The 45880-nt window shown below is 67.9% G+C and carries 42 protein-coding genes and 1 pseudogene (1 of these 43 running past the window's edge); 21 read left to right on the forward strand and 22 right to left on the reverse strand.

The genetic code is table 11. The features are described from left to right. The 11 genes from VFY73_RS23985 to VFY73_RS24035 form a co-directional block, all read right to left on the reverse strand. Positions 1–3129, reverse strand: the 5' portion of a protein-coding gene (locus tag VFY73_RS23985; protein ID WP_329723571.1) for a tetratricopeptide repeat protein. It extends 51 nt beyond the left edge of the window; the window shows 3129 of its 3180 coding nt (coding positions 1–3129); it begins with the start codon at positions 3127–3129; its stop codon lies off the left edge, out of view. Beyond that, on the reverse strand, positions 3116–5122 hold the full coding sequence (locus VFY73_RS23990) for a tetratricopeptide repeat protein (protein ID WP_329723653.1): 2007 nt from the start codon (positions 5120–5122) through the stop codon (positions 3116–3118). Before VFY73_RS23990 ends, VFY73_RS23985 begins: the two co-directional genes overlap by 14 nt. Before the next feature lie 134 nt (positions 5123–5256). Beyond that, entirely contained in the window at positions 5257–5868 is a 612-nt protein-coding gene (locus tag VFY73_RS23995) for an AraC family transcriptional regulator (protein ID WP_329723573.1), read from the reverse strand. A 15-nt stretch (positions 5869–5883) separates the two neighbouring features. Then, on the reverse strand, positions 5884–7008 hold the full coding sequence (locus VFY73_RS24000; protein WP_329723575.1) for a DUF3570 domain-containing protein: 1125 nt from the start codon (positions 7006–7008) through the stop codon (positions 5884–5886). 106 nt (positions 7009–7114) lie between these two features. Then, a complete protein-coding gene (locus tag VFY73_RS24005) occupies positions 7115–7360 on the reverse strand; it encodes a DUF4266 domain-containing protein (RefSeq protein WP_329723655.1) in 246 nt (81 codons plus the stop codon). A gap of 8 nt (positions 7361–7368) precedes the next feature. After that, positions 7369–7902: a TlpA disulfide reductase family protein gene (locus tag VFY73_RS24010; RefSeq protein WP_329723577.1), complete on the reverse strand. Its 534-nt coding sequence runs from the start codon at positions 7900–7902 to the stop codon at positions 7369–7371. 11 nt (positions 7903–7913) lie between these two features. Continuing rightward, on the reverse strand, positions 7914–8549 hold the full coding sequence (locus VFY73_RS24015; RefSeq protein WP_329723579.1) for an outer membrane beta-barrel domain-containing protein: 636 nt from the start codon (positions 8547–8549) through the stop codon (positions 7914–7916). Between the two features lie 19 nt (positions 8550–8568). Further along, positions 8569–9267 (reverse strand): outer membrane beta-barrel protein, encoded by a 699-nt coding sequence (locus tag VFY73_RS24020; protein WP_329723581.1) that lies wholly within the window; start codon positions 9265–9267, stop codon positions 8569–8571. 134 nt (positions 9268–9401) lie between these two features. Then, on the reverse strand, positions 9402–10019 hold the full coding sequence (locus VFY73_RS24025; RefSeq protein ID WP_329723583.1) for a hypothetical protein: 618 nt from the start codon (positions 10017–10019) through the stop codon (positions 9402–9404). Further along, positions 10016–12994, reverse strand: a complete 2979-nt coding sequence (locus VFY73_RS24030) for a hypothetical protein (protein WP_329723585.1) — start codon at positions 12992–12994, stop codon at positions 10016–10018. The genes VFY73_RS24025 and VFY73_RS24030 overlap by 4 nt, the downstream gene beginning before the upstream one ends. A 31-nt stretch (positions 12995–13025) precedes the next feature. Then, entirely contained in the window at positions 13026–13982 is a 957-nt protein-coding gene (locus tag VFY73_RS24035; protein ID WP_329723587.1) for an FAD:protein FMN transferase, read from the reverse strand. A 393-nt stretch (positions 13983–14375) separates the two neighbouring features. Between VFY73_RS24035 and VFY73_RS24040 the strand changes: the two genes are divergently transcribed. Together VFY73_RS24040 and VFY73_RS24045 are read left to right on the forward strand one after the other, a co-directional pair. Further along, the gene (locus VFY73_RS24040) at positions 14376–14741 is read left to right on the forward strand and encodes a VOC family protein (RefSeq protein ID WP_329723589.1); all 366 of its coding nucleotides are present in this window, start codon (positions 14376–14378) and stop codon (positions 14739–14741) included. A gap of 184 nt (positions 14742–14925) precedes the next feature. Then, positions 14926–15921 carry an AAA family ATPase gene (locus VFY73_RS24045; RefSeq protein WP_329723591.1) on the forward strand — a complete coding sequence of 332 codons (996 nt, stop codon included), beginning with the start codon at positions 14926–14928 and terminating at the stop codon, positions 15919–15921. Positions 15922–15964: 43 nt separating this feature from the next. On the opposite strand, the gene VFY73_RS24050 is transcribed toward VFY73_RS24045, so the two are convergent. Next, the gene (locus VFY73_RS24050; protein WP_329723593.1) at positions 15965–17140 is read right to left on the reverse strand and encodes an ABC transporter substrate-binding protein; all 1176 of its coding nucleotides are present in this window, start codon (positions 17138–17140) and stop codon (positions 15965–15967) included. Positions 17141–17300: 160 nt separating this feature from the next. Here VFY73_RS24050 and VFY73_RS24055 point away from each other — a divergent pair, with 160 nt between their 5' ends. From VFY73_RS24055 to VFY73_RS24065, 3 genes are read left to right on the forward strand one after another with little or no spacing between them, the layout of a single operon-like run. Beyond that, on the forward strand, positions 17301–18233 hold the full coding sequence (locus VFY73_RS24055; protein WP_329723595.1) for a 5'-nucleotidase: 933 nt from the start codon (positions 17301–17303) through the stop codon (positions 18231–18233). Next, complete coding sequence (locus tag VFY73_RS24060) at positions 18230–19717, forward strand: peptide MFS transporter (RefSeq protein ID WP_329723597.1); 1488 nt, start codon at positions 18230–18232, stop codon at positions 19715–19717. The genes VFY73_RS24055 and VFY73_RS24060 overlap by 4 nt, the downstream gene beginning before the upstream one ends. A gap of 11 nt (positions 19718–19728) precedes the next feature. Beyond that, entirely contained in the window at positions 19729–20769 is a 1041-nt protein-coding gene (locus VFY73_RS24065) for a nitronate monooxygenase (RefSeq protein WP_329723599.1), read from the forward strand. Between the two features lie 47 nt (positions 20770–20816). Here VFY73_RS24065 and VFY73_RS24070 read toward each other — a convergent pair whose 3' ends face one another. After that, positions 20817–21305, reverse strand: coding sequence for a DUF456 domain-containing protein (locus VFY73_RS24070; protein ID WP_329723601.1), 489 nt, complete (start codon positions 21303–21305; stop codon positions 20817–20819). Between the two features lie 414 nt (positions 21306–21719). Between VFY73_RS24070 and VFY73_RS24075 the strand changes: the two genes are divergently transcribed. From VFY73_RS24075 to VFY73_RS24090, 4 genes are all read left to right on the forward strand, one after another. Continuing rightward, the gene (locus VFY73_RS24075; RefSeq protein WP_329723603.1) at positions 21720–22604 is read left to right on the forward strand and encodes a HAMP domain-containing sensor histidine kinase; all 885 of its coding nucleotides are present in this window, start codon (positions 21720–21722) and stop codon (positions 22602–22604) included. A 47-nt stretch (positions 22605–22651) separates the two neighbouring features. Continuing rightward, complete coding sequence (locus VFY73_RS24080; protein ID WP_329723657.1) at positions 22652–23470, forward strand: 3-keto-5-aminohexanoate cleavage protein; 819 nt, start codon at positions 22652–22654, stop codon at positions 23468–23470. A gap of 34 nt (positions 23471–23504) precedes the next feature. Further along, on the forward strand, positions 23505–24482 hold the full coding sequence (locus tag VFY73_RS24085; protein WP_329723605.1) for a tripartite tricarboxylate transporter substrate binding protein: 978 nt from the start codon (positions 23505–23507) through the stop codon (positions 24480–24482). A 169-nt stretch (positions 24483–24651) separates the two neighbouring features. After that, the gene (locus VFY73_RS24090) at positions 24652–25791 is read left to right on the forward strand and encodes a right-handed parallel beta-helix repeat-containing protein (RefSeq protein ID WP_329723607.1); all 1140 of its coding nucleotides are present in this window, start codon (positions 24652–24654) and stop codon (positions 25789–25791) included. A 105-nt stretch (positions 25792–25896) separates the two neighbouring features. On the opposite strand, the gene VFY73_RS24095 is transcribed toward VFY73_RS24090, so the two are convergent. Further along, on the reverse strand, positions 25897–26523 hold the full coding sequence (locus tag VFY73_RS24095) for a Crp/Fnr family transcriptional regulator (protein ID WP_329723609.1): 627 nt from the start codon (positions 26521–26523) through the stop codon (positions 25897–25899). Between the two features lie 257 nt (positions 26524–26780). On the opposite strand from VFY73_RS24095, the gene VFY73_RS24100 reads away from it, so the two are divergent. After that, on the forward strand, positions 26781–27395 hold the full coding sequence (locus VFY73_RS24100; protein ID WP_329723611.1) for an acetolactate decarboxylase: 615 nt from the start codon (positions 26781–26783) through the stop codon (positions 27393–27395). A gap of 112 nt (positions 27396–27507) precedes the next feature. Here VFY73_RS24100 and VFY73_RS24105 read toward each other — a convergent pair whose 3' ends face one another. Further along, positions 27508–28245: a Crp/Fnr family transcriptional regulator gene (locus VFY73_RS24105; RefSeq protein ID WP_329723613.1), complete on the reverse strand. Its 738-nt coding sequence runs from the start codon at positions 28243–28245 to the stop codon at positions 27508–27510. Positions 28246–28538: 293 nt separating this feature from the next. Between VFY73_RS24105 and VFY73_RS24110 the strand changes: the two genes are divergently transcribed. The 10 genes from VFY73_RS24110 to VFY73_RS24155 all read left to right on the forward strand — a co-directional run bounded on the left by VFY73_RS24110 (position 28539) and on the right by VFY73_RS24155 (position 40614). Beyond that, positions 28539–30533, forward strand: a complete 1995-nt coding sequence (locus VFY73_RS24110) for a diguanylate cyclase domain-containing protein (protein WP_329723615.1) — start codon at positions 28539–28541, stop codon at positions 30531–30533. Positions 30534–30696: 163 nt separating this feature from the next. Beyond that, positions 30697–32643, forward strand: a complete 1947-nt coding sequence (locus tag VFY73_RS24115; protein WP_329723617.1) for an AMP-binding protein — start codon at positions 30697–30699, stop codon at positions 32641–32643. Further along, a complete protein-coding gene (locus VFY73_RS24120) occupies positions 32643–33431 on the forward strand; it encodes an ABC transporter ATP-binding protein (RefSeq protein ID WP_329723619.1) in 789 nt (262 codons plus the stop codon). The genes VFY73_RS24115 and VFY73_RS24120 overlap by 1 nt, the downstream gene beginning before the upstream one ends. Positions 33432–33574: 143 nt before the next feature. Then, positions 33575–34504, forward strand: a complete 930-nt coding sequence (locus tag VFY73_RS24125) for a branched-chain amino acid ABC transporter permease (RefSeq protein WP_329723621.1) — start codon at positions 33575–33577, stop codon at positions 34502–34504. A gap of 130 nt (positions 34505–34634) precedes the next feature. After that, complete coding sequence (locus VFY73_RS24130; protein ID WP_329723623.1) at positions 34635–35699, forward strand: branched-chain amino acid ABC transporter permease; 1065 nt, start codon at positions 34635–34637, stop codon at positions 35697–35699. A gap of 226 nt (positions 35700–35925) precedes the next feature. Next, positions 35926–37260 (forward strand): ABC transporter substrate-binding protein, encoded by a 1335-nt coding sequence (locus VFY73_RS24135; RefSeq protein ID WP_329723625.1) that lies wholly within the window; start codon positions 35926–35928, stop codon positions 37258–37260. A 174-nt stretch (positions 37261–37434) separates the two neighbouring features. Continuing rightward, positions 37435–38241, forward strand: a complete 807-nt coding sequence (locus VFY73_RS24140) for an ABC transporter ATP-binding protein (protein ID WP_329723627.1) — start codon at positions 37435–37437, stop codon at positions 38239–38241. A gap of 11 nt (positions 38242–38252) precedes the next feature. Next, entirely contained in the window at positions 38253–38558 is a 306-nt protein-coding gene (locus VFY73_RS24145) for a hypothetical protein (RefSeq protein ID WP_329723629.1), read from the forward strand. Then, positions 38555–39835, forward strand: coding sequence for a phenylacetate--CoA ligase family protein (locus VFY73_RS24150; RefSeq protein WP_329723631.1), 1281 nt, complete (start codon positions 38555–38557; stop codon positions 39833–39835). The genes VFY73_RS24145 and VFY73_RS24150 overlap by 4 nt, the downstream gene beginning before the upstream one ends. A gap of 146 nt (positions 39836–39981) precedes the next feature. Further along, positions 39982–40614, forward strand: coding sequence for a DsbA family oxidoreductase (locus tag VFY73_RS24155; protein WP_329723634.1), 633 nt, complete (start codon positions 39982–39984; stop codon positions 40612–40614). A 15-nt stretch (positions 40615–40629) separates the two neighbouring features. On the opposite strand, the gene VFY73_RS24160 is transcribed toward VFY73_RS24155, so the two are convergent. The 6 genes from VFY73_RS24160 to VFY73_RS24185 form a co-directional block, all read right to left on the reverse strand. Continuing rightward, a complete protein-coding gene (locus VFY73_RS24160) occupies positions 40630–41346 on the reverse strand; it encodes a DUF4386 domain-containing protein (RefSeq protein ID WP_329723637.1) in 717 nt (238 codons plus the stop codon). Then, complete coding sequence (locus tag VFY73_RS24165; protein ID WP_329723639.1) at positions 41343–41819, reverse strand: hypothetical protein; 477 nt, start codon at positions 41817–41819, stop codon at positions 41343–41345. The genes VFY73_RS24160 and VFY73_RS24165 overlap by 4 nt, the downstream gene beginning before the upstream one ends. After that, positions 41816–42073: a hypothetical protein gene (locus VFY73_RS24170; protein ID WP_329723641.1), complete on the reverse strand. Its 258-nt coding sequence runs from the start codon at positions 42071–42073 to the stop codon at positions 41816–41818. Before VFY73_RS24170 ends, VFY73_RS24165 begins: the two co-directional genes overlap by 4 nt. Positions 42074–42081: 8 nt before the next feature. Further along, positions 42082–42369: an ArsR/SmtB family transcription factor gene (locus VFY73_RS24175; protein WP_329723659.1), complete on the reverse strand. Its 288-nt coding sequence runs from the start codon at positions 42367–42369 to the stop codon at positions 42082–42084. Positions 42370–42643: 274 nt separating this feature from the next. Continuing rightward, positions 42644–43396 carry a glycoside hydrolase family 16 protein gene (locus tag VFY73_RS24180; RefSeq protein ID WP_329723643.1) on the reverse strand — a complete coding sequence of 251 codons (753 nt, stop codon included), beginning with the start codon at positions 43394–43396 and terminating at the stop codon, positions 42644–42646. 162 nt (positions 43397–43558) lie between these two features. Next, the gene (locus VFY73_RS24185) at positions 43559–43930 is read right to left on the reverse strand and encodes a cupin domain-containing protein (RefSeq protein WP_329723645.1); all 372 of its coding nucleotides are present in this window, start codon (positions 43928–43930) and stop codon (positions 43559–43561) included. 151 nt (positions 43931–44081) lie between these two features. Between VFY73_RS24185 and VFY73_RS24190 the strand changes: the two genes are divergently transcribed. Further along, complete coding sequence (locus VFY73_RS24190; RefSeq protein ID WP_329723647.1) at positions 44082–45053, forward strand: tripartite tricarboxylate transporter substrate-binding protein; 972 nt, start codon at positions 44082–44084, stop codon at positions 45051–45053. Positions 45054–45378: 325 nt separating this feature from the next. Here the strand turns inward: VFY73_RS24190 and VFY73_RS24195 are convergent. Beyond that, positions 45379–45880, reverse strand: a pseudogene (locus VFY73_RS24195) (glycogen-debranching protein); the annotation flags it as partial.

Below are 45880 nucleotides of genomic sequence, written 5' to 3' on the forward strand. Positions count from 1 at the left end.
CGCAGCAGCGGTTGGAGCGGGCGCAGGCTTGGCGCGGGTCTTGACGTCGGCCACCCACTTGCCGACGGCGGCGTCGCCGGCCGGCGTGAGGGCCAGGTAGCGGTTGTACAACTCGAGCGCCTGGTCCGGGTGGTTCAGGTACAGGTCGTGCAGTACGCCCAGGTTCAGGCTGGCCGGCGCGTAGTTGGCGTCGGCCGCGATCGCCGCTTCGTAGGTCTCGCGGGCCTTGTCGAACTGGCCTTGCTGGCGCAGCGCGATCGCCTGGCTGTTCAACTGGGCCGCCTTCGAGGCGCCGTTGTCGGCGCGCTCGCTCTTGCCCCAGCGGCCGGGGCGCAGCTCGCGCAGCGCGGCAAAGCTCTTCTTGACCCACTCGTCGTACAGGCCATCGGCCGAGCGCTTGGCGTTGACTTCGTGCAGCTCGATCGCCTTCTCCTCGAACGGGAAGGCCTGCTCTTCCAGCAGCACGTTGTACTGCTCGAGTTCGATCTTGCTGAGCTTCTTCGGCCGCTGCGAGCCGATCAAGGCCTTGCCGAAGTCCTGGTACAGCGCGCCGATCTGGTAGGTTGACGCGGTGACGACCTCGGCCACGCCGTAGTCGGCCGCAACGGTGTAGACCTTGAGCGTTTCCTCGAGCTTGGTCTTCTTCAGCTTCAGCTGCTTTTGCAGCGGTTCGACCAGTTGCACTTGCGCATAGCTGGCACGCACCGGTTCTGCAATCGCGAGCGCCGCCATCGCGCCGAGCGTCTTGGTGCGGCCGGTGCGGGCGCTGCCACCAGCCTGGTCGGCCTGGAAGATCTCTTTTTGCAATGCGAGCGCACGCGACGCATTGCCGTCCGCCTCGGCCAGCTTGACCAGGCGATAGCGGGCCTCGACAGCCTGCTCCAGCGGCGCCGGGTACAGGCGCAAATAGCGCTCGTAAGCCTTGGCCGATGCGCTGCGCGCCGACACCGTGCCACCTTGAGCGGCCTTGTCGTACATCTCGGCGGCCTGCCATTGCGCGGAACGGGCCAGCTCCGGGTCTTTTTGCACGGCGGCCAGGCGCTCGTACTCAGCCGCCGCCGGGGCCCACTGGCCCTGCTCGGTGTAGGCCAGCGCGAGCTTGGTGGTCACCTCGTCGGCAAGCTGGTGTTTCGGGAAACGCTGGCGGAAGTCTTCCAGCGTTCGGGTGGCGCCAGCCCAGTCCTTCATCGCGATCTGCGCGGCCGCCGCGTCGTATTGAGCCGCGGTGCGCACGGTCGAATTCGGCGCCGCCACGGCGACACGGGCGAAGTGGCCGGCTGCATCCTTGGTCTGGCCGGCCGTGCGCGCGGCCTCGCCTTGCTTGTAGATCGCAGCCGCGAGACGTTCGGTCAGCTCGGTGCGCGTGGCGTCCTTCTCGGGCGTCAACGCCAGCACCTCGGTGTAGGCCTTTTCGGCCTGGTCGTAGGCGCCGGTTTCGAACGAGGTGTGGGCCACCACCGTCCAGGCGACCTTGCGCAAGGCCGGGGCCGCCGGCGGTTGCAGCGCCAGCACCTGCTGTGCGACTGTCGCCGCGCGCGCGCCCTCACCCAGCGTGTAGAGCTTGTCGGCGGCGTTCGTCAGCACCGGCGCCGCCCGGCTGTCGCTCGGGTTGGCCTGGGCAAAACGCAGCGCGCTTTCGACCGAGGTCTTCTGCAGCGCCGTCAGCACCGCGGTGTTGCCCTCGGCGCGGGCACGCTTGTCCTGCTCGGCATAGGCCAGCAGCGCGGCATAACCGGCGTCGGCGCTCTGCGGGTGCGTGGGGTATTTGTAGGCCGAGATCTCGTACTCGGCAGCGGCGGCGGCGAACTGCTTGTCTTCGAACAGCAGTTCGGCCAGCAGGAAATGGTTGCGCGGCGCCGCGGCATCGTCGGGGAAGCCATCGATCAGGTCACGGTACCAGCGCACCGCCTCTTGCACGTCGGCCGTGGCATGGGTCTTCTGCGCGGCGGCGTGGTAGCGCGTGGCCAGCTCGGTCAGGTGGGTCTTGACCAGCGGCTGGGCACGCTCCCAGCCCTCGGGGTTGGCCTTGCGGAATTCGCTGCCGACACCGTAGCGGGCAACGTATTCTTTCTTGGATTCGAGTGCCAGCAGGTCGAAGCCCGACTGCTGCTGGATCTCGATCACACGCGCCTGCATCAGCGGCGCCTGCGCATGCAGCGGCTGGCGGCGTGCGAACACGTTCAGCGCATCGGCCGCGTCCTTCGGCCGGTCCTGCTTCAGGTACAGCGCCGACAGTTGCTGGTAGACGCGGAACTCGTAGGTCCTGCGCACATCGCTGTCGATGTAGGTCGGGATCGACTCGGCGCCCTTCAGATTCTCCAGCGACAGGCTGGTGACGCGGAAGGTGTCCTCGACCAGCTCGCGGTCGGCGCGGGTCAGCGCGTCGATCTTCTCGAGTTCGTCGTCGCTTTCCAGCGGGCCCAGCTTCAGGTCGAGCACGCCGAAGAACGAGGTCAGCGCCTCTTCGAGCCGGCCCTGCTTGAAAACCGACCAGCCGTGCATGTAGAGCGCACGGTCGCGGTACAGCGAACCCTCGGTCTTCAGCACGATCGCGTAGGCCTGCTCGGCGGCCGTGTAGTTGCGCGCCGTGAACAGCAGTTCGCCCCGGCGGAACTGGGCCTCGTCGAGGTAGCGCGTGTTCGGATACTGCTTGACCAGCTGGTCCAGCGTCTTCAGCGCCACCTCGAGCTGGCCGCCTTGCTCGTAGGCGCGCGAGAGCTGGTAGTAGACGCGGTCGTTGTCCGGGTCGTTCGGGTAGGCCTTCAGGTAATCCTGGTAGCGCTGGATCGCGGCCTTGTAGTCGGGGTCGGCGGCGCCGGCGGTGCTGGCGGCAAAGCGGCTGTCGGCTGCGTCCATCGCCAGGTCACCCAGGCGGCGCATCGCCTGCGGCCGCTGCGGCGCATTCGGCGCTGCGGCGAGGAAGCGGTTGTAGGCCTCGATCGCCTGCTCTTCGTCGCCGGCGATGCCGGTGTCGGGCTCGACCTTGTACTCGCGGCCGGCCAGCGTCTTCAGCGTCGGCGCATCGTCGGCATAGGCGTTGCGGCCCTTGTTGGCGCAGGCCGACAGGCTCAGGGCCGCGGCGAGCAGGGTCAGGCGGAACAGCGGGTGGCGCATCTCAGGGGTTCGCACGCGGGCCCCCTTGTTCGCCGTCGGCTGGCTTCGATTCGCTCGGCTTCGCGTCGCCGGGCTTCTGGGTCGCGCGGTCGTACAGCTGGGCCACGGCATAACGGGCCTGGTTGGTGTAGCCGACCAGGCGCTCTTGTTGGGTCTGCAGCGCCTGCACGGCGGTGTCCTGCAGCGCTTGCTGTTGTTCGGTGGTCAGCGCGGCCACACGCGGCTGCAAGGCCTTGATGCGCCCGGACAGCTCGTTCAGGCGCACGGCAAAGGCGTCGAACTTGGCCGGCTCGGTGCGTTGCGCAGCGTCGAGTTTGGCGTCGTGCTCGCGCGCTTCGGCGAGCTGCTTGTCAGTCTCGCGCAGGCCCTTCTCGGCGGCCCAGCGGCGCTCGGGCAACGATTGCGCCAGCTGCCAGGTCAACGCACCGGACAAGCGACGCAGGCGCTCGCTGACCGCGTCGGCGTCGACTTCGGCCTTGACCGCGTCGCCACCTTCGGCGAGCAGCCTCTGCGCACCTGCCAGGCGCGCCTGCTGGGCGCGTTCGGCGGGCGTGGCGTAGGCCAGGCCATCGGCGGCGGCCTCGGCGGCTTCGTATTCGCCGGCGAGCGCATCGCGCTGGCGCTGCAGGTCGTCGACCCGCAGCTCGGCCGAGCGCTGGCGCACCTGCGGCAGGCGTTCGACGAACGCCTTGCGGCGGTGGTCCAGCATGTCGCCGTAGATGCCCAGCTTGTCCTGCCACTCGGTCAGGTTGTGGCTGAGGAAGTTCAGGTCGCGATAGTTCTTGAACGCTTCCTGGAAATCATGGCCGGCCAGCACCGGTGCCAGGTGGCCCTGGTGCGGCATCTCGGGCAACTGGGTGATCGGCAGGAACCAGCCCATGTCTTCAGCCGGGTTGCGTTCGGTCAGGCCCTTGACGAGATCGCCGGCGCGAATCGCCGCGATCGATTCGTTCAGCGCCTTGTGCTCCTGGTCGTAGGCGTTGATGGCCTCCTGGTAGCGCGCCAATGCCTGACCGTAGGCGCCCAGCTCGGCCAGCGCGTAGGGCACGGCAATGCGGGCTTCGAGCACCGCGGCGTCGCTGGGGTCGCGGCCGGCGAGCTCCATCCACGGCACCAGGGCCTGGGCCGGCTTCTTCTGCGCGGCAGCAGCCCAGCCGAAGCCGAGCAGTGCCTTGTTCGAATGCAGGCCTTGCAGGCGCACACGCTCGAGCGCCTTGGCCGCACCTTCGGGGTCGTCCTGCGTCAGCGCGGTGAAGCCCAGCGCCACGTTGGCCTGGTCGCGCAGCACCCGCAGCTCTTCGCTGTGCATCGGCGTGCGGCCCAGCTCGTCGAGCAGCGCGCGGCCACCTTCGACGTCGCCGCTGCGGATCAGCGCCACGCCGAGGTTGAAGCGGGCGTAGGCCGGTGCGGTGCTGACCGGCACGTCGTTGCCGCGGCCGAAGTTCAGTGTCACCGCATCGACCAGCCAGCTGCCGATGCGGCTGAAGAAGCCAGGCTTGGGCGGCTCGGGCTGCCCCTTGGCCGTCGGCTTGATCTCGGGCACCGGTGGCCGGGCCAGCAGCGCGCGGAACGAATCGGCTGCGCCGGGCGCGTCACCCAGCGCCAGTCGGATCTGGCCGGCCAGCAGCGAACGTTCGTCTTCGAGCGCGCCGGGCAGCGGACGCTCGATGTGCGACAAGGCCTCGCCGGCTTCCTCCGGGCTGCCGCGCTGGTAGCGGATCTTGGCCAGGTAGTACCAGGCGCGATCGCGCACCGCCGGCTCGGCGCCGCGCTCGATCAGGCCGGCGAAGATCTCGCCCGCCTCACGGTGCAGGCCATAGCCCAGCAGCAAGCCACCGCGCAGCACCTCGGCCTCGTCTTCATGGCGCGGCAGCCGTTCGAACTGCTGCGACACCATCAAGCCCGTCAGCGCCGGAAACGGCCGGTCCTGGAAGAAATAGAACAGCGTGTCGCCGTAGTGCGGCGCCTTGACCGAACGGTCAGGCTTCGCGGGCTCAGCGGCATGCACCAAGCCGGCAGCCAGGCACAGCGACGCCGAAACAACGCCGCGACCCAACCAAGTGGCGTGCGCGGATCCGGCTTCGCCGGTCCGCTGCGCGAGCCCCCCTGGGGGGCAGCGACCGGAGGGAGCGTGGGGGCCCATCACTGCCAGACTTTGACGTCGAATTCGGGCTGGAGCTTGGCCAGCTTGTCCTTGATGCGCAGCTCGATGTACTTGGGCTCGGCGCCCTTGTCGAACTTCAGCGTCGTGGCGCGCTTGTAGTCGCGGGTGTGCGGGCCCTGGCCGGTGAAGAAGGCGGTGATCTCGTGCGCGCCGGTCTTCAGGTTGCCGACGAAGACTCGCTGCACACCACCGCGGTGCAAGGCCGCCACTTCGGCGGGCGTGTACAGGTACTCGGCGACCATCTTGTCGTCGAGCTTGATCTGCACCGATTCGAGCGAGAACAGCTTGCCCACGTCCATCGACACGAACAGCGCGACTTGGGTGCTGGCCGGGAACAGCAGCTCCTCTTCGAGCACCAGCAGGTCACGGTTCAGCTTGATGACGTCGGACTTCACGTCCTGCACGCGGCTGTCCAGCCCCGCTTCGGGGACGCTGGCTGCGGCGCTCGGCGCCGGGGCCGCCACCACGGCGGCCGACGCCGCCGGCGCGGGTACCGCCGGCACATCGGCAGCATGGGCGGGGGTCACGAAAGCCAGCCAGGCCAGGCTGGCAACAGCAGCGGCGGCGCGCAAGGGGGTCAGCGAAAACATGCCGGAGGTCTCGATTCAGAAGTTGGCCGTCAGGTACAGCTGCAGCAGCGCACCGTTGAATGCATAAGGCTTGCCAGTGCGGAAGTCCGTGAAGTCCTGGTAGTCGAAGCGCACGTATTCCAGCGAGCCGCTGAGCTTGATGTCGTAGCGGCCCGGCACCTTCGCGTACTCGTAGGTCGCGCGCCCGCCCAGGCTCCAGCTGTTGAAGGTGCCGAGCTGGCGGTTGCGGGTGATGTACAGGGTCTCGACCTGCGCGTTGTCGCTGTAGAACAGCGCCGCACTCTGGCGGTTGAAGCGCAACCAGCTGTCGGCCAGCCACTTGTCGCCGAAGTAGCGGCTGTAGCCGCCTTCGAGCGTGTGCGCCTTGATGCCCCAGTTGTCCCAGAAGTAGCGGTACTCCGCGTGCATCGAGTGTCGCTGGCCGGCGCCCCAGCTGCCGCCGCGGAACCAGTCGCTGATGTCACCCAGCGTGCGGAACTTGATGGCCCGGCCCGAACGTGTACGCGGCACGTCTTCCGGCACAAACGCGCCGAACACCCGCGCGGCGCGGTAGGGACTGCCGAGGAAGCCTTCGTCGGCCAGTGCTTCGAAATTGGCGCTGGCCAACCAGCGCGGCGTCAGGATCTGCGTCACGCCGAGCCGGTATTGCCAGTGCGTCGCGTGGTCGAAGTAGCCTTCTTCGCCCTTGCGACCAACCGCATCGTGGCCTTCGGTGAAACCGAGGTTGACGGTGGTCATGCCGCCGAACACTTCCTGCGACACGTCGACGCCGAAGGTCTGCGCGATGTAGTCAGGCTCCTTGCCGCTGCTGGCGCTGACGTGGATCAGCGAGTCGCGCACGGCATAGTCGATGCCCAGGTCCAGCTGCTGCCGCGTTTCGCTGTACTTGCTGGCCGTCGTGACGACGTCGATCGACGCATTGCTGACCGCATCGACGTAGTAGGTGGCCGATAACGAGACCTTGTTGAACAGGCTCTTGCGGATCAGCACCGCCGGACCAGCGGCGCGCACGCCGCCACCGTCGTAAACGTGCAGCATCGCCTCGGCGTGGTCGGGTGGCAGGTCGACCGCGTGGGCCGTGCCAGCGGCCATGCCGCCGAAGCCCAGCACGCGTGCCAGAGCCTCCAGCGTGGCCTTCACCCAGTGGCGTGCGCGGATCCGGCTCTGCCGGTCCGCTGCGCGAGCCCCCTTGGGGGGCAGCGACCGGAAGGGAGCGTGGGGGCCATTCATGCCGGCGTGGGGGCCTTTAATTACATCCACAGCCGCCCCCCTGCACGCCGGTGGCGCCTCGCGCGCCTTCGCGCACTGTGTAGACGTGGTCGCGGTGGCGCTCGGCCAGGTTGTCGCGGGACAACTGCATGATCGGATCAGCCAGGCGCTCACGCTCGTACGGCTTGACCCACGGTTCGATCGGCGCGCAGCCCTGCAGCAGCGCAGCGCTGGCGACCAACGCCGCCGCCACGGCGGTGCGGCCGGCTTGAATGGGGAACATCACGGCGCTCATTCCTTCAGCAGCGCGCGGATCTGCTGGTCGTACTCGAGCTCGGTGCCGCTCTTGTAGCCGCGGTTCATGAAACGCACCCGGCCGTCGCGGTCGATGACCACGGTCGACGGCATGGCGCTGAGTTCGTACAGCTTGCTGACGCGCTTGTCGCTGTCGAGCAGAACCGGGAACTTGACGCCCAGTTGGCCGGCGATACCGGCCGCGTTGCGGCTATCCTCGTCGACGTTGACGCCCAGCAGCGTGAAGCCGGACGGGCGGTACTTCTCGTACAGCTTGTTCAGCTGCGGCATCTCTTCGCGGCAGGGGCCGCACCAGGTGGCCCAGAAGTTCAGCAGCACGACCTTGCCACGCTGCTCGTGCAGCCGCAGGTTCGGGCCGTCGAGGCTTCGCAGCGTGAAATCGGGCGCCGGGGACTTGGGCGCGATGCCGGCCTGAGCCAGCGACGGCAGCCCGAGGGCCAACGATGCAGCGCCACCGACGCCGAGGCTGAGCATCTGGCGACGCGAAAGGTCAAGAAGGCGGGTGCTCATGGCAGCGGTGCTCAGAACAGGAAAGACAGGCCGGCGTTCAACTCGATGTTGTGGGTGCTGTCACGCTTGCCCAACAGGTCGAGGGTGTAGATGTTGTCGCGCATGTCGACGCGCACCGCGAGCCAGTCGAAGACATAGACCTTGACGCCGACGCCGAAGTCGATCGTCTTCATGCGCTGGCCGTTGAAGCGGGTGGTGCCGCCGCCGGCGACGATGAAGACCTGCGAAGGCATGGCGACGTCGCGCCAGAGGAAGACTTCCCCCGGCAGCACGTTCATGCCGACGTTGAAGTTCGAGTAGATCAGCATCTCTTCGTTGTCGGTGAAGATGCCACCCGGCAGGATGCGGCGGAAGGCCTCGTCGCTGACCTTGGTCTGGCCGGCGCTGGCCTCGACGAAGAAGTCTTCGGTGATGTGGTACGTCGCACGCAGGCCCCCGGCCACGCTGGAGCCGAAGTTCTGCGCCGAGTACATGCCGCCAAACAGGCCGACCTCGAAGTCGTTGGACGGGAACTTCGGCAGCTTGATGTCGCGGCGGTCGACCTGCGGCACCACGACCGATTCGGCATTGGCCTGGGCCGCGGCCAGCGACGGCAGCGCGAGGGCAGCCACAAGGGCCGCGGTGAGGGTCACAAAGCTTTTGCGCATGGCGTGGCGGGCGTCAGGGTCAGAAGTGCAAAGACAGGCCGATCGTGCCGGCCTGGAAGTTGCGGTAGTTCTTGTCGGAGATGAAGGCCGAGTAGCGCGAGTAGTCGATCCGCAGCGCCACCCGGCTCGCCAGGTAGTAGCGCGTACCGAGTGTGAAGACACCCATGTTGCCATCGGCTTCATGGCGGTTGACGCGGCTCTTGTTCGGCACGTAGTGGTAGTGGCCCATGCCTATGCCCACGAACGGCGACAGCCGCTTGTCGGACCAGGGCTCGGCCAACAAGCCCGCGGTCCACATGCTGATGGTGTAGCTCTGCCCCTGGATGTCACCGCCGTTGATGTCCAGGCTCAGCGTGTCGGAAAAGCGCCAGCCGGCCCACACGCGGGTGAACGAGGTCTTGGCCGTTGCGCCATAGCCGACGCCGACATCGAAGCGGCGGTTCAGGAAATTCTGCAGCGTCGGGTCGGCCAGCTCGAATGGCACGCCGTCTTCGGTCACCGTCTGCCGCATCTGCTCGCGCGAGACCCAGCCGGCCGCCCCGCGCGCGGTGCGCACCTTGTACCAGTCGGTGTGGCGCAGTTCGATGACCACCCATTCTTCGCGCTCGGCTGCGTAGAAGATCGGGTAGCCGCGGCCCGGGCCGCTGCGCATGTCGAGGTACGGCCCGATCACGCGCACCCGCGCCAGCGGCTTGCCCGGCTGAACGCTCGGGGCCACATTGGCAACAGAGGGTGCCGAAGGTTCGGCAGCAGGCGGGACCGGTGGGGTGGCCGGTTCGTCGGCCCGGGCAGACAACGGCAGCAAGACGGTCAGTCCGGCCAGCCCGGCGGCGAGTCGGTGGCGCAGACGCATTATTGGGTTCTACAAGTGCCGGTGTTGGGGTCGGGCGGGTTGAACATACCGTAGGTGGCGGGGCTGAATTCGTCCTGGTCGCGCGGTGCGGGGTGATCGATCCAGAACTGGATCAGCTTGGCGTTCTGGTCTTCTTCGTTTTCGAAGATCTGCCCGCCACCGTGAAGCATGTTCAGCAGCAGCGGTTTGGCGAGCAGGCGACTGTGCACGGATTCACCCGGAATCGTCACGCCCTGGGCCGAGTAATAGTTCTTGTACATGTCGCTGGCGCGAATCACATCCGGCGTGTTCGCCGCATCCGTCACGTCCAGCGGCGTGGCACCGCGGATGACCCGCAGCGCGCCGCCGGTGCCGGTGGTGTCGTCATGGCAGCCACCGCCGGCGCAGGTGTTGGTCGCCCCCGGAGGCCCGTTGTGCACCGGCAGCTGGGCCAGGAAGATCGGGAAGATGCAGCGCTGGAAGTAGGCATAGGCCAGCTTGCGGCCGCTGCTGCCGGGCGGGTTCTGCACATCGTCCGGGTTGTCCAGCGGATTGCCGCCGCCGCAAGCACCCAGCAGCGCCGCGGCGACGAGGCTGGTCAGGCCGGCTCGCGCCCAATGAGGTCGTCTCAAGATCATGGAGTGGGGCAGCCCGTGGCGATCCAGTTGGCAATCGTTCGGTAGTTCTGGCTGCCGACCGGCAACACCGCCGTCGTCTGGCCGGTGGCGGCCGCCGGGTGCGGGATCGTCGACGGGCGCTGCAGCAGGTAGTTGGCCGAAGGTGAGCACGTGTTGGAGATCATCGACAACGTCACGCCGAAATCGCCCTCGGCATCACCAGTCAGCACAAAGCGGTTGTTGCGGAATGTTAGCCCACCGTTGCTGCCGACAGGCTGGTGGCAAGACGCGCATTGTGAGCGAAGGATCGGGTGAACCTGGGCCTCGAAGATCTCTTCGCTCAATGTCGTCACGCTGCGCACGTTGGCGCCGTCGAAGGGGTTGTTGTAGTACTGGCCACCCAGGTCGATCCACTCGGACACCAGCCGCTTCTCGGACGCATTCAGCATCGTCGCGTGGTCGGGCACGGTGTTGGGCGGGGTCGGATGCGCGGTGCGTGCGTCGGCGGCCGCCAGCAGCGTCTGGCCGGACAGGATCTCGACCAGGCGGCTTTGCCGCGCCAGGCCCAGTGCGCCGCCTTCGCTGGCCATGTTGAACACCAGCGCCGGCAGGCGATCGAGCACCGGCACGCCTTCTTCCAGGTGCGTGACCGGCTGGCCGTTGGCGTCCAGGCGCGGCTCGCCGATCAGCAGCTTTTCGTACGAGACCATCCGGCCGGTACCCGAATAGGTGCCCGACAGGTCGAGCTTGGCAGAGGCGTTGTGGCAGTTGGTGCAGGTGTTGGCGCCGCGGTCACGCGACCACAGCGGCTGGATCTGGTCGGGGTAGTTGATGATGCCGTTGACCGGCGCCGCGGTGCCCAGGCCGCTGTAGCTGATCGCGATCGAGCTTCGCGCGGCCACGCCCTTGCTGGTGTCGGCCCACTCGTCGTTGTAGAGCATGTCGGTGGCCAGCTTCAACGCGGTCGGGTCGATGCGGGTGCGGGTCGACGCCATCGTCTCACCGGACTGGTGCTGGCCCGCGAGTGCCGCGCGCAGCGTCGCGGGCATCGTGTCGGCAATGGTGCCGGAGTTCAGCGCACCGCCGCGGCGCGGGCTGTGGCAGCCGTCGCAGGTGCGACGCTCGCCCGGGCGGACCTGGATCCAGTTGGTGTGGGTCTGGAACGCCCGGCCCTGTTCGTCGATCACGGCCAGCGCGACCGGCGTGTCCGCCGGCACATGCAGCTTGAACGAGCCATCGGGCTCGATCGGTGCATAACCGAGGATCTGCTGGGGCTCGAACTCGGTCTCGCCGATCGCCTCGCGCAGGCCCATCATCGACGCTGGCGGCGCCACCGCACGTACCGCACGCACGAAGCGCGCCGGGCCGCAGCGGTAGGCCGGATCGGCAGGGTCCTTCAACTTCAGGATGTCCGCCACCTGGGCGCGCGTGTCCTGGGCGTCGGTCGGCGCGGTCTTCGGGATCGCGCTGGTGCAACCTTCCGGCAGGTCGACCGCAGTGACCACGCCGTCGCCCATGCGGCCCAGGCCGTCGGTGTCGTAGACGCTGCGCACTTCGAGCAGGCCCAGCCCCTGGGCGGCCAGCGCGGCATCGACCGAGGTCGGATCGACCACGTTCGGGCCCGGCCGTTGGACGACGGGCACCGGGTCGGTGTACATGAAGCCGGGCGGCGGCGCGGCCACGTTGAGCCAGGTCTGCTTGGCCGGGTCGAACATGTAGATCGCGTAGGGCGGTGGCACGTCGTCCTGCAGTTCGTCCGCGGCGACATCGTCTTCGCTGCGGTTGTCGTCCGACAGGCGCTCCAGCTCTTCGTCGGTCAGCGTCGCGCACGAGACGATGTCCTCGCCGCGGCGCACCTCGCAGGGACGGTAGGCCACCAGCAGGCGGTTGGTGCCGTCCCACAACGGGAACGGCGTCGTCACCCGGCCATAACGCGACAGCCCCATGCCCAGGTTGAGCGTCTGGGTGGTCGCATGGGCCTGGCCGCCCTCGGCCGGCACGTTCGGGTTGGCCGGCGTGTTCTGCTCCGAGTAGTTGGCGACGTCGATGAACATCATCCCGCCACCTTCGTTGGTGCCCGACAGCGGCATCAGGTCCGACGCGACGAAGCCGGCGTACGGCCCGGTCGGGTCCATGTCGCGCGGGTGCAGGAAGCTGTTGCCTTCGCTGTGCGCGCCGTACAGCACGAACATGTCGGTACCGTCCGGCTTGACGCGGAAGATCTTGAAGTGGTTGCGGCCGGCGACGTGGTCCCAGCGCGAGAACATGATGTCGCCGTTCGGGCGCACGACCGGGTTGCGGTCATGGCTCTGGTTGAACGAGATCTGCTGGATGTTGGTGCCGGCGGCACTCATCGTGTGCAGGTTGAACACCCGCTCGCGCTCGTACTCGTCCAGCGCGTAATAGCGGCGGCCCAGCGCCTGGTTGGGCATGCTCTTGGTCTGGCGGTTCGACGAGAAGACGAAGCCGCGGCCATCGGGCAGGTAAGCCGGGTCGACGTCGTCATCGGTGGACGAACTGGTCACGCGGCGCAGCTTGCCGGTCGTCAAGCTGGCGCCGGTCATGTCGTATTCCCAGATGTTCCAGGCGCCGGTGCAGGCCTTCACGCCGTCGACCTGCGAGGTGTTGGACGCCGGGCACTTGAGCGAGAAGATGATCTTCTTGCCGTTGTACGACACCTCGGGGTCGGACGCATCGCCCTTGCCCTGCGTGATCGACGCGGTCAGGTTGTGCTCGGCCGCGTCGGGCGCCGACATCTCCTTGACCATCAGGTCGCCACCCGGGGCGCTCGGCGCGCCATTGGTCGGGTTCATGCCGATCGTGTTGACCCGCTTCACATAAGCGATCGGCACGGCACCTTCGAGGCTCAGGCTGTCGTCGTCGGACTTGTTGCCCGAGCCCGAACAACCCGGCAGCACCAGGACGGCGGTCAGGCCCAGGGCAGCGGCGGCGGCCCAGGCGACGCGGCGCGGGGCCGGCAGTGTGGCGTTTGACATGAGGTTCTCCTCGCGCAGGGATTCGGTCGCGTCAGGCATCGCGCAGCAGGCCCGACGAATAGTGCAACTGGCCGGCGGCGTCGACGACAACCGCGTCGATGCCGGGCAATGAATTGACCAACGCCAGGCCACGCTCGGCGCCCAGCACGAACACCGTCTTCGACAGCGCCTCGCTGGTCAGGCCATCGTTGGCCAGGATCGTGACACTTCGCACCCCGGACGGTGAACGCCCGGTGCGGGGGTCGATCAGGTGATGGTGGCGCACGCCGGCCTTCTCGAAGAAGCGCTCGTAGTCGCCCGAGGTCGAGACGGCGGTGTCCTGCAGCGGCAGCACCGCGACGACCTCGCCTTCGCGGCGCGGATCGCGTACGGCAATCATCCAGGGCCGGCCCCGACGGTCACCCAGCACATGGCTGTCGCCGCCGGCACTGACCATCGCGTTGGTGATGCCCCGCGCCCGCAGGATGGCGATGCAACGGTCCACTGCATGGCCTTTGGCGAAGCCGCCCAGGTCGATGCGCATGCCGGGCCGGCCGAAGCGCAGCGTGCGCGACGCGTCGTCGAGCAGCAGCTGGTGCCAGCCGATCGCTTCGCGCGCCGGGGCCAGCGCGGCGTCGTCCGGCGCGACGCCGGCACGGTAGTCGTACAACTGGCCAGCGCTGGCGTAGCTGATGTCGAAAGCACCATCGGACCAGCGCGAGAACTCGATCGCGCGGGCGATCAGCATGCACATCTCGTCGGACAGATGCACCGGCGCGTGCCCGGCATCGCGGTTGATCAGCGACAGCTCCGATTCGGGCTTGTGCGGGCTCATCGTGCGGTCGATGCGCCGCATTTCGTCCATCACCGCGGCCATCGCGGCCTCACCCGCGCGCCGGTCGTCGACCCACAGCTCGACGCAGACCGGTGTCCCCATGATGGCTTCATCGCGGCGCATCCAACCCACCGGCGCCTCGGCGGCCGAAGCAGGGCCAGCGAAGGACGCCACGAAGCGGGAACGCAGGGTAGACAGACTGGAAAACATTGGCAAAGGCAGTGCCCGATCGGACGGCCCCAAGGCCTCAAAACGTGGGATGGACAGGGAACCTGGCCATGGCGCAAGAACAACCACAACGCGGTCGGGGAAATGTAACTGCGCGCCCCCCCGGTTTCGCCACTGCTTTCGGCGAGGCGATGCTTCATGTGTATGCATTCGCAACATCCCCGAAATGAGGCATTCACCTCGCCGCGCGAACAATGTCACACTGGACCATCGACCCGGCGCCGGTCGATGTGGAGGCAGCCCCGGCGCTGCGCCGCGCCGATGCTGGGTCGGGCTCGGCCGGGGCCGGCCGCACCGGATCGGGGCCGTGTTCTGATCGACGCCATCCCGGAGGACTGCGTGGCCACCGTTCGTTACCTCGTGCACGATGTCGACACCTGCCTGCCCTTCTACGAAGCACTCGGGTTCACCCTAGGTGAACGCTGGGGCCCGCCGTTCGCGATGCTGGCGCGCGGCGACCTGACACTGTGGTTGTCGGGCCCTGGCACTTCGGCCCGGCGCCCGCTGCCCGATGGCCGTCAGCCCGAGCCGGGCGGCTGGAACCGGCTGGTGATCGAGGTCGACGCCCTCGACGCGGCGCTCAAGGCCCTGGAACCGACAGGCGCACGCTTTCGCAGCGCCCCGATCGCCGGCCCCGGTGGCCGCCAGGTGCTGGTGGACGACCCGGCCGGCAACCCAATCGAGCTGTTCGAAAGCGGCGATTGAATGCCCCTCGGCAACGATGCGGGGCGCGCCTGCGGCGGAATTCACGCCCCCCATCAACTGCACCGCAATCGGGCGCCTGTTTGGGGTTTGGCCCGGGCGCTTATTTTGCTTCAATGGATCCGCCGGGGATGGTTTTTCGATCCCGAAAGGCCACGGCCGGTGACCGATGTCGACGGAGGTTCGCATGTCCTCATCCGCCCAACGCCTGCCCGCAGTCAGCGGCATCCTGCCGATTGCGCGCATGCGCAGCCTGTTCCGCATCGACGAGGTCGAGAAAAAGTTGCAGAAGCTGCCGCCGCGCGAGCACGAAAGCCTGCGCAGCACCTATGAGCGCATGCTGGAGCGCGGCCCCGAGCGCTTCCAGGTCAAGCCTTCGGGCCTGCCGGTGATGGACCGGCTCTACGACGAACTGCCGAACTTCCACGATGTGTTGGACGACCTCAAGCGCCAGCTCGCGCTGTGCCAGGACAGCAAGGACGCGCTGGAGCTGACGCCGATGCTGCTTCTCGGCCCGCCCGGCGTCGGCAAGACCCACTTCGCCCGCGCGGTGGCCCACCTGCTGGGCACCGGCATGGGCTTTGTCTCGATGAGCTCACTGACCGCCGGCTGGGTGCTCTCGGGCGCCTCCAGCCAGTGGAAGGGCGCGCGGCCCGGCAAGGTCTTCGAGACCTTGATCGACGGCCCGTACGCCAATCCGGTGATGGTGGTCGACGAAATCGACAAGGCACGCGGTGAACATGCCTACGACCCGCTGGGGTCGCTCTACAGCCTGCTCGAACACGACACCGCCGGCAGCTTCACCGACGAATTCGCCGAGGTGCCGATCGACGCCAGCCAGGTGATCTGGGTCGCCACCGCGAACGACGAGCGGGCGATCCCCGAGCCGATCCTGAACCGCGTCAACGTGTTCGAGATCCAGATGCCCGATGCCGACGCTGCCCGCGCAATCGCGCTGCGGCTGTACCAAGGCATCCGCGGCGAGCACGACTGGGGCCGGCGCTTCGACCCGGCCCCGCTCGAAGACACGTTGGCCTGCCTGGCCGACATGCCGCCGCGCGAGATGCGCCGGGCCTGGATGACGGGCTTCGGCAACGCACGGCTGGACGGCCGCGAGCAGGTCGAGCCCCGCGACCTGCCCTCGGCATCGGCCAAGCGCGGCAGCATCGGCTTCGTGCACTGACCCTGCAGGTTGCCCCTGCGGTGGCGCCAGGCCGGCGCCACGGTCAGTGGATGAAGCGACCGTCGCGCGCGATCAGCGTCAGGTCGACGAAGCGCGAGGCGCCACGGCCCGGTGCGTCGAAGCCCAGCGTGAAGCCGCCGACGTCGAACGACCGCAGGCCCCAGGCCGCTTGCAGAAAGCCGGCCCGCGTGAACGGCGACGGGCAGCGGCGCAAGACCTCGGCCAGCACCTGCGTGTTGATGTAGCCCTCGAGCGCCAGGTGCGACGGCGCCAGCGGCGTGCCCGCGGCTGCCCACGCCTGCATGAAGTCACGCGACACCTTGACCAACGGGCTGCCAGGCAAGGGCACGACCTGCGCCACGGCGATGCCGGCCGCGTCGTCGCCCAATGCGCTCAGCGTCGCTGCCGAGCCCATCACCGACAGCGCATACAACGGCGTGCCGCGCCGCATCATCCGAAAGGCCTTCACGAAGCCGATCGTCGGCTTGCCCGCCAACCCGACCAGCACGGCCTCGGGCGCGGCATCGGCAAGCTGCTTCGCCGCCTCGGCGGCATTGCTCGCGTCGCTGCGCACGGTGGCGCGGCCGGTCAGGCCCAGCTTGTGGCGCGCGGTGGCCGCGTCGGCAGCTTGCGCAACCTCGTTGCCGAACGCGTTTTCCTGCGTCACCAGGCCGATGCGCCGAAGGCCCAGCGTAGCCAGGTGCTGCACCAGCCGATCGACCTCGTCCGGGTAGCTCGCGCGAATCGGCAGCACGTTGCGCATGTCGCGCGGTCGCGTCGACACGGCGCCGGTCAGCGGCGCAAAACACGGCACGTCCGAACCGCGCAGCAGCGGCAGCATCGCTTCGATCATCGGCGTGCCCATGCAACCGAACAGGCCCAGGCAGCCTTCTTCGCCGAGCATGCGGCGCACATTGGCCACCGCACGCGCGGTGTCATAACCATCGTCCAGGGTGACCAACTCCAGCGGCCGACCATGGACCCCACCACGCGCGTTGACCACCCCGGCCCCGACCTTGGCCCCGGCGTACAGCGCCTGGCCCAGTTCGGCCAACGGGCCGGTCAGCGCCACCGATTGTCCGAAGCGAACTGGGTCGCCGCTCGCCGGCGCGGCCCACGCCATGCCGGTGGCCGCCAGCCCGGCCGCGCCGATCAAGCGCCGGCGGCGAGCACTCGCCGGGTTCGACGACCCAACCCCTAACTTCACGTCTGACTGCATCTGCATCTCCGTGCGCCCCGCGCCATTGCGGGCGTCGCGCATGCTAGGGCACCCACCATCGAAACACCGTCGTTGCGACAGCTACGCAACACACGCGAACTCGGGGCTTTCCCCGGTACAACAAGCCGGCGGTTTGATGTCCGGCCCGTATGATCGATGCATGCCCGCTTCACTCGACGGCCGTCTGGTCGTGGCCCTGTCTTCACGCGCGCTGTTCGACTTCGAAGAAGAGAACCAGGTCTTCGAGGCGAGCGACGATCGTGCCTACATGCAGTTGCAATTGCAGCGGCTGGATCAGCCCGCGCGGCCCGGCGTGGCGTTCTCGCTGGCGCGCAAGCTGCTGGCCTTCAACTCCGACGTTAGCGCCCCTGCGGTCGACGTGGTGATTCTGTCGCGTAACGACCCGGTCTCGGGGATGCGCGTGTTCCGATCGGCCCAGCACTACGGGTTGCCGATCGAGCGCGGTGCGTTCACGCGCGGCCAGAGCCCGTGGCGCTACCTGCGGCCCTTGGGTGCCCAGCTGTTCCTGTCGGCCAACCTGGCCGACGTTCGGCAGGCGCTGGACGCCGGCGTGCCGGCCGCGCAGGTCTACCCGCATTCGGCGCGCGCGTCCGAAGCGCACCCGAACGAGCTGCGCATCGCGTTCGACGGCGACGCGGTCCTGTTCTCCGACGAGGCCGAACAGGTCTTCCAGCGCGACGGGCTCGACGCCTTCCAGCGCCATGAGGTCAGCCGGGCCGGCACACCGCTGCCGCCAGGACCTTTCAAGCCGCTGCTCGAAGCGCTGCAACGGCTGCAGCGCAGCACGGCCGCCGGCGGCACGCAGATCCGCACCGCGCTGGTCACCGCCCGCAGCGCGCCGGCGCACGAGCGCGCGATCCGCACGCTGATGGACTGGCAGATCGAGATCGACGAGGCGATCTTCCTCGGCGGCCTGCCCAAAGGCCCGTTCCTGCGAGAGTTCGAGCCCGACTTCTTCTTCGACGACCAGACGGGCCATGTGGCGAACGCGGCGCCGCATGTGCCGTCGGGGCATGTGGCGTCGGGCGTGCGCAACCTCGAACCCGAGCCGACCCGGGCATCCGCCGAATGAACACCACCGCCTTGCCATTGATCACCGCCGACGCCAGCGGCGCGCGTCACCGCCACCCGCCGGGTCTGAAGATCATCTTCATGACCGAGATGTGGGAGCGCTTCAGCTACTACGGCATGCGGGCGCTGCTGGTGCTGTACCTCGTCAACGCGATGGGTTACGCACGCGCCGACGCGCTGCAGATCTACGGCCTGTACACCGGGCTGGTCTACATCACGCCGCTGATCGGCGGCGCGATGGCCGACCGCTGGCTCGGCGCGCGGCTGGCCGCGGTGATCGGCGCGGCGATCATGATGTTGGGCCACTTCGCGATGGCGGTGCCGTCGATGCTGCCGCTGGCGCTGGGCCTGCTGATCGTCGGCAATGGTTTCTTCAAGGCCAACACCACCGCGATGGTCGGCATGCTGTACCCGGACGCCAACGACCCGCGGCGCGCGGCCGGCTACACCTACTTCTACATGGGCGTGAACCTGGGCGGCTTCATCGCGCCGATTGCCGTCGGCACGCTGGGCCAGCTGGTCGGCTGGCACTGGGGCTTCGCCAGCGCCGGCGTCGGCATGGCGATCGGCATGGCGGTGCTGTGCTGGGGCCAGCGCTGGCTGGGCAACGCGGGCCTGCGTGACCAGCAGGCGCCAGTGAGCTGGCAGAACGCCCCGCTGGTTCTCGCGTTTTGCGTGGCCAGCGTGGGGCTCGTACTCGCTGTGCTGGCAGTGGCGCCATGGGTCGGTGCCCTGTGGCGCCCGCTGCCTGCCGCCGTCAAGACCATCGGCTGGCTCGTGCTGCTGGGGCTGTGCGCCTGGGCCGCCTTGCGGGGGCCCGACGGTCGCCTGATGCGCTTCACCCGGCCCGAGATCGGGCGCGTGGTGGCCATCGGCATCGTCGCGCTGTTCGTGATCTTCTTCTGGATGGGCTTCGAGCAGACGGGCGGCACGATGACGCTGTTCGCCGACAAGCAGACCGACCGCCACCTGGCGGGCTGGGAGATCCCGGCCGCCTGGTTCCTGAGCATCAACCCGCTTGGCATCCTGCTGTTGGCGCCGGTGTTCGCATGGCTGTGGACGACGCTGGACAGCTCGCGCTTCGCGCTGCCCGACACCGCCAAACAGGCCCTTGGCATGGTCGTGCTGGGGCTGGGCTTCGTCGTGATGGCGATGGCGCAGACCCGCGCCGATCAGCTGGGCGCGGTGGGCCCGCAGTGGTTGGCGGCGGTCTACCTCTTGCACACCATCGGCGAGCTGATGTTGTCGCCGGTCGGGCTGTCGCTGGTCTCGCGCGCCGCTCCGGCGCGGCTGGTCAGCCTGTTGATGGGCGTGTGGCTGATGGCGATCGGCGTGGCCAACTACCTGGCCGGCGCGCTGGAAGGGCTGCTGGCCGGCAGTGGCATTGCGCTCTATGTATTCTTGTCCGGCATCTCGATCGGCGCCGGCGTGCTGCTGCTGGCGCTGACCCCCTGGCTGCAAAGGCTGCTCAGCAGCCGCGACTGACGAAAGGCACGATGATGGACCTCGCGCGCTGGCTCGGTGTCTCCCACCCGGTGCTGCAGGCGCCGATGGCCGGGGTGCAGGCGCACGCGATGGCCGCAGCCGTCTGCAACGCCGGCGGCCTGGGGGCCCTGCCGGCCGCCATGCTGAGCCTGCAGATGCTGGGCGAAGAGCTGACCGCACTGGCCACCGCGACTTCGGCCCCCTTCAACGTCAACTTCTTCTGCCACACGCCACCGCGGCCGGACACCGAGCGCGAGGCCCATTGGCGCGAGGCGCTGGCCCCGGCTTACCGCGAGGCCGGCATCGACCCGGCGGCCATTTCCGCCGGCCCCGGCCGCGCACCGTTCAGCCACGAGGTCGCGGATGTCGTCGAGCCATTCCGGCCGGCCGTCGTCAGCTTCCATTTCGGCCTGCCCGCACCCGACCTGCTGGCGCGCGTGAAGGGCTGGGGCTCGAAGGTGCTGGCGTCGGCGACAACGGTCGACGAAGCGCGCTGGCTCGAAGCCCACGGCGCAGACGCCATCATCGCGCAGGGCATCGAGGCGGGCGGCCACCGCGGCCACTTCCTCAGCGACGACCTGAGCACCCAGCTCGGCAGCTTCGCGTTGTGGCCGCAGGTGGTGCAAGCCGTGAAGCTGCCGGTGATCGCCGCCGGCGGGATCGCCAACCCGGCTTGCGTACGCGCCGCCCACGAGCTCGGCGTGGCCGGCGTGCAGATCGGCACCGCCTACCTGCTGTGCGACGAGGCGCTGACCAGCCCGCTGCACCGCGCCGCGTTGAAAACCGACGCACCGACGGTGCTGACCAACGTCTTCACCGGCCGGCCGGCGCGCGGCATCGTCAATCGCGCCGTGCGCGACTGGGGCCCGGTCAACCCGCTGGTGCCGGCGTTCCCGCTGGCCACCGCGGCGATCGCCCCATTGCGTGCTTGGGCCGAAGCACACGGCCACGCCGATTTCACGCCGCTGTGGTCGGGCCAGAACCGCAGCGGCTGCCGCGAAGGCAACGCCGCCGACCTGACGCGTGAGTTCGCCGCCGCCTGGCCGGTGTGATCCGGCGGCTCGGGCGCGGAACCTCGCGCGCCATTCGCGCGCCGGATTCAGAAGATTAGAGCACCGATGAAGATGCCGACCATCGCAAACGCAATGACCACCTTCGCCACCAGGGCCAGGACGAGCCCGATGCCGGTGGCGACGCCGACGCGCGCAGCGGCCCGGTGGTCACGCCGCGCCAGATACTCACCCGCGGCAGCACCGACGAACGGCAGCACCAGCACGCCGACGAACCCGAAGAACAGCCCCGCGACGGTGCCGATGGCAGCGCCCAGCAGCGCCTGCTTGCTGGCGCCGGCCTTCTTCGCCCCCAACATGCCGGCGACATAGTCGAGCACCCACGACAGCAGCGCCAGGGCGGCGAGCACACCGACCGTCCAGCCGCCGACACGCTCGAAGCCATCGATCCAGGCCCCCAGCGCGGTGCCGGCGAACACCAGGGTCGAGCCCGGCAGAACCGGCAGAACCGCGCCGGCGACGCCGGCAACGATCAGTCCGACACTGAGGATCCAGAGCGCGATGTCGACAGCGGGCATATGCGCCGGAGCATAACGTGCAGCGCGCTCCTCTGACGCCGCCGTGCTCCGAACCAGACGCACCAGCCCCGTCCGCCGCCAATGCAGCGTTCGCATCGGGGCATCGATCAGGCAGGGCGCGATCTAGGTCCCCGAAGGGTCAAGGGGCTCGGGAGCGGCCCTTCGTCTTCCTTGCGAGCTCATGGCGGTCGGCGGCCCATTCGGTGAGCGCGCCTTCCAGTCCCGACCGCCGGGCAGGTGACAGGCAGGTGACCGCCGAGGTCGCCGGGGCGGACGCGGCGCCCACCACGCCCCGGCGTGCCTGGTGCGTAGTACCTCGTACGCAACCTTCCGCACAAGCAGTGCATCCGGAGTGCAACACTGGCCCCGTTGCGCCGGTTTCCCGACGCACGCGCCGCGCAAAGGAGCCTGGCAGTGCAAGTGCTCATCAACCGCTTCTCCTTTCCGTTCAAGGCGCGGCTCCACTGGCCGTGGTCGACCCGCGGCGCCGAAGTCGCGCAGCTGCGTGCAGAACTCGCCCAGGCGCGCGGCGCCGCTGCCGCGGCCAAGAGCGCGCGGCACGCCTGCATCACCCGCACGACCCACGAGCTGCGCACGCCACTGAACGCTGTGCTCGGCTACGCGCAGCTGCTGCACATGGAGGCCGGCCTGACGGCCAGGCAGTCCCAGCACCTGCGGATCATCGAACAGGCCGGACACCACATGCTGGCGTTGGTCGACGACATCCTCACGCTGTCGTGCCAGGAGGCGGGCACCTTCTTGCTGCACGACGAGCCCTTGCGGCTGTCGTCCTTCCTCGACAACGTGACTGACCTGGTGCGTCCGCAGGCGGCGCAGAAGCGGCTGGTGCTGCGACTCGATGCGCCGTCATGGCCACATGCCGTGAAGGTCGACGCACAGCGCCTGTGCCAGGTGCTGCTGAACCTGCTCGCCAACGCAGTGCGCTTCACCGACGACGGCGAGGTGGTGCTGCGCGTGCGGGCCACCGCCGGCCCCGCAGGCATGGCACGCCTGCAATTCGAGGTGGCCGACACCGGCCTCGGCATCGCCCCGCAGGATCTGCCTCAGTTGTTCCGGCCATTCCACCAGGTCGGCGACGCCGCGCGGCACGCCGGGGGCACCGGCCTCGGCCTCGCGATCAGTCGCCAGCTGGTGCGCGCCATGGGTGCCGAGATCGAGGTGCGCAGTGCACTTGGCCACGGCACCACTTTCACTTTCACGCTGGACTTGCCGCTGGTGGCGCCCGCCGCGATGCAACCCGCACCCGACCGGGGTGCCGAGGCGACGCACGACGCTTGATCCGTGCCAGCACACGTCAAGAAGGATTCAGAGTGACAACGCCCGCCATGAACCGTGACCCGCTGATTCTCATCGCCGCACCGAATGGTGCTCACAGGCAGGCGTCGGACCATCCGGCATTGCCGCTGACCGCTGCCGCGTTGGCCGAGACCGCCAAGCGCTGTCTGGATGCGGGTGCGGCCATGCTGCACCTGCATATCCGCGACAGTCAGTTCCGCCACAGCCTCGATGTCGCGGCCTACCGTGAAGCGATGCGGGTGGTACGCGCCGCGGTCGGCGAAGAGATGGTGCTGCAGGTCACCAGCGAATCGGCGCAGGTCTATCGCGCGCCAGAGCAGATCGCGATGGTTCGTGAGCTCAGGCCCGAGGCCGTGTCGATAGGCTTGCGCGAGATCGACCAACCGGAGATCGGATCCGCCGTCCTCAGCGCGTTCTTCAGTCAATTGACCCGGCAGCGCATCATGACGCAGGTCATCCTCTACGACACCGCCGACCTGCGCCGCTGGCAGACGCTGAGGTCCGACGGCACGGTGCCGGACGCGCCCTGGTTCCTGCTGTTCGTGCTTGGCCGCTACAGCGCGGCGCAGACCTCTAACCCGCGTGACCTGCTGCCATTTCTTCAAGCCCACGTCGGGCCTGAACCCTGGGCCGTGTGCGCCTTCGGGCCGAACGAGAACAGCTGCGTGGCCGCGGCTGCGGCGCTCGGTGGACACGCACGCGTCGGGTTCGAGAACAACATGCGCCTGCGCGACGGCAGCGTGGCCCCGGACAACGCCGCGCTGGTGGCCCAGGCCCATCAAGTTGCGGCCGCACTCGGCCGCCCGCTGGCCACCGCAGCACAGATCCGCCAACGTTTCAGCGTCTGACAGACGCCTTTGCCCCCAACCAGGAGACCTTCCAATGCTCGATCGCCGCCAGACTCTGGCCTTGTTGGCTTACGGTTCAGGCTTCCTGAGCACAGCCCAGGCGCAGTCCCCCTACCCCAACGGGCCGTTGCGCTTTGTCGTTCCCTACCCGCCAGGCGGTCCCACGGACCTCATGGCGCGACTGCTGCAACCTGAGTTGCAGAAGCGCCTGGGCGTGCCCGTCATCGTGGAAAACAAGAGTGGTGCCGGCGGCAACCTCGGCAGCGCCGAAGTTGCCAAGCACGTGCCTGCCGATGGCCAGACGATTCTGCTGGCTGCCAGCGGGCCGATGGCCGTCAACGGCGTGTTCTACAAGTCAATGGCGTTCAGCGCGCTCAGTGACTTGGATGTGGTGGTGCAGCTGTCCGCATTTCCTCTGGTGCTGGAGGTGCATCCCTCGGTCAAGGCCAACTCGCTGACGGAGTTCATTGCCGCGGCGAAGGCGCAGAAAGAGCCGTTTCGTTACGCGTCGGCCGGCAACGGGACGCCGCAGCATCTGGCCGGCGAGCTCTTCGCGCGCGCATCCGGTGTGCGGCTGATTCACGTGCCATACAAGGGCGCGGGCCCGGCGTTGACCGACTTGCTTGGCAACCAGGTTGACGTGATGTTCGACATCGTCGCCAGCTCGCTGCAGCACCTCCAGGCCCGCAAGCTGAAACCCATCGCCGTCACGTCCGCAAAGCGCAGCCCGGCACTCCCTCAGGTGCCAACGATGGCGGAGGCCGGTCTGGCGTCGTTCGAGACCACCGCTTGGCATGGCATTGCGGTGCGCGCCGGCACGTCCACGCAGGTGATCAAGAAACTCAACGCGACGTTTCTCGACATCTTCAAAGACCCGGCCTTTCGCACCAAGTGGGAGGCCATCGGCACGCCCGTCGTCGCCGGCACGCCGAATGACTTCGGGCGCCTGGTGCGCACAGAGTCGGTTCGCCTCGGCCGCGTGATACGCGAATCAGGGATCACGGCCGACTGAGCTCGGCGCGAGAGGCGTCATGCCATCGGCGGGGTGTCACCTGCACGTCACCTCCCGGCTTGCCGGAAATGGAACGCGCGCTCCCAGAATCGGCGGCACTTCAACCCATGCCAAATGAAGCGCCGACGCGAAGTGGTCGGCTGCGGTGTGTTTGGCGCAAGGAGCCCCCATGGCATCCCACCGATCTGTTCTCGCGTTGTCTTGGCCCCTGCTGTTGTGCAGCGGCGCCCATGCTGAAACCGACGCCAAACCCAACCTTCCGCCGACGACCTACAACTACTACGTCTCGCCGACCGGTTCCGACGCAGGGCCCGGCAGCAAGGAGCAACCCTTCCAGACCCTGGCGCGCGCCGCCTTGGCGGCGACCCAGCCGAGCACCACCGTCTGGGTGGCGCCGGGCAAATACGCCGGTGGCATCAAGACCACCGCCAACGGCAGCGCAAGCGGCCGCATCTACTGGGTCTCGACCGGCAAGTGGCGCGCCAAGATCGTGCCGCCGGCCCACTCGACCACCGACAGCGCCTGGGACAACCGCGGCAACTACGTGAGCATCATCGGCTTCGACGTCAGCGGCAAACAGCCCGGCACCGGCACGCTCTGGCGGCACGGCATCTACACCGGCGGCTCGTACAGCGTGATCGAAGGCAACCACGTGCACCACCTGGCCACCACCATCCCTTGCACCAGCGCAGGCGGCTCCGCCATCGGCGTGGACAGCTACTACCGGGGTGTCAAGGGCGACGTGATCGGCAATCGCGTGCACGACGTCGGGCCGGCCGGGTGCCGCTATGTCCAGGGCATCTACATGAGCACGTCGGGCACGGTGAAGAACAACATCGTGTTCCGCATCGGCCAGGCCGCCATCCACCTGTGGCACGACGCGAAAGACCTGCAGATCATCAACAACACGGTCAGCGCGTCGGTGTTCGGCATCATCGTCGGCGGCGGCGACTTCTATCACGACGACAGCGGCGCCAACAACGTCCACGTGCACAACAACATCGTGTTCGACAACACGTACGGCATCTCGGAACAAGGCAAGACCGGCACGGCCAACACCTACCGCAACAACCTCGTCTACCAGAACGATATCTATGACTGGTCGCTTCGGAACGGCTTGCAGCATGACGACACGGTCAGCGCCGACCCGTTGTTCGTGTCCTACCCGGCCACGAAGCCGGACTTCCATCTGAGAACCGGCTCGCAGGCAATAGGGCGCGGCCTCGCCACCTACGCGCCGCCGACCGACTTCGACGGCAAGCCGCGCAACCAGACCACCGGGTACGACATCGGCGCATACCAGCATTGAGGGGCGTTGTTGGGGCCCGACCCGTCGGGGCTGCAAGGCGGACCCGCACGTGCTGAACGCGTGCGGGTCCGACCGTGCGGTCGCGCTGGCACAGGGACGCCGCCCTCAACCGCGCCAATGCAGCCGCGCACCGCGGACCGACAAGGTGCCGTCGGCCTGCATCGCCGCCAACGCACGGTACATCGCCTCCGGCGTGACACCGAGTTCCGCGGCCAGCTCCATGCGAGTTCCGGGTAGCTCGTAACCGCGATCCGCCCCTTCGGTGAGCAGCAGGTGCAGCAGCCGCTCCCGGATGGTTCTGAGCGTCAGGCGTTCGATGCGTGCACGTTGCTGGCGCGTCTGCGCGCTCAGCAGCTCGATCCAGGCCCAGCGGGTGCCGTTATCGTTGTTGATGGCCTCACGCAGCGCAGGCAACGGGAAGGCAAGCAACTCGCAATCACTGCGGCACACGGCGTCGCAGTGGTAGCGCCCGCTCGTCAGGCTTGCCTCGGCGAGGAAGCCGCGGCTCGCCCGCTGCAGCAGCACTGGCGCGCCGGCAGGCGTGACACGCAGCATCTGCGCCTCGCCGCGCCGCACGTAGAACATCCAGGCGGGCCGCTCGCCAGTGCGGAACAGCGCGGTGCCGGCCGGCCGTGACAATACACGTGCGGCCGCCCGAAGTGGCTTGTCGAACCCGGCCAAAGCGGGTTCGTCCCAGTGCGATTGCGCAGCGTCCGGTGCTCTGGTCGACATGATCACGATCATAGGCGCGCGGCGCTGGCAGCCCGAGACTGCGCGCTCGTCCCACAGGCCTGCTCCGATGGAGCCAGGAAAGAGCCAACATGCTTCGCACCTCTCGCCCCCCGCGCATCTGCCGCACCAGCCGTACCAGGCTTTGGCCGCTTCGCAAGTCCCTGGCCTGGTCAGCCGCCGGCCTGATGGCCGTGAGCACATGGGCTTGGGCCGACGCGCCTCGGTTCGACTTCACCGCATTCGGAAGCTTCAAGCGCATGAGCCATACGGGCGACACCGGTGGCCAGGTCAAGCTGGCCGATCTGCCGCAGGCCACCGGCGGCTGGGGCGTGGGCGCCTTGGCCGGCCTGAAGGGCGAGGTGTTGTTGCGCGATGGCCGCCTGCTCGTCAGCCGCGGCGACGACCCGCAAGGCCGGGTCGCAGCCCCCCTGGCCGGTGACGAGGCCGTGCTGTTCGCCGCCGCCCGGGTACGGCAATGGGCCGAGGTGACGCTGCCTGCGGGCATGACCCGGCCCCAGTTCGAGGCTTTCGTCTTGGCGCAGGCCAAGGCGCTCGGCCTCGACGTCGGCGAGCCGTTCCCGTTTCTCGTGCAGGGGCACTACCCGCAGCTCGTCTGGCATGTCGTGACCGGTCAGCCAGCCAAACCGGGCATCGGGGGTCACGCCGGCGCCGCCAGCAAGCGCGTGTTCGAGCAGCCCGGCGCCGACGGCCAGCTGGTCGGTATGTACAGCGGCGAGCAACTCGAAGGCGTGGTGTCGCACCCGGGTGAGCGGTTCCACGTCCACTACGCCGACGATGCGGCCAGTGTCTCCGGCCATGTCGACGCCTACGCGGTGGCCCGCGGCGGCGTGCTGAAGTTGCCGCTGCAGTAGGCGCGTCCTCACCTGGCGTCGCTGCTGGCCACGGCCGTCACTTCGGCCCCTGCCAGACGGCCGCCTCCGTCGACGTCGACTGCGGCAACTGCCCTCGGCTCTGCGTGGCTTGTCAGTCAGGCGGCGCTGCAGTGGTGCGTTCCGGCGCGAAGCGGCGCAATCCGTCCAGGTCGAGCACCCGCACGCCGCCGTATTCGATCGCGATCAGCCGCTGCACCTGCAGGGCCTTCAACGCCTCGTTCACGCGCTGGCGCGACAACCCGACCAGGTAGCCGAGCTCCTGCTGCGTGATGCGCAGCAACTGGCCCACGCCGGGGTAGAGCACCGGGTGGAACAGCGCGGCCAGGTTGCGCGCAACGCGCGTGTCGGGGTCGTTCAGACGATCGGTCTCGCGCGCGGCGATGAACTGACCCAGGCGTTCGTTGAGCTGGTTCAGCACGAAGCGGTTGAACGGAATGCTGCGTTCGAGCAGATCGTGGAACGCATCGACGGGCAGACCCGCCACCGTGCTTCTGCGCAGCGTCTCGATGTTGTAGCGGTACGGCTCGCGCTTGAGCAGCGTGCCTTCGCCGAACCAGGCGCCGGGCGGCACGCCGGTGAAAGTGACCGGTGCGCCGGCGCCGGGCTCGTTGCTCATCTTCAGCAGTCCTTCGAGCACGCCGAACCAGTAGGTCGCCGGCCGGCCGAGGCGGCAGATCTGCTCACCGGGCTCGGCATGGGCCAGCATGATGCTGGCGCGCGCCATGCGCTGGTCGTCCGGTTCCAGCACGGCCAACCACGGGATGCTCGCCAGCTCGGCATCGCTGGGTGCCCGCGCGCGTTCGCGCAATGGTCGGGCTGGCTGGGCCATGTCAAAAGACACCGCGGGTAAAAGGGCCAAAAGATTGTCAGGCCGCGGGGCGTGCGACGTCAAACATGCCGCCTCCCGTGCGTTTTGGCCGACTCGGGCTGAGCCTTTGCCCATCAAGCGCCCGCCGGACTGACCGATAGCCGGTGGTGGTCTCGCTGTTTGCCATGGTGTCGTTCGCCCGTTCTCCAATTCGCCTGCCGCCGCGGTGGCCTCGGCGCCGTTCCGTCGCTTGGGTATGGCTGGCCTGCGGGCTGGGCGCCCTGCCCGCCCATGCCGCTGAACCCATCGACGAGGTGCTGGCCGACTTCCGCGCGCACGGCTACCCGTCGCCGTTGCTGGCGCTGGAGCGTCTGCAGCAGGCAGCGCCGCAGGCCCCCAACGTCACCCCCCTCGACCTGCGCTGGCGCCACGAATCGGCGGTGGCCGACCTGGCCTGGCGCGCCGGCAACCATCCGACCGCGCGGGCCGCGGCAGAACGGCTGCAGACGCTGGTCGACAGCGAGCGCTGCGCGCCCTGCGCGACGGCGCTGCTGCTGCGCCAGCAGCAACAGGCCGAATCGGCCAGCCCGGCCGAGCTGCGCCGCCGCCTGGCCGCACTGGCGGCCCTGCCCGAGCCGAGCGATGTGCAACTGCGGTTCGAGTGGTACATCGGTCGCGCGACCGCCGAGTCGACGCTCGGCGACTATGAGGGCGCGATCGCCAATGCGCTGAAAGCCTCGGAAGTGGCCACGCAGCACGGCCGGCCGGCCGACCTGGTGACCTCGCTGGGCATGCTGGCGGTCATCAACGCGAGCCGGCGCGACCTGCACCGCGCGATCGAATATGCGCGCCAGGGCGTCGCGCTGGCGCGCGACATCGGCTTCAAGTACGCCCTCGTGCGGCTGCTGGTCAACCACAGCTATTCGCTGGCGACGTTGAAAGAGAACGTCGAACGCAAGGCGGTGCTCGAGGAGTTGCTGCCGCTGACCGAATCGACGCGCGGCCTGCAGCCGATCCGCCTGAACACGCTGATCAACCTCGCGGCGCTCAGCAACGACACACGCGACCACAAGAAGGCGGTCGACTACGCGCTGCGCGCCGAGCGGGCATCCGATCGCGAGATGGATCCGAACGGCTACGCCTTCACCCTCGCCAACCGCGGTGTTGCCTGGGTGCACCAGGGTCGCTTCGACGAAGGACTGGCGTTGGTCAGGACCTCGATCGAGATCGCCGAACGCACCGGCGACAAGCGCGAGCTGGCCGACCTGATCGAGCAGCAGGTCGACGCGCTCGAGACGGCCGGCCGCACGCAGGCCGCGCTGCAGGCACTGCGCCGCTGGGTCACGTTGAACAACGAGTTGACCGCCTCGCAACGCGAGCAGGCCGTCACGCAGCTGCAGGAGACCTACGCCGCCCAGCAGCGCGCTCGCGAGATCGAGACCCTGAGGCTGGACAACGCGCGCCGCGACACCGAGCTGCAACTTCGTTCGTGGCGTGAGCGTGCCTGGGCCGCGGCCGCCGTGCTGGTCGCCTTGCTGGCGTTCATCACCTGGCAGCGGCTGGCCCGCTCACGCTCGATCAACCGCGGGCTGCGCAGCGACGTGGCACGGCTCAGCGACGAGTCGCAGCACGACGCCATGACCGGCGCCTGCAACCGGCGCTACGGCGAGGCGCTGCTGCAGCGGCTGCAGGAGGACAACGCCAAGCTGCCCGAGGGCCGACGCCGCCGCGTGTCGCTGATGCTGCTCGACGTCGATCACTTCAAGCGCGTCAACGACACGCACGGCCACGCGGCCGGCGATGCGGTGCTGGTCGAGATGACCCAACGGCTGCAGGCGATGCTGCGCGATGGGGATGCCGTCGTGCGCTGGGGTGGCGAAGAGTTCTTGCTGATCCTGCCCGGCACCGACGGGGCCGGCCTGCAGGTGGTGGCCGAACGCGCGCTGGCAGTGATCGGCCAGCCAGCCTTCGGGTTGCCGCAGGGCAAGCAGTTGCCGGTTCGCGCGTCGGCCGGCGGCGTGGTCTGGCGCGCGGGTCAAGGCGTAGCCTGGGCCGAGTCGCTGGCCCTGGCCGACGCGGCGCTCTACCAGGCCAAGGCAGACGGGCGCAATCGTGCGGTGTGCGCACTGTCCGACCAGCCCTTCGTCGAGGCCGAGCTGGCGCAATTGGGCAGCCTGGCGGCCGAGGGCCGGGTCGAGCTGGTCACCGTCACGGGCGTGGCGGCGGATGCGCCGGCCGCCACGTCCGGCGTGGCTGCAGCCACCGCCGCTGCCGCCGCTTCCCCTCCGCGCGATACCGCGACCGCCTGAGCGGTCAACACCGCGGCGGCGGCCGCTCCTCGGGAAAGTCCGGAGCTGAAATGCCCCGAGATTGTCGTCCAACCGACAACACGACGTCAAACTTCGGCCTAGGATTCGTTACATCAACGGGCCCACCCATCCGGGTGCGAGCCGATTGTGGAGACGAAGCGCCGTGCAAACGACTTTTGTTCGCCTGATGCTGGACCATGCCGCGAAGCGAGCGGATGCCGCTGCGCTGAGGGAGAAGGAATACGGCATCTGGCAGACCACGACCTGGGGCCAGCTTGCCCAGCGCGTGCGCTACCTGGCCTGCGGCCTGGCGGCGGCCGGCCTACAGCGCGGCCAACATGTCGTGGTCATCGGCGACAACCGCCCCCGGCTGACCGCCGCGATGCTCGCCACGCAGGCCTTGGGCGCGGTACCGGTCCCGCTGTACCAGGACGCGGCCGCCGCCGAATTCGTCTTCCCGATCAACAACGCCGAGGTCTCGTTTGCGATCGTCGAAGACCAGGAGCAGGTCGACAAGCTGCTCGAGGTGCGTGAGCAATGTCCGCAGCTCGCGCACATCTGGTTCGACGACCCGCGCGGTCTGCGCCACTACGCCGAGCCGGGGCTGGCGTCGCTGGACGCGCTGCTGGAGGAAGGGCGGCTGCACGACAAGTCACACCCGACGCTGTTCACGCACGAGGTGGGCCTGGGCCAGCCCGGCGACGTGGCGGCGATGTTCTTCACCTCGGGCACGACCGGCCACCCGAAAGGCGTGGTGCACACCCACTTCTCACTGCTCGACCGCGCTGCGGCCGGCAAGACCTTCGACAAGCTGACCGAAGACGAAGAGGTGCTGGCCTACCTGCCGCCCGCCTGGATCGGCCAGAACATCTTCAGCTTCGCGCAGTGGCTGGCCTGCGGCTACATCGTCAACTGCCCGGAGTCGGCGGCGACGGTCTCGATCGACATGAAGGAGATCGGGCCGAGCTACTACTTCGCGCCGCCACGCATCTTCGAAGGCATGTTGACCACGGTGATGATCCGGATGGAGGACGCGAGTGCGATCAAACGCGCGCTGTTCCACCATTTCATGACGCTGGCCAAGCGGGTGGGCCCGGCCCTGATGGACGGCAAGCCGGTCGGCCTGGTCGACCGGCTGCGCTACGCACTGGGCAATGTGCTGATCTACGGCCCGCTGCGCAACACGCTGGGCCTGTCGCGCGTACGGGTGGCCTACACCGCCGGCGAGGCGATCGGGCCTGACCTGTTCAGCTTCTACCGCTCGATCGGCGTCAACCTGAAGCAGCTCTATGGCTCGACCGAGACGGCCGTGTTCGTCTGCCTCCAGCCCGACCACGAGGCCAAGTCGGACACGGTGGGCGTGCCCGTCGAGGGCGTGCAGATCAAGCTGTCCGACTCGGGCGAACTGCTGGTCAAGTCGCCCGGGCTGCTGAAGGAGTACTACAAGAACCCGGCCGCCACCGCCGAGGTGCTGACCAGCGATGGCTGGTACCACACCGGCGACGCCGGCTTCCTGGACGCCGGCGGCCACCTGAAGATCATCGACCGCGCGAAAGACGTCGGCCGATTGATGGGCGGTGCCAACGACGGCGCGATGTTTGCGCCCAAGTACGTCGAGAACAAGCTGAAGTTCTTCCCGCACATCAAGGAGGCGGTGGCCTTCGGCGACAAGCGTGACAAGGTCTGCGCCTTCATCAACATCGACTTCGAGGCGGTCGGCAACTGGGCCGAGCGGCGCAACCTGCCCTACGCCGGCTACACCGACCTGGCGCAGAAGCCCGAGGTCTACGCGCTGATCCGCGACTGTGTCGAACAGGTCAACGCCGACCTGGCGCGCGACGAGCTGCTGGCCGGCAGCCAGGTCCACCGCTTCCTGGTCTTGCACAAGGAACTCGACGCCGACGACGGCGAGATGACCCGCACCCGCAAGGTCAAGCGCGGCTTCATCAACGACAAGTACCAGGTGCTGGTGGAGGCAATGTACGAAGGCCGGCCGGAGCAGTTCATCGAGACCGCGGTCAAGTTCGAGGACGGGCGTTCGGGCAGCGTCAGCGCGACGCTGAAGATCGAAGACGTTAAGACTTTCGCACCGACTCGGAGGGCCGCCTGATGAGCGCGCATCGCCAGATCGGCGAGGTCATCCTCGACGTGCAAAACATCAGCCTGCGCTTCGGCGGCGTGAAAGCGCTGACCGACATCAGCTTCAACGTCCGCGAGCACGAGGTGCGCGCCATCATCGGCCCGAACGGCGCCGGCAAGAGCTCGATGCTGAACTGCATCAACGGCGTCTATGTGCCGCAGGACGGCAAGATCAGTTTCCGCGGCCAGACCTTCAGCCACATGAACTCGCGCCAGGTCGCCGAGATGGGTGTCGCGCGCACCTTCCAGAACCTGGCGCTGTTCAAGGGCATGAGCGTGGTCGACAACCTGATGACCGGGCGCAACCTGAAGATGAAGACCAACATCTTCCAACAAGCCATCCGCTGGGGGGCGGCCGAGCGCGAAGAGACGGCGCACCGCACGTTCGTCGAGCACATCATCGACTTCCTCGAGATCCAGGCCCACCGCAAGACGCCGGTCGGCCGCCTGCCCTACGGCCTGCAAAAGCGCGTCGACCTCGGCCGCGCGCTGGCGATGGAGCCGAGTGTGCTGCTGCTGGACGAGCCGATGGCCGGCATGAACGTCGAGGAGAAACAGGACATGTGCCGCTTCATCCTCGACGTCAACGACGAGTTCGGCACCACCATCGTGCTGATCGAGCACGACATGGGCGTGGTGATGGACATCTCCGACCGCGTCGTGGTGCTCGACTACGGCAAGAAGATCGGCGACGGCACGCCCGACGAGGTGCGTGCCAACCCCGACGTCATCAGCGCCTACCTGGGCACCAGCCACTGACATGGCCCTCCCCCGAAGCGTCCTTCGGCCGCCTCCCCCTCAAGGGGGCGCCGCCAGCGGCCCGGCAAAGCCGGTTCCGCGGCGTCCGCTTGACGACGTGATGGTCCACCACGGCAAGCCGCCTCTTTGAGCAGGGCAAGAACATGGGATTCTTTCTTGAGACCTTCTTCGGCGGCCTGATGGCGGGCATGCTGTATTCGCTGATTGCGCTCGGCTTCGTGCTGATCTTCAAGGCCAGCGGCGTCTTCAACTTCGCGCAGGGCGCGATGGTGCTGTTCGCGGCGCTGGCGATGGCACGCTTTTCCGAATGGGCGCCACGCTGGCTGGGCACCGACAGCAAGCTGCTGGCGAACTCGGTCGCGTTCGTGCTGGCCATGGCCTGCATGGTCGCCGTGGCCTGGCTGATCGAGCGGCTGTGCCTGTCCAAGCTGGTCAACCAGGAGCCGATCGCGCTGCTGATGGCCACGCTGGGCATCACCTACTTCCTCGACGGCTTCGGCCAAACGATCTTCGGCTCGGACATCTACAAGATCGACGTCGGCCTGCCGAAGGACCCGATCTTCCTGTTCGAGCAGACCTTCCAGGGCGGCGTGCTGATCAGCCAGGAAGACCTCGCCGCCGCGGTGATCGCCGCCGCGCTGGTCGGCGCCCTGGCGCTGTTCTTCCAAAAAACCGCCACCGGCCGCGCATTGCGCGCGGTGGCCGACGATCACCAGGCGGCGCAGTCGATCGGCATCCCGCTGTCGCGCATCTGGGTCATCGTCTGGTCGGTCGCCGGCTTCGCCGCGCTGGTGGCCGGGATCATCTGGGGCTCGAAGCTCGGCGTGCAATTCTCTTTGTCGCAGGTGGCGCTGAAGGCGCTGCCGGTGGTGATTCTCGGTGGCCTCACGTCCGTGCCCGGCGCCATCATCGGCGGGCTGATCATCGGTGTCGGCGAGAAGCTCAGCGAGGTCTACCTCGGGCCGATGCTGGGCGGCGGCATCGAGATCTGGTTTGCGTATGTGATGGCGCTGCTGTTCCTGCTGTTCCGGCCTCAGGGCTTGTTCGGCGAGAAGATCATTGATCGCGTGTGATGGCCATGAACGTGTGCATGGGTGTTCAGCCGAGCGGCGTGCGCGGATCCGGCTCTGCCGGTCCTGGTGAGGGGCTTGGCCACTGGCCAAGCGCGGCCTGCAAGGCAATGACCAGAGGGAGCGTGGGAGCATGATTTATCGCGAAAACGGCCAGTTCAAAACGACGTATCGGGCTGACCAGCAGATCTTCCCGATCCGCCAGGACCGCATCGTCATCATGGCGTTCCTCGCTCTCGCGTTCGTCGCCGTGCCGGCCCTGTCCAGCGAATACCTGCTGCGCGCGATCCTGATCCCGTTCCTGATCCTGTCGCTGGCGGCGATCGGGCTGAACATCCTGGTCGGCTACTGCGGCCAGATCTCGCTGGGCACCGGAGCATTCATGGCAATCGGCGCCTACGCGGCCTACAACTTCATGGTGCGCATCGAAGGCATGCCGCTGGTGGTGGCGCTGGTGCTGGGCGGCTTGTGCTCGACGGTGGTCGGCGTGCTGTTCGGCATCCCGTCGCTGCGCATCAAGGGGCTGTACCTGGCGGTCGCGACGCTGGCAGCGCAGTTCTTCACCGACTGGGCCTTCCTGCGCATCAAGTGGTTCACCAACGATTCGTCATCGGGCTCGGTCAGCGTGTCCGAGCTGAGCCTGCTGGGCTGGCAGATCGACACGCCGGCGGACAAGTACCTGTTCTGCCTCAGCTTCGTCTGCATCTGCGCGCTGCTGGCGAAGAACCTGGTGCGCGGCCACATCGGCCGCGAATGGATGGCAATGCGCGACATGGACGTCGCCGCTGCGGTGATCGGCATCCGGCCGGTCTACGCCAAGCTCACCGCCTTCGCCGTCAGCTCGTTCTTCGTCGGCATCGCCGGTGCGCTGTGGGGCTTCGTCCACCTGGGCTCGTGGGAGCCGGCCGCCTTCTCGATCGACCGCTCGTTCCAGCTGTTGTTCATGGTCATCATCGGCGGGCTGGGCTCGATCATGGGCAGCTTCTTCGGCGCGGCCTTCATCGTCATCCTGCCGATCGTGCTGGACAACCTGCCGTACTGGTTCGGCATCCCGATCGACACCGCGCTGGCTTCTCACCTGACCTACATGGTGTTCGGCGCGCTGATCGTGTTCTTCCTGATCGTCGAGCCGCACGGCCTGGCGCGCCTGTGGTCGACCGCGAAGGAGAAGCTGAGGCTCTGGCCCTTCCCACATTAGAAATGGAACCCCCACGCTCCTTCCAGTCGCTGCCCCCCAAGGGGGCTCGCGCAGCGGCCCGGCAAAGCCGGATCCGCGCACGCCACTTGATGGGCGGCGACTCCTGCGGAGCGCCTGTTTCCGGCCACCACTTGCTTGAAGATCCAGGCCCATAAAGCCTTGTCCGGCACTGACGAGTGCATGTTGTTGTTCGCTGATGAGTGTTTTTCCACCTCTGGAGGTAGACATGTCGACCAAGATGAAATCCCTGGCCCGTGCCGCGCTGTTGGCGGCCTCGGGGCTCGCTGCGCTGGCCACTGCGCCGGCAGCGTTCGCGCAAGCCAAGGAGCAGTTCTTCCCCGTGCTGGTCTACCGTACCGGCGCCTATGCACCCAACGGCGTGCCGTTCGCCAACGGCTATGTCGACTACCTGAAGCTGGTCAACGCCAAGGGCGGCCTCAACGGAGTCAAACTCAGCTTCGAAGAGTGCGAGACCGGCTACGCGACCGACAAGGGTGTCGAGTGCTACGAGCGGCTGAAGGGCAAGGGCGCGACGGTGTTCCAGCCGTTGTCCACCGGCATCACCTTCGCGCTGACTGAGAAGGCGCCCGCCGACAAGATCCCGCTGATCACCGCCGGCTACGGCCGCAGCGAGAGCCAGGACGGTGGTGTCTTCAAGTGGAACTTCCCGCTCACAGGCACCTACTGGGTCGCCGCCGACGCATTGGTGCAGCACATCGGTGCCAAGGAAGGCGGGCTGGACAAACTCAAGGGCAAGAAGATCGCGCTGGTCTACCACGACAGCCCCTACGGCAAGGAGCCGATCCCGCTGCTGCAGGAGCGCGCTCGCACCCATGGCTTCGAGGTGCAATTGCTGCCGGTCACCCACCCGGGCGTCGAGCAGAAGGCCACTTGGCTGCAGATCCGCCAGAGCCGGCCGGACTACGTGTTCCTCTGGGGCTGGGGCGTGATGAACTCGGCCGCGCTGAAGGAAGCGGTGGCCACCGGCTACCCGCGCGAGAAGATGTACGGCGTGTGGTGGTCCGGCGCCGAGCCGGACGTCAAGGACGTCGGCGACGGCGCCAAGGGCTACAACGCGCTGGCGCTGCAGCACGGCGCTGGTCGCAGCCGCGTCCACACCGAGGTGCTGAAGCTGGTGCACGAGAAGGGCCAGGGCACCGGGCCGGCCGAAGAGGTGGGCACCGTGCTGTACACGCGCGGCCTGATGTCGGCGATGCTGGCGGTCGAGGGCGTCAAACGCGCACAAGAACGCTTCGGCAAAGGCAAGGTGATGACCGGCGAGCAGGTGCGCTGGGGCCTGGAGAACCTGGCGCTGGACCAGGCCAAGCTCGACGGGCTCGGCTTTGCCGGCGTGATGCGGCCGATCAGCACCAGCTGCGCCGATCACATGGGCGCCAACTGGGCCCGGGTGCACACCTGGAACGGCAACGCCTGGCGTTTCACCTCCGACTGGATCCAGGCCGACGAGCAGATCCTGAAGCCGATGGTGAAGGCGGCGGCGGACAAGTATGCGGCGGAGAAGAAGCTGACCCGTCGTACGCCGGAGGACTGCCAATCCTGAGTCGCCATCGCGACTCAGGTTGGCTTTGCCGAATCATTTTGCACTCTCCCCTTCCCCTCTCGCCAGGCGGGAGGGGTCCGAGACACCCCCATCCCCCGCCCAGCGGGGGTGGCCCCTGGCGGGGCCTTCATTCAAGTGCCGCGTGCGGCACTTGAATGAGTCAAAGGCGACGCGATGAGCAACATTCTTTTGAACGTCAACGGCATCGAGGTCATCTACAGCCACGTGATCCTGGTGCTGAAGGGCGTCTCGCTGCAGGTGCCCGAAGGGCAGGTGGTGGCGCTGCTGGGCGGCAACGGTGCGGGCAAGACGACGACGCTGAGGGCGGTGTCGAACCTGCTGGCGGGTGAGCGCGGCGAGGTGACGAAGGGGTCGATCGAATTGCGTGGCGAGCGCATCGAGAAGCTCAGCACCTCGGCGATGGTCGAGCGCGGCGTGATCCAGGTGATGGAGGGCCGGCACTGCTTCGCCCACCTGACGATCGAGGAGAACCTGCTGACCGGCGGCTACACGCGGCGCGACGGCAAGGCCGCGGTGGCCGAGACGCTGGAAAAGGTCTACACCTACTTCCCCCGGTTGAAGACCCGGCGCGGCTCGCAGGCCGCCTACACCTCGGGCGGCGAACAGCAGATGTGCGCGATCGGCCGCGCGCTGATGGCCAACCCGAAGATGGTGCTGCTCGACGAGCCGTCGATGGGCCTGGCGCCGCAGATCGTCGAAGAGGTGTTCGAGATCGTGAAAGACCTGAACCAGCGCGAGAAGGTCACCTTCTTGCTGGCCGAGCAGAACACCAACATCGCGCTGAAGTACGCCGACTACGGCTACATCCTCGAGAACGGCCGCATCGTGATGGACGGCGAGGCCAAGGCCTTGCGCGAGAACGAGGATGTCAAGGAGTTCTATCTCGGCATGGGCGGCGGCGACCGCAAGAGCTTCCGCGATGTCAAAAGCTACAAGCGTCGCAAACGTTGGCTGGCCTAGGGAGAGAAACGATGCCAAACGAAGAATTCGGATTCGCGCCACCGCCGTTCAAGCCGGCTGACGCGCTGGTGCAGCTGAAGCGCGCACTGCGGGATCTGCGAACGTTGACCGAGCGCGGCGACGGCTTCGAGCTGAAGGGCGCACGGGTGATGGAGCTGGTGGCGGGCGACAGCGCCATCGATGCCAGGCTGGCCAAGCGCCCGTCGCGCCAGGTGCCCGAGTGGGACCGCTTCACGCTCGATGGCAGCGCCGCGGTGCGCAAGTTCACCGACGAGGTGAAAAAGCGCCTGGCCCGCTGGACCGAGGAGGAACGATGAGCAGCGATGCCTTCTACGATGCACTCGAGACCCGTCCGGCGGCGCTGCGCGAAGCGGCACTGATGGCGGCATTGCCCGGCAGGGTGGCGCATGCGCAAGCGCGCACAGACGCCTTCGCCGAGCTGCTGCGCGGCGTGGACGCGGTCGCCGTGAACAGCCGCGCGGCGCTGGCCAGGTTGCCGGTGATCCGCAAGGGCGAGCTGCTGGAGCGCCAGCAGCGCGACCGCGCCGACCCATCCAGGCAAGACCCGTTCGGTGGCTTCTCGGCGATCGGGTGGCGCGGCCTGCTGCGCTCGCACGGCGCCAGGCGGGTCTTCCAGTCGCCGGGCCCGATCTACGAGCCGGAGGGCGAAGCGGCCGACTACTGGCGCATGGCGCGCGCGATCCACGCTGCCGGTTTTCGCCGGGGTGATCTGGTGCATTGCAGTTTCAGCTATCACCTGACCCCGGCCGGCTCGATGATGGAGTCCGGCGCGCACGCGGTTGGCTGCACGGTGTTTGCCGGTGGCATCGGCAACACCGAGCTGCAGCTGCAGGCGGTGGCCGAGCTGAAGCCGCATGGCTACATCGGCACGCCCAGTTTTCTGCGCATCCTGCTCGAGAAGGCCGCCGAGACCGGCGTCTCGACCGCGTCGATCACCAAGGCCATGCTGGGCGGCGAAGCCTTCCCGCCATCGTTGCGAACCTGGTTCCAGCAGCGGGGCGTCGAGGCCTACCAGAGCTACGCCACCGCCGACCTCGGCCTGATCGCCTACGAGACCACCGCCCGCGACGGCCTGGTGCTGGATGAAAGCGTGATCGTCGAGATCGTGCGGCCCGGCACCGGCGACCCGGTGCCCGATGGCGAGGTCGGCGAGGTCGTCGTGACCACGCTGAACCCCGACTACCCGCTGGTGCGTTTCGGCACCGGCGACCTGTCGGCGATCCTGCCCGGGCCGTGCCCGACCGGCCGCAGCAACACCCGCATCCGCGGCTGGTTGGGGCGCGCCGACCAAACGGCCAAAGTCCGCGGCATGTTCGTCCATCCCGGCCAGGTGGCGGAGGTGCTGCGCCGCCATCCCGAAGCCAGGCGCGGCCGACTGGTCGTCGAAGGCGAAATGGCCAACGACCGGATGACCTTGAAGGTCGAGGTGGGCCAGGCGCCCGACGGCTTGGCAGCCCGACTGGCCGACACGATGCGCGACGTGACCAAGTTGCGCGGCGAAGTGCAGTTCGTGCCGCCCGGCAGCCTGCCCAACGACGGCCAGGTCATCGAAGACGCGCGCAAGTACGACTGACCGACAGGTCAGGCGGACTTGAGCCGGACGTGAGGGTGTGCCTGCGCACAGCCTCACGCCTGCGTCGCGCCGTCGGTCCCCCCGGGTGGGCTCAGGCTTCTGGGCACGTCCCGGCAAGGTCCGGGCTGCATCACTAGACTACACGGATGAAGATCGATTTCGTCTCCGATGTGGCCTGCCCGTGGTGCGCAGTGGGCTTGAATTCACTCGAACTGGCGCTGGCCAAGATCGGCCCGGACATTCCGGTCGAGTTGCACTTTCGCCCCTTCGAGTTGAACCCGCAGATGGGCCCGGAGGGCGAGGATGCGACCGAGCACCTGTCGCGCAAGTACGGCCTGACGCCCGCGCAGCTGGACCGCAACCGGGCGGGGATCCGCGAACGCGGCGCGGCGGTCGGTTTCCAGTTCGGTGACCGGGCTCGTGTCTGGAACACCTTCGACGCACATCGCCTGATCCATTGGGCGGGCCTCGAAGGCAAACAGCGCGAGCTGAAACATGCGCTGTTCAAGGCGTACCACGGCCGCGGCGACAACCCGGGCGCAGTCGACGTGCTGATGCGTGCCGCCAGCGAAGTCGGTCTCGATGCCGAGCGTGCGCGCGAGGTGATCGAGTCCGATCGCTACGCTGCCGAGGTGCGCGCCGAAGAGCGCCACTGGCAGCAGCTCGGCGTCAACTCGGTGCCCTCGGTCATCATCAACGACCGCCACCTGATCCAGGGAGGGCAGCCGCCCGAGGTGTTCGAGCAAGCGCTGCGTCAACTCGCAGGCGCCGCTGCCTAGGGCCTCACACGGGCGCTAGATCGACGCGGGAACCGGCACCGCCCCGTCCGGGCGGTTCACCGTCCTGGCGCCGAACACCACCAGCCACAGGATCAACACCGGCTCGCCCAACATCAGGATGAAAATGAGGTCTCCGAGGGCGCCTGACAACCCGGGCAGCAGCAGCGACACGATGGCCCCGAGCAGGTAGCCCAGGCCGGCGGCCACCACCGGCACCGCCACCGGCTTCGGGATGAAGCCAGAGCGCCAGGCCAGCAGCGCGAGCGGAAACAGCCACAAGCCCCAGAACACCGCGGCGAGTTGCAGGCCGTTGCCGTGCAGCTTGACGAACAGCAATGCCAACGCATCGAGCTGGGGTCGCTCGAACACGTTCAGGAAGCCCGGTCCGGTGGCGAACATCAGCGCAGCCACTTCGTTCAACACGTTCAGGAAGACGATCGGGATGGGGATCAGCCCGAGCCACGCCATCTGGCGCGCCAGCGACTGGTTCACCGGCTGGAACAGTTTGTAGAGCGCCATCACCAGGAATACCTCGACGGCCTGGTGAAAGAGTTCACTCGCCATGCCCAGGCGCAGCAGCGTTTCGCCGCCGCGGATGCGTTCGGCCGTCAACGCAGCATCGCTCAGGTCGAACAGTTGGGCCGGCACGACCATCAGGCCCAGCGGCGCGGTCACGGCCACCAGCAAGTACAGCGCGCCGGCCACCCTCGCCTGCTTCTTGATCGTGTTCATGCGCTGCATCCCGGCGAGGCGACGGACGCAGCCGGCACCGCGGCGCGCCAGCGGTCACCGGGTTTTCGCAGGTAGTGCGCAGCGACATAACGCCACGGAATGATGAACGGCATGACGACGGCCACGAGACAATCGGTGGTGGTCGACCAGGTGGCGGCGTCCATCTGGCCGCTGGACCACAGCGGCAGCGCGACGACCAGCAGCCAGATCGATTTCCATGCCAATTCCCACAGCAGCAAGGGCAGCATCTGCAGCGGGTAGCGCAGCCCCAGCAGGCACAGCGCGGAGAAGGCGGCCAGCATGCAGTTGACGACACCCTGCATCAGCCCCCAGGGCTTGTCGTGCTGAATGACGCCGGGCCAAATCACGATGCCCAGCCCGACGACGATCAGCAGGTACATCGCCCGCAGCAGGTACAGGCGAATCAGCGAGACCTCGTTCGCGTCGGTGGGCCTCTCGGTGGCGGCGCTCATTCGACCGCCTTCAGGATCTTTTCGACCGCCGCCAGGCGGGTCTTGACGTCGGCCAGCGTCGTGTCGATCGAGGACAGGGCCGATGCCGTCTGCGCCTGTGCCGCCGACGCGGCGGCGGCGATGTGGCGGTAGGCCTCGTCCTGGGCCAGACGGGCCTTGGCTTGCTGCACGGCCGACCAGTACTTCATGCCGAAGACCAGCAGCACCGTCGCCAGTGGCAGACAGATCGTCAAAAGATACAGGCTCTCGGACATGGTGACCTCTACGGTTCAAGATGGGTGGTCAAAGACTTCGCCGCCTCGGCGATGGCCGCCGGTGTCAACTCGACGGCGAAGCGTGTGACTTCGAAGTAGTTCAGCGCCTTGCCGTCTTGCGACAACTCGAGCTGGCTGCTGACCAGGCCGGCGTCTTGCAGCTTTTGCAGGTGCAGGTGCAGCAAGGGGCGGCTGATGTCGAGCTCGCGCGCCAGCTGGCTGACGTAGTTGCGCCCGCCGCTGTCCAGCGCGGCCACGATCCGCAGCCGGTGCGGATTGGCGAGCGCCGCCAGCATCGCCAACAGGCGATCTCCGTCAGTTGCGTGGCTTTTCGTTTTCACATGTCAACATTATCTGACATGTGAAATGAAGTCAAGTCAAACGCCCGCCAGGCGGCTGGCTGCGGCGCAGGCGCCGCAGCACATCGACATGTGGGGAAGATCGACGGCGCGCCTCGCTCCCGCGAGGGGGCGCCCAGGACGGGCGCCGTGTCAACGAAAGGTGCGGGCGCAGAAGGGCCGAAGCCGCGGCCCTGCGGCCAGGGGCCCCGAGCGCCCTGGCAGAGGCGAACTACAGCGGCACGAACTTGAACGAGCGGATCACGATCTCCTCCGGCTGTCCGTCGCTCGGCGCCTGGCCTTTGAACAACCACAGGTTCATGTGCACCGGCAGCGCGTTCTGCGGAATGCGGCGTTGCGCCTTGGCCGGGGCGAAGGTCTTCTTGCGAAACAGGCCGCTGTTGTCGCCGATGTCGTGCAGGCCGTAGAGGCTGGCGTAGCGGATGCTGTCAGAGGCCCAGGTGAAGCGGTGGGTCGACAGGTCGCTGGTCAGCGCGACCTCGAACGATGTCGACAGCGGCTTGGGGCCCTGGACGGCCGGGTAGATGGTCCAGTTGCCGTTGGGCCATGACGCGTTGCCCCAACGCGCGAACTCGATGTCGATCTCGTTGGTGCCATCGGGGCCGATGTCGGGGGTCGTGTAGTTGAACAGGCCCAGCACCAGGTTGCGGTCCATCTGGTCGGGACGGCCCTGGAGCTGCCACTGGTAGGTGCCGAAGCCGAGCGCCTGGGTCATCGTGACCTCGGCGCAGGCCCATTGCCCGTCCAGCCGGGACACGCGCAGGTGCAAGGCACCTTCGGCGTCGACCCAGACGTTGCGAGCGTCCCAGTTGTTGGGGCCGGGGCCGCCGCCGCCTTGGCGCACTTCCCAGGTGTAGCCCGAGAACTGCACGGTGGCGGCCCAAGCGGCTGTCGGGCCGGCCAGCGCTGCGAAGGCCAACAGGGCAAGCGCCGATCGGCGCGGTATCTCGGACAAGGCTTTCATCAAACGGTCTCCTCCTGCACGGCGGGCTTGCATGCGGCGACCAGCGTAGCGTGGCCCATCTGAAAGCGATTGCACAAAACACCCCCTCGCGCGTAAGGGAGGCCGCTCAGTGGTGTCCGGATGTGTGCCGCCGTCACTGCGGACAGCCGCGCCGTCGAGGCTTCAGCGCTCGACGATGACGAAGTGCTTGCGCATGCGCTCGACGACTTCGAACGAGCCCTTGAAGTTGGGCGGCAGGAACACCGCCTGGCCAGGGCCGAAGCTCTCGACACGGCCCTCGGCATCATGCACGCGGCACAGGCCATCGAGCACGATGAAGTACTCGTGCTCGCGAGGGCCGAATTCAACGCGCCATTGGCCCGGGTCACATTCCCAGATGCCGGTGGCCAGGCCCTCGGCAGCGTTGTCGTAGAGCACCCAGGTGCGGCGCTCCGGGTCGCCCACTTCGCGCCGTTCGGGACGGGGGTGGTCGATCTCCGGAGCGGCAGCAGGTGCGGGGTCGAAGCGGATCACGGAAGGGGTGGCTTGGCTCATTTTTGAGGCAGCGCAAATGCGGCTGAATGACTGCGGGAAAGGTCACCATGCTAGCCACTTGAGGGCCCACCCTTACGTAGTTCCCGAGATGGCGCATCAAATGGCACGGCTAGCATGGGCCACCCTGCGCAGATTCATCAGGAGAGACGCCATGAAACGCTTCGCCCTCACCCTCGTCGCCGCCACCCTGGCCGGCACCGCATTCGCCGAATACCCCGAAAAGCCGGTGACCATCGTCGTGCCATTCGCCGCCGGCGGCCCGACCGACAAGGTGGCACGCGACCTGGCCGAAGCGCTGCGCAAACCGATGGGCGGTCAGCCCATCGTGATCGAGAACGTCGGCGGCGCCGGCGGAACGCTCGGTGCGACCAAGGTCGCCAAGGCCGCGCCGGACGGCTACACGCTGCTGCTGCACCACATCGGCATGGCGACCTCGCCGGCGCTGTACCGCACGATGCAGTACAAGCCGCTGGAAGACTTCGAGTACCTGGGCCTGATCAACGAAGTGCCGATGACGCTGATCGGCAAGACCGCCCTGCCCGCGGCCAACTACGCCGAGCTGTCGAAGTGGCTCGAAGCGAACAAGGGCAAGATCAACCTGGCCAACGCCGGGCTGGGCTCGGCCTCGCACCTGTGCGGCCTGCTGTTCCAGCAAAGCCTGAAGATCGATATGACCACCGTGCCGTACAAGGGCACCGCGCCGGCGATGACCGACCTGCTCGGTGGCCAGGTCGACATCATGTGCGATCAGACCACCAACACCACGAGCCAGATCGAGGGCGGCAAGGTCAAGGCCTTCGCCGTCACGACGACCAAGCGCCTGACGACCCCCGCGCTGGCCAAGCTGCCGACGCTGGACGAGTCGGGGATGAAGGGCTTCAACGTGTCGATCTGGCACGGCCTGTACGCGCCCAAGGGCACGCCCAAGCCGGTGCTGGACAAGGTCAACGCGGCACTGAAGGCCGCGCTGAAAGACGCCGAGTTCGACAAGCGCGAAGAAGCGCTGGGCGCGGTGATCGTGACCGACGCGCGCGTCAACCCGGCCGAACACAAGAAGTTCGTCGAGGCCGAGATCAACAAGTGGGGCCCGGTGATCAAGGCTGCCGGCCAATACGCCGACTGAATATAGCCCCCACGCCCGCTCCGGCGGGCTGCCCCCCGAGGGGGCTCGCGCAGCGGACCGGCGGAGCCGGATCCGCGCACGCCACTTGAAGACGGGCGACGCTGCGTACGCCCGTTTGGCTACTTGGCGATCGCCAGCACCGTCTGAGCGGGCCGACAACAAGAATCAGCCGCCCCCCAAGGGTCGGCTGGCCGCCGAGCGGCGGCTCGAGGGCCACGAGGCCCGTCCCGTTCGGCGCCCCACCCGCAATTCCAACGGCGGACGGCGCATTGAAGGAGCCATTCGGGGGAGTGGCTCCTTTTTCTTTGCTCCTGCGCCGCGTCGTCTACTTTGCAATCAGCAGCAACATGGAACGGGCCTCGAGACCATAGACGGCGTTCTCACCACCGATGAAAGCCTCGCTGCCTGGTGCGACGATCGTGTTGGCGCCGTCGTTCCAGGTCGCCGTATCGGTGACGCGGTACCAGCTCTTGCCGGCGCCCGGCCACGGCAGCGTGAAGTTCACCTGGCCGGACCAGCCGTTGTAGGCCACGTAGATCGCGCTCGCACTGTCGCCGAATTCGCTGCCGTCGATGCGCCATGCGATCGCGTGGTTGCTCGAACTGTTGAAGTAGCTCGCATCGGCCACGCCGCCATCGGGCTTGAACCAGCGCAGCTGCTCCATGACGTTGCCGTTGTTGTCGCCTGACGAATAGAAGTTCGCCGGGCGCAACGCCGGGTGCGCCTTGCGGAAGGCGAGCAGCCGCGTGGTGAAGGCTTTCTGGTGGGTGGCGTGGCTGTCCAGCGTCCAGTTCAACCAATTGGCCGACGAGTCCAGGTTGTAGGTG

It is taken from the genome of Ideonella sp. (genome assembly GCF_036277275.1).
Classification (GTDB): Bacteria; Pseudomonadota; Gammaproteobacteria; order Burkholderiales; family Burkholderiaceae_C; genus Ideonella.

Bases quoted from the DNA above. Each gene is read 5' to 3' on its own strand.
- VFY73_RS24145 (WP_329723629.1), top strand. From the start codon at position 38,253: ATGCCAAACGAAGAATTCGGATTCGCGCCACCGCCGTTCAAGCCGGCT.
- VFY73_RS24100 (WP_329723611.1), top strand. From the start codon at position 26,781: ATGAGCCATACGGGCGACACCGGTGGCCAGGTCAAGCTGGCCGATCTG.
- VFY73_RS24095 (WP_329723609.1), bottom strand. From the start codon at position 26,523: ATGTCGACCAGAGCACCGGACGCTGCGCAATCGCACTGGGACGAACCC.
- VFY73_RS24055 (WP_329723595.1), top strand. From the start codon at position 17,301: ATGCCCGCTTCACTCGACGGCCGTCTGGTCGTGGCCCTGTCTTCACGC.
- VFY73_RS24090 (WP_329723607.1), top strand. From the start codon at position 24,652: ATGGCATCCCACCGATCTGTTCTCGCGTTGTCTTGGCCCCTGCTGTTG.
- VFY73_RS24060 (WP_329723597.1), top strand. From the start codon at position 18,230: ATGAACACCACCGCCTTGCCATTGATCACCGCCGACGCCAGCGGCGCG.
- VFY73_RS24085 (WP_329723605.1), top strand. From the start codon at position 23,505: ATGCTCGATCGCCGCCAGACTCTGGCCTTGTTGGCTTACGGTTCAGGC.
- VFY73_RS24160 (WP_329723637.1), bottom strand. From the start codon at position 41,346: ATGAACACGATCAAGAAGCAGGCGAGGGTGGCCGGCGCGCTGTACTTG.
- VFY73_RS24080 (WP_329723657.1), top strand. From the start codon at position 22,652: ATGAACCGTGACCCGCTGATTCTCATCGCCGCACCGAATGGTGCTCAC.
- VFY73_RS24130 (WP_329723623.1), top strand. From the start codon at position 34,635: ATGATTTATCGCGAAAACGGCCAGTTCAAAACGACGTATCGGGCTGAC.
- VFY73_RS24050 (WP_329723593.1), bottom strand. From the start codon at position 17,140: ATGCAGTCAGACGTGAAGTTAGGGGTTGGGTCGTCGAACCCGGCGAGT.
- VFY73_RS24015 (WP_329723579.1), bottom strand. From the start codon at position 8,549: ATGCGCAAAAGCTTTGTGACCCTCACCGCGGCCCTTGTGGCTGCCCTC.
- VFY73_RS24175 (WP_329723659.1), bottom strand. From the start codon at position 42,369: ATGCTGGCGGCGCTCGCCAATCCGCACCGGCTGCGGATCGTGGCCGCG.
- VFY73_RS24045 (WP_329723591.1), top strand. From the start codon at position 14,926: ATGTCCTCATCCGCCCAACGCCTGCCCGCAGTCAGCGGCATCCTGCCG.
- VFY73_RS24025 (WP_329723583.1), bottom strand. From the start codon at position 10,019: ATGATCTTGAGACGACCTCATTGGGCGCGAGCCGGCCTGACCAGCCTC.
- VFY73_RS24070 (WP_329723601.1), bottom strand. From the start codon at position 21,305: ATGCCCGCTGTCGACATCGCGCTCTGGATCCTCAGTGTCGGACTGATC.
- VFY73_RS24140 (WP_329723627.1), top strand. From the start codon at position 37,435: ATGAGCAACATTCTTTTGAACGTCAACGGCATCGAGGTCATCTACAGC.
- VFY73_RS24105 (WP_329723613.1), bottom strand. From the start codon at position 28,245: ATGGCCCAGCCAGCCCGACCATTGCGCGAACGCGCGCGGGCACCCAGC.
- VFY73_RS24030 (WP_329723585.1), bottom strand. From the start codon at position 12,994: ATGTCAAACGCCACACTGCCGGCCCCGCGCCGCGTCGCCTGGGCCGCC.
- VFY73_RS23995 (WP_329723573.1), bottom strand. From the start codon at position 5,868: ATGTTTTCGCTGACCCCCTTGCGCGCCGCCGCTGCTGTTGCCAGCCTG.
- VFY73_RS24155 (WP_329723634.1), top strand. From the start codon at position 39,982: ATGAAGATCGATTTCGTCTCCGATGTGGCCTGCCCGTGGTGCGCAGTG.
- VFY73_RS24185 (WP_329723645.1), bottom strand. From the start codon at position 43,930: ATGAGCCAAGCCACCCCTTCCGTGATCCGCTTCGACCCCGCACCTGCT.
- VFY73_RS24190 (WP_329723647.1), top strand. From the start codon at position 44,082: ATGAAACGCTTCGCCCTCACCCTCGTCGCCGCCACCCTGGCCGGCACC.
- VFY73_RS24135 (WP_329723625.1), top strand. From the start codon at position 35,926: ATGTCGACCAAGATGAAATCCCTGGCCCGTGCCGCGCTGTTGGCGGCC.
- VFY73_RS24125 (WP_329723621.1), top strand. From the start codon at position 33,575: ATGGGATTCTTTCTTGAGACCTTCTTCGGCGGCCTGATGGCGGGCATG.
- VFY73_RS24005 (WP_329723655.1), bottom strand. From the start codon at position 7,360: ATGTTCCCCATTCAAGCCGGCCGCACCGCCGTGGCGGCGGCGTTGGTC.
- VFY73_RS24120 (WP_329723619.1), top strand. From the start codon at position 32,643: ATGAGCGCGCATCGCCAGATCGGCGAGGTCATCCTCGACGTGCAAAAC.
- VFY73_RS24180 (WP_329723643.1), bottom strand. From the start codon at position 43,396: ATGAAAGCCTTGTCCGAGATACCGCGCCGATCGGCGCTTGCCCTGTTG.
- VFY73_RS24010 (WP_329723577.1), bottom strand. From the start codon at position 7,902: ATGAGCACCCGCCTTCTTGACCTTTCGCGTCGCCAGATGCTCAGCCTC.
- VFY73_RS24165 (WP_329723639.1), bottom strand. From the start codon at position 41,819: ATGAGCGCCGCCACCGAGAGGCCCACCGACGCGAACGAGGTCTCGCTG.
- VFY73_RS24150 (WP_329723631.1), top strand. From the start codon at position 38,555: ATGAGCAGCGATGCCTTCTACGATGCACTCGAGACCCGTCCGGCGGCG.
- VFY73_RS24170 (WP_329723641.1), bottom strand. From the start codon at position 42,073: ATGTCCGAGAGCCTGTATCTTTTGACGATCTGTCTGCCACTGGCGACG.
- VFY73_RS24065 (WP_329723599.1), top strand. From the start codon at position 19,729: ATGATGGACCTCGCGCGCTGGCTCGGTGTCTCCCACCCGGTGCTGCAG.